Genomic DNA, 44705 nt, shown 5'->3' with positions numbered 1-44705 from the left:
ATGATCTCGATCTGGCGGGCGTCGAGCATCCACGGTTCATGGACCGGTCCGATCGCCATTCTCGAACCCGACCGCCTCGACCCGCCCGACGTGCAGTTCTACTGGCTCACCCCCTTCCGCGCCGGCCGGGGATACGCCGGTTTCCTCCACACGCACCACACCGCCGAGCAGATCATGGACGCCCAACTCGTGACCAGCCTCGACGGCTGGACCTGGCGGCGTGAAAATGACCGGCGGCCCGTCCTGCCCCTGGGCCAAAAGGGCCGCTTCGACTGCGGCATGATCATGTCCTGGGCGGCGCCCGTGGCCTGGAACGGCCGCGTCCTGGTCTTCTACAATGCCAGCGCCACCGTCCACGACGGCAAACCGCGCTATCCAAACGACCCGCTGCCCGCGCCCGCTGAAGGCATCGGCCTGGCCGAATTCGACCAAGATCTTCTAAAGGGACCGGAATAGGGGCGGAACCTTGCGGCCATGAGAGAGCGGGATTGTGCCGCGGCTATTCGACTTCCTTTTCGGATGGCACAGAGCACGCGGACCACGCGGAGCGGAGTTGATAGAGAATGATCCGCTCCGGTAAGCATCTTCCGCAGCGAACCGGCTGGTAGGGCATGTCTCCCGCTATTTGACCAGCGGATCGATAACCTTCCCGTCGACTGCCCACTTCGACTCCACGCCCGCCAACGCCAGCAGCGTCGCGTGCAGGTCCGCCGGTCGAACCGGACCAGACTCGCGGCCGTCACGCTCCTGCGAACCCGAAGCCATCAGCACCAACTCCCGCACCGCGTCGTTGGCCATCGATTCGTCAAAGCCGACGAACCCGTCGTCGCCGATCATCACGCCGTGATCGCTGACCAGCCACAACCGCACGTCATCCTGTCCGCGCACCGTCTCCAGAAAACCGCCCAGCGCGTGATCGAAAAACAGGCAACTGTCGGCGTACGCGCAGCGGAGGAACCGCAACTGCCCCTCATCCAACTCGTCCGATCGCACCGCCCGCGGCCCGAGCCACGCCAGCTTGCCAAGCTGATTCTCCGGCCGATACCGGGCGAAATCCTCCGGCGGGTCCCACGGCTGACTCAATCCATGGCAATCCACCACCATCAGCCAATCCTCGCGATCGGCCAGCCGCACCACCGCGTCCGAGGCCAGATCGAAAAGCTTCTCCGTCGGATCGAATGCGCCCGCCAGGGCTGCGCGATTGCGAAAGTACCGCTCCAGCCAAAGCCGGTCCGGCGCAAACTGCGGAGCGATCGGCTCGCGTCCGGCGCCGCCCTCAAACGGCGTGGCCAGCCGTTCCGGACCATCCGGCATCGGGTCGCCGCCCTGCCCGGGCTGATACAGCACAAAGTCAAAATCGCACGCCGGCCGGTAGACCTCCATTGCCCGTCGATGATCGCTGACCAGGCCCGTAAAGACGCCCTTCTCGCGCAGCAGGCCCGGCAGAGTCGCCTCCGCAGCCGCCAATGCTCCCGCCGCCGCAAGATCCCGCAGCCGCGACGCGGCAAGGCCCGTCATCAGCTCGAACCGGAACGACGCGCAGCCCGGACGATCGGTCCGCACGTTCTCGAACACCACCGACCGCTCGGCCAGACCCGAAACATTCGCACACTCCAGCCACGTATTGCCGTACGCGGCCAGATGGTCCCGCCGCAACGAATCGACTATCACCACCACTACCCGCAACGTTCGCCCTCCGTCTCGATCGCACCACCGGAACAGAACCGCGGGAGGCAAGGTCGCCCTCACCTCCCGCGGCTGCTTGCACGTCCATCTTACTCTATTCGCCAGCCGGTCCCAAGGCCTTTATTGACCGGCCAGCTCGACCGTCACCACGCCGCCGTAACCGCACGCCACGTCCATCGCGCCGTCCCGCAGCCAGATGTCCTGCACCTGGCCCTTGACGTCCGTCACGCCTTCCAGCGTCAGCGACTTGTCCTCGCCGATCCGCAGCAGCACGAGTTGGCCATCCCACGAGTTGACCTGGCCGATCGCGTACGCGTCGCTCAGGCCCACCACCGAGGGCGCGGGCGACAGCTCCAGCTCGCTGACCACCTCAATGTCGCGGCCGTCGCGGATGTCAATGCTCATCCACACGCCCTTGTCCCATCCGCACCGGTCATCCTCGCTCTCCGCGCCGTTCGAGGCGTAGTAGCCCCGTCCCTCAAGGCTCAGCAGCGCCATGCCGTTGCGGCAGCGAGCATCGACCCATCCGGCCTCCGGCAGATCGATCGCCTCCTGCAGCACCGCCTTGGACCCGTCGCGCTTCAGCGAACAGAACCGCCACTGCGTCTCGTAGTTGCGGCCGAGGTACATGTCCAGCGTGAACAGGTACTCCCCGTCCACGCCGACCAGAATGCCGGGAACGTTCACCGCCCGACCCATCGCCGGCCGAACCGGATCGCTGCAATCCACCTCACGCAGGTAGTACTTCAAACGCGGAGGCGCAAGCCAGGGCACCAAGCCGAACGACACCTCCACCGAACTGACGTAGACCGCATCGCCCGACGCCATCACGCCGACCACTTCATTGATCCGCGTCGCACTACTGCTCCCGCCCAGTTCCACCGTGGCGGCAAGGGCGGCCTTGCCCGCGTCGCTGATCGTTACGATCTTCAACACCGAACCGCCGTAGTCCTGTTCCGACCAGTCATAGGACTGGAAGACCAGCGCCCCGTTCTCCAGGACCAGCGGCTCGCCATATCCGCCCCACGGACTGACCATATCCACCGACGACTTGGCGGCGGCATCCTCTGCCGCTGGGTATCCGCCGTAGCCGCCGTAGTAGTAGCCGCCGGTCGAGTAGAAATCGAACGTCCGTTCGTCGAGAACCTTCAATTCAGGAAGCGCCGTCAGGTCCAACACCGCCAGACGCGTCTTACCTTCGCCGTCCGACCCGCTGACCACCGCACGCTCGTCATCGAGGAGGCTCAGACACCCGCCGAACACCTCCAGCGGCGCCGACGCCAGCACCTCGCCCGCCTCCGGCTGATCCGCCCGGACCACCTGAAGCTCCAGACCGCCCGCGCCGTACCAGTAATCCCCGTTGCCCACCAGCCGCAGACCGTAGTCGCCCACGACCTTGTACCGCAGGACGTTTTCCGCCAGCGAAATCGTCGCCAGCGACTCCGGCGCGGTCCGATCCGCGATGTCCAGCGTCTGAAGGGCCTGGCGGCTCAGGATCCACAACGCCGCGTCCTCCAGGTCCACGCCCGACCGGATCGCCGAGCCGCGGTGCTCGATCGTCGCCAATTCCTCCAGCTCATCCTCGGCGTAGTCCAGCATTCGCAGCTCGTTGACGCTGCCGCTGTCGTCCCACGTATCAACCGGCACCAGGACCAGTTTGGCCTCCGGCAGCACCTTGAACGCCTTGTCGTCGTAGTTGGCCTCCGACGAACTCCAGCCGTCGCCCAGCGTCGCCACCGATAGCTGCGATGGATTCTCCGGATCGGCCACGTCGTACAGCGCCACCGACGGCCGCCACGTCTCGCCCGCGTCCACACCCATCGCCACCAGCCGGTCGCCGTCCGGCACCAGGTGCGTCGAATAGCCCGGCACCTCCAGGTGTCCGGTGATCGCCGGCGCCGCGCCGTCGCGCAGGTCGATCACCCACAGCGGATCGATCTGCTCGAACGTCACCACGTAACCGGTCGGACCGGCGAACCGCACCGCCCGCACCGTCTCGCCGCTGACGATCGGCAACTCCGCCAGCGAGGTCACCTCGTCCGGGTTGCTGATATCGAAGGTGTACAGCCGCACCGCCGGACCGCTGAAATCCTCCCAGTTCTGTCCCGGCTGCCACTGCGGCCACGCCTCGGTCACCACCCGAAGCACACCGTCGTAGGCGTCCAGCGAAAAACGATTCAGTATATAACCCGGCACCGCTCCCGAGCTTCGCACCACGATCGCCCCAGCCGGGTCGCTGATATCGACGTAAACGATCTTGGTCCGATCGGTCTGCCAACTGTACCCAGCCACAAACACCGCATCGGTCGTGGCGTGGATGTAGCTCGCCGTGGCTGGGAATTCCACCTGATCGACCAACTGAACGTCATTCGGGTCGGCGATGTTCACCGAGGCCACGAATCCGTCGTTGGCACCCGTCGTGTCCGCGTTCACCTGCGCCGACGAGACAGCCGCGTCGCCAAGCGGCGCCGGTTCCGCATAGCCCCATCCCGCCCAACCGTCGCGATACCCGGCGATGTAGACCACCTGGCCCACCCGGCGGGTCTCAGCGATCTGGCCCTCAAAGTCGAACCGGTCCAGCACCGCCACGTGGTCCGGGTCGGCCAGGCTCAGCGCATAAACATGGCTGCCACCGACATGCTCCGCCTCGCCCGTCGCGGTCAGCCGGCACCGCGGCCAGTCGCTGCTGACCACCACCGCCAGACCGTCCACCACGTACATCTCCAGCGGCGTGCCCAGCACCTCGGCTTTGCCCAACAGTTTCGGCGACGACCAGTCCGAAACGTCCACCACGCGGAAACCCCGGTATTCATGGAGGATATAGAGATAGTCACCCACTTGCTTGGCCAGGTCCGCCTCTTCGATCTCGCGGACCGCCTCATCCGCCCCCTCCGTCGGAGCCTCGCCCGGCGCGCCTTGGTCCCTCTGCTCGTCATTCGTCGGCGCCAACGCCCCCATCCCACCGTACCAGTCGCCCTGAACCGACTCGAACTCGGTGTCACCCGGCTCAAGCTTACTGATCGGCGGGGCACAGCCAACCGTAAGCAAAACCCCCAACAGGCACAGACTCACCGCTGCTCTTGTGTGATTGATGCTACCCATTACCGTAACCTCCATGGGCCTGGACGTTGCGGAACGTGCTTAGGTTGGCCTGATCGTATCCTACCGACCCGCGCCGTCTTCCGCAAGCGGAAAAATGCCCCTAATTCGCTGTTTCACCGAAGCTTACGTCCCCCAACGACCTTCGCTCGCCAACGGCCTTTCCGCCGCCCGACCGTGGCCCAACACGGCAACTCCCGCCAAGAAAAGCAGTTGTCATCGATCCCCCGCGGCCGATAATATACGTCGATAGGCGACAGCGGCCCCTGAGCGATTCAATGCCATCGACTTGTCACGGAGGTCCGATAATATGCTCGATAACACCACCGCAAAGCGGTTTTCCGTCGTCCTGGGCAGCCTCCTGCTCGCCCTGACCGTCGCCGGATGCACCATCACCATTGACCCCCTCGACCCGAACGCCAACGATCCGAACGCGGTCGACCCCAACGCCAACCCACAGCCTACCACCCTGACCGTCTATCTGATCAACGAGACAAACCTCGAACTCGACCCCCACCTCTACGTCAGCCAGTACGTCCTGTCCGCTGAGCAACTCTTTGTCGACAGCAACATTTACGCCAACTTCGACGGGGCGACCGTGATCGATCCGAACACCACGGTCGAACTGACGCTCAACTGCTCCGAAACCAAGACCATCGGCTCCGACCAAGCCGCATTCGGCAAATGGTCCGACCTCCAGAATGCCGGCCGAAGCATCAACTCGCCCGTCATCGCGTTCGGCGACGCCGAGGACTCGCCCACCTACGAGCAGGTCATCCTCATCCGCTTCTACAGGGACCAAGCCGGCGATTACCGCACAAGCTGGACCGCGGTCGATCCGGAAGACCTCTGAGCCGACGCCGCCGCCTTGCGCAGGTACGCCAAGCGGCGAACAACATCCACGCTGCATTCTGAGTTCTGAATTCTCTCTTCCTACTCCCCGAACATGTGCCCCTTGTCGATGTAGTCCAGGATGAAGTGCATCAGCTCCGTCCCGGTGAACTGGCCAAGGCAGCCGTGCCCAGCCGCCAGTTCCGTAAAGCGCTTGGCCCCGTCCGGACGGCACGTCTCGCTCCAGAACAGCACCGGCGGAGCATCCGCCGTGTGACGCTTGGCCGCCACCGGCGTGCTGTGATCGCCGGTCAGCACAACCACATCGAACTGCCCCAGCACGCCCGGCAGGAACTCAGCGTCCACCCGCTCGATCATCTTCCGCTTGACCTCGAAGTTGCCGTCGTGGCCGCCCGCGTCGGTGCCCTTGATGTGCACGAAGATCAAATCGGCCTCGTCCCTGGCCTTCACCGCCGCCTGGGCCTTGGCCTTCAGGTCCGTCTCGGTCGTGCCCGTCGCCCCCGCCACGTCCAGCACCTTCATGCCCACGTACGACGCCACGCCCTTGTACAGCGCGCCGCCGGCCACGCAGACCGCCTTGAGGCCGAACCGATCGACCAGGCTGGGCACCTGCTGATAGAGCCCCGGTCCGCGAAGCACCGCCATGTTCGCGGGCTTCAGGCCTTTTTCCTTCCGCTCCAGGTTCACCGGATGGTCCGCCAGAAGCTCTCTGGCCTTGGCCGTGAAATCGTTGAGGGCCTTGGCCGTCTTCCTGGCCTCCGCCGAGCTGTCCAGCGGCTTGGCCTCGGCCACCGGCTGGCCCGTCTCGTGCGGATCGGTGTTGCTCACCGCCGCCGAAAGCCCCGGTCCCGACAGCACGCCCGCCCCGCGATGCTCCACCGTATGCACCATCCGCACCGTCACGTCGCCGATCTTCGTCCCGTCCAGCGTCTGGAAGATCTTGTCCAGACCATACGCAGCCCGACCCGCCCGGCGATCGACGATAGTCCCCTTCTCATCGAGCGTGCACAGGTTCACCCGGAACGAAACGTCGCCCGTCCTCAGTTCCATGCCCGCGCCCAGCGCCTCGAACGGTCCGCGGCCGGGATAGTACTTGTGCGGGTCGTAGCCGAACAAAGCCAGGTGAGCGGTGTCCGAACCCGGAATCTGCCCCGGTCCCAGCGTATACATCAAGCCCAACGACGCACTCGGCGTCAGCTTATCCAAATTCGGCGTCTTTGCCTCCGACAGCGGCGTCTTGGCCCCCCGATCCCCAAGCCCATCCAGCACCACAAACAAAGCCTTGGCCATCAGTATGCCTCCTTATCCGTACAGCGTGCGTGTAATCGATCACAAGACAGGCAGTGTACCCGCACAACCCCCTCAACGCAACCGCCTCACGGATGAGCTTTCAGGGCTTCTCGAAGATCGTCAAGCGAGGCGAATTCGCACAGGTCCACGGACTGATCCCTGAAGAATCGCCGAAGCGTCTGGTCGAGGATGCCGGCCTGCCGGGCCAGCTCATCCAGGTCGCCTGAAACGAGCGCCACAAGGTCCGGCAGCCCATGCTCGCGATACGCCGAGGCACACTCGGAATACAGCTCCACGCCGCTGCCGCCCAGACCCACAGCCGTCCGGCACAGCATCGCCACCACCTCCGACTGCAGAAGCCATGCTTCGGCGCTGGCGGCGATACGGTCGCCGCGCCGACACGCCGCCAGCAGTTTGCTCACCATGTCCCGCAGTTCTGGATACGCCTGCCGAAAACGATCCGGGCTCGGCGCGTCCGACGGTATCTCGCGGTAAATCGCCAGCAGGACCTCGCGCGTCGCCATCGCCAGCCGCTCGCCCGCCGCGAGCACGTCATCGGCATTGTCCGCCGTGGTAACCGTCGCGATCAATTGCCCGATCCCGTCCGGCCGGCGTTCGAGCTTGTCAAGCTCATTGAGAGCCTTTCCCAGCCCGCGTTCGAAAAACACCTGATTGGCCAGGGCCAGACACTCCACGACGCCACAGACAACCCGCCATCCGGCGCATCGCGCATCGGTGGCGTTTCCGTTGGCCGCGGCGATCCGAAGAACCGCCGCGTGAGCAAGAACGCTGGTCAACGCCTGCATGGCCCGCCGGACCATCTTCAGCCGGGCTTCGGGCTTCTGCAGATCGAGAACCATCTGCTTCAACGCGTTCAATCGCTCGACCGACCGCGGCGTTCTGGCGTAGAGCGCCTTCGCCTGATGAACCAAAGCCGGCGCAAACGCCCAGCCGCGAATCCGACCGGTCGCGAAGCCCTCCATCGTATCCCACGTGATCGCCCAGAAATCAAAAAGCCGGCCGTCGAGCAGGAACGTCCGACCCGCCGGCGGGTTCATGCCGTCGGAGGGAATGTAGAAGATGTCCAAGTCCGAATCGTCCCGTGCGTCACCTCGGGCATGCGATCCATAGTAACCGACAAGATCGATCTCTTGCTCGCATTGCCGGACCGCATGGTCCACCAGCAACTCGGCTACCCCAAAAACATCCATCACGAGGTTTTCCTTCGCCTATCGCTTCGCCGACGCTGCCCGATCACAACCCGCCAGACAACCTCTGGCTGTCTCAGAAATCACGAACGGTCGACCGCCCCGGAGGCCTTCAGCGACTAATCATCCTTCTTCCGATCCGGGTCCCGTAGCTCCAAGAGCCGGACATCCTCCAGATCTACTTTCCGCGCAGCCGCGCGCTTGGAAGCAATGAGGTCCCTTCTCGACAGAACATAGAAGGCCTGTCCCTGGTACGACAGTTTCTCTCGACGTCGCCAGGCATCTTCGAAATTCACCCCCGGCGTGGAAGTCTGCACATCAATCCGCATTCGATCTTTGAATACGGTAATCTCGTTTGCCAGGAGTTCCTCCGCCGTTGTCATCGAAGCCGTCGCCATACCGGCATCGAGGAGGGCTTTCAACAGCCGGGCTGCATTATCGGAGGTGGGGTCAATCAGAAGGTCCAGATCAAAGGTCGCGCGAGGAACCCCGTGCAGAATGGCGGCGATCCCTCCGATCACCACGTACCTGACCTCATGCTCCTGAAAGCACCTGAATACGTCCTGAAGCCGGTTGAGCATCGTCGCGATCCTGTACGTCCGGGTTCACCGACAACGCCAGATCGGTGAACATGCACAGCAGTTCCATACGCTGTTCCATCGGCAGCGATTGAAACCAACGCGCCTTGGCTTCGATCGTCTCCTCGTTCCGATCATGGCTTACCAAATCTGACATCGAACCTCCCAGCCGAATCGCCGCCGTACAAGCTTTAGAATACGCCTCACTGAATCGCCTGTCAATCCTTATCACTCCGAGTGGCTTGGGGCCGCTCTGCGATGGGCTCTCCAAATTCTGAGTTCTGAATACTGAATTCTTCACTTCCCCACGTACTGCCCGATCGCCTTGAGCTGGCTCCGAAACGCAGCCGGAATCACCCCGTCCCCGGAAATCGGCACGTCCCAACTCACGACGCCGCCCTTCTCGACCACGTGTCGCGTATAGCCGCCAACCAGGGCGTCCGGGAAACGCGGCTCGCCGCTGCCCCAGAACTTGCCCAGGTACGAGAGGATATGGTAGCGGTCCTTGTGGCCGGTCGGCCCTTCGACGAACGGGCCGGGACACTCCGGCAGCGCATCGGAAATCTCACCAGCGGTATAATCCTCGTGCTCGGTGTAGTGAATCACCGGCGTCATGACGCCCGGATTGAACGCCACGATCGCCTCCGGATTGCCCGCCCGAAGGGCGGCGGCAAAGGTCGCGAAATTCGGCGGCTCGTCTTCCGGGTACCGCTGCGGCTGGGCGTACGCCCCATCGACCCACCAGCCGCGGACCTTGCCGCCGAACCGCCGCGACCAGTCCGCACACACCTGTTCCCAGCGGCTCTGAAACTCCGGCTGGCGAAACTTCTTCCAGTCCTCCGGATTGTGCCACTCGTGCTTCACGCCGTCGCTCCAGTGTACCGGCATCTTCAGCCCCTTGCGGGCCTCATGGTCCGCCCACGACCCGTCCGCCGGCACATAGGCCAGAAGTTCGATCCCCTCGCGGCTCAGCGACTCGTACAGATCGCTCACCAGGTCCCGCTGCGAACATTTGCTCGGCCGAATGCCGGTGATTTCGTCGTACGTCTCGTTCGGCGCACAGTAGTGCCCGGACCCCTGCCCTAAGGTAATGAAAAAGAACCTCGCCCCCGCCTCCACCAATTGCTCAGCCAGCCGGCCCACGTCGAACGACTCCACCCGGCGGTTCCACTCGGCCGCCGTCGTCTCCGGCCCCGTCAAATAGTGACAGAACGCTCCCCACCCGCATTCGGCAAACCACGTCGTATCCGGCATCGCCATCGCTCCACTTACAGTCCCAGTCGATCTGACCGCCCAAAACACTGGCGGACAAGCATATCCAGCCGAACGGACCCCGACAAGCCCCCGCTCGGCCACCGGCGGCCGTACCGACCGCCGTCCACCGCCCCACCGACGCCCCGCCATTTATGCATCGTCCGGCCCCGACAAACCGTTGCCTTCGGTTAACTTATGAGTATAATTCCCGTCGTCGGGGCTTGACTTGTGCGGCCCCGGCCACGTGCAGCAACGCGCGACCGGTGGATCTCCGAACGCTTCCCCCGTCGCCGTCATGGTGGATTGACAGGGTTCGGAAGGAAAAGCATGACCAGCGAACAGAACGCATTCGAGCGGGAAAACCAGGCACCCCAAAACCAGCCCCAGATGAGCGCCGACGACCAGCGCCGCCTTACCGGCGCAGCCGGTGAAAACACCGACGACGAGCTCCAGCGGGAACTCGAAGAGGCCTTTGGAGGGGCCACCGTCTTCGACATGATGGACGCCGAAGAGGCCGCCTCCCGAGGCTCCAAAGCCGCCCGCAAGGGCAAGGTCCTCGCCATCCACGGCGACGATATCTTCGTCGATTTCGGCGGCAAGACCCAGGGCCTCCTGCCGGCCAGCCACTACGCCGACGACCCGCTGCCCAAGGTCGGCGAATGGATCGACGTAGTGATCCGCAGCTACAACGAGGAAGAAGGCCTGATGCTCCTGGCCCGCCCGGGCGCAGCCGAAGAGGCCGACTGGGACAGCGTGGCCAAGGATCAGGTCGTCGAAGGCCGCGTCACCGGCCATAACAAGGGCGGTCTCGAACTCAACATCAACGGCATCCGGGCGTTCATGCCCATCAGCCAGATCGAACTCTGGCGGGTCGAGGACGACCTCTCGTCCTACGTCAACCAGAAGGTCCGCTGCCGCATCACCGAGGTCAAACGCTCGGAAAAGAACCTGGTCGTCTCGCGACGCGCCGTCCTCGAGGAAGAGGCCGCTGAGAAACGCGAACAGACCTTCCAGACCCTCACCGAAGGCAGCGTGGTCCACGGCACCGTCCGCAATATCATGCCCTACGGGGCCTTCGTCGATATCGGCGGCGTCGACGGCCTGCTCCACGTCCGCGACATGGCCCACAAGCACGTCGCCGACCCCAGCGAGGTGGTCAAGCAGGGCCAGCAGCTCGAGCTGATGATCCTCAAGATCGACCGCGAGGCGCGGCGAATCTCGTTGGGCCTCAAGCAGGTCATGCCCGATCCGTGGCAAGGGGCCGAGGCCAAGTGGCCCGTCAACGCCGTGGTCACCGGCCGCGTCTCCCGGCTCGCCGATTTCGGCGCTTTCGTCGAGGTCGAGGAGGGCATCGAGGCCCTCCTGCCGATCAGCGAGATCACCTACGACCGCCGGCTTCGCCATCCCAGCGAGGTCCTTCACGAAGGCGAAATCATCCAGGCCCGCGTGCTCAATCTCGACGCCCCCAACAAGCGGATGAGCCTCTCGGTCAAACAGGTCGGCGACGACCCGTGGACCGGAGCCTCCGCCCGCTGGCCGGTCAACACCGTCGTCCAAGGCGCCGTCACCCGCACCACCGATTTCGGAGCCTTCGTCGAACTGACCAACGGCGTCGAAGGCCTCATCCATATCAGCGAACTGACCGAAGGCCGCGTCCGCTCGGTCACCGACGTGCTCAAGACCGGCGATACCGTCAAAGCCAAGGTCCTCAGCGTCGATGAGGACGCCCGGCGGATCGCCCTGTCGGTCAAACAGCTCTCCTCCATGCCCGACTACACCGGCGACCTGACGGATCAACCCGCCGCCGAACCGGCCAAACCCCAGAAAAAGCGCAAAACCCCGCTCAGGGGAGGCTTCGACTAGGGCAACCGGTTCACTTTCCGCCGCGTCTTGGGCCCAAAACTGTTTGACAGGCATTGGCCAGTTCGTATAATTCTCCCTTTTGGTGCCGCGCAAACCTTGGTTTCCCGGAAACCGGCGCAGCACGGGTCGGCACAACGGCGGAAACACGGAAACACAGCCAACACCCGGCACAATACCTCAAAAGGAGTAACCGATGCCCCTGGTAGCCACGAAAAAGATGTTCAAGGCAGCCTACGACGGCGGCTTCGCCATCGGCGGCTTCAACGTCAACAACATGGAACTGCTCCAAGCCATTATCAACGCCGGTGCGGAAAAGAACGCCCCGCTGATCCTCCAGATCTCCAAGGGTGCTCGGCAGTACGCCAATATGAAGTACCTCAAGGCCCTGATCGACGTGGCGGTCGTCGAATCCGGCCTGCCGATCGTGATCCACCTCGACCACGGCGACACCTTCGAGCTGTGCAAGGAGTGCATCGACGAGGGTTACACCTCGGTGATGATCGACGGCTCGCACCACTCGTTCGAAGAGAACATCGCCCTGACCAAGAAGGTCTGCGACTACGCCCACCGCCACGATCCCTACGTGTCGGTCGAGGCCGAACTGGGACGGCTCGGCGGCATCGAAGAGCACGTGGTCGGCGTGTCCGAGGAAGATCTGGCCAAGTTCCTGACCGATCCGGATCAGGCGGTGGAATTCGTCGAAAAGACCGGCTGCGACAGCCTCGCCGTCGCCTGCGGCACCAGCCATGGGGCCTACAAGTTCAAGAAGGAGCCCAAGCTGGCCTTCGACCTGCTCGAAGAGCTGACCCGCCGTCTGCCCGGCTTCCCGCTGGTCATGCACGGCAGCAGCACCGTGCCGAAGTACCTCGTCGACGAGGTCAACAAGTACGGCGGCAACATGCCCAACGCGATGGGCGTGCCCGAAGCGGCGATCAGCAAGGCGGCCAAGCTGGGCGTCTGCAAGGTCAACATCGACACCGACCTGCGCCTGGGCCTGACCGCAGCCATCCGCCGGGTCTTCTCCGAGAAACCCGCCGAGTTCGACCCCCGCAAGTACCTCGGACCGGCCCGCGAGGAGGTCCAGAAGGTCGTGGCCCACAAGATCGACGTCCTCGGCTGCGCCGGCAAGGCGGACCTGTGCGTCTAGATCGGCGGCAAACGACGCCGATAGGCCGTTGGGAGTATTGATTATTCCCACGCGATGCGGATACAATGTTGATGCACCGGGCCGCTGGCCCGGATACGGTGAAAGTAGCTCAAGTGGTTAGAGCACCAGGTTGTGGTCCTGGGGGTTGCGGGTTCGAGTCCCGTCTTTCACCCTTATGAAGTAGATCAAAAAGCCCCGGTCCCATCGGCCGGGGCTTTTTCTTCGCCCAAATCCCCCAGACCAACCCATTCCAGGTTCCCTCGCTTGACGACGGCGGGCTGTGCGGCTAAAGTGTGCAGTCTGACAGCCCGGATACTCCGCCGGTGGGGTGGGACCTCAAGCGGGATGGGGCAAGTGCCGATAAAAACCTAATGCATTGAGCAGTATCACACTCACAGGAGGCAGATGAGAGAAGACACCATGACCTCCAACCAGGGCCTCTTGCAGGCCGACAACGTACTGATTATCGCCATCGACAATCCGCACCTGTGCCTGGGGCGGCGGCTGTGCCGGATGGTCGAGAGACTGGTCCAGATGCTCCCAGCCCAACGGATCACCGTCTGCGGCAACTACCCATCCGACCTGAAAACCGACGGCGATCGCGTCACGCTGATCCCGATCGTCCACGGCGGACCCGTGCCCGATGAGCAGGCCTTCCGCGAGTCCTTTCAGCGGTTCGAGGGCGTCGAGTTGCTGCGGCAGATCCGCATGCCGGTCAGCGGGCTGGACCTCTTCGACGCCACCGGCTACGACGGACTGATCTATCCCTACCGCGTCTCGTGCGAACTCGACTGGTCCGGCCTGCAAAAACTCCGCGGGCCCTACGACCTGGTGATGATCGCCGGCGGCAGCCACTTCAACTATCCACTTCCCGAGCGGGTGCTGGCCACCGCCCGCCCGTCCGACCGCGCCGCGAGTATCCCTCTGATCGGCGTGCCGTTGGGCCCGGTGACCGGACCCTTAAGCCCGCACTGGTGCGGCTCGTGCGACACGCTGCTGCTGCCGGGCCAGCGAATCCTGCACGAACTGCGCAAAACCAACGAATCGGTCAACGGCCAGGTGCAGCCTGATCTGTTCGACGGAATCGCCGAACCGGTCTCACAGCGCTTCAGCGAGAGCGGCCGTCCCAGCGTCCTGCTGGACTGGACGTTCCTGCACAACTGGCAGCTCAAGACCATCCTGGGCGAACTGGCCGCCAACGGCCTGGCCGAGCGGATCGAGCTTCATCTGACCGCGGTGAGCGAAGAGACCACGGCGATGCTCTGGGCCAAATGGGGCACCATGCTGGAAGACTTGGACCCGCGGTGGGTCACGGTCAACACCGACCGCTACTACCAAGCGGCCGGTGGGGCCGACGCGGTGGTCACCTTCGTCGGCGGCCGCGACACCTGGGTCTGGCGGCAAGACGGCAAACCGACCATCGCCTGCGACCTGGCAGGCTGGTGGCGGGCCTTCGGCTTCGAGGGGCCCGACCCGGTGGCCTCGCCGCGCCGGATCGTCTCGCAACTTGCCCGCATCGCGTCTTCGGTGGAGGGAAAGGTCTGATGGCAGCCGCGAACGCATCGACATCGGAGAAACCCGCAACGTTCAATCCCTGGCGGCTCCAGGAGTGCCGGATTCTGTTCTTCACCGGCCTGCCCCACCACTATCAGCAGTTGGCCCCGCTGGTCCAACGGCTTGAAACCCTCGGGGCCAACCTGACCTTCGCGACCACGCAGAACGTCAACTTCGGCTGCGACTTCAAGGGCGACTTCGAAGTCCCGCTGGTTCGGGCGGGCAAGGACATGATGTTCCTGCCCGAGCGATTCGAAGCCGAGGTGGCCAACGACCTGGTCCGCGACTACCGCCGGGCCGAAAAAATGATCGCCAACGCCGTCCGCCAGGCCCCAAAGTGGTCGCAGGAACTGCCGGTGGCCGCGGTGCGGCTGCGAACCATGATCGGCTTGGACTACGACCGCCTGGCCGAAAAGATGCTCGACGCGGTCGAGCCGGAACTGGTGCTGGTGCTCCATGAGTTCAACTGCTGGACCCGACCGCTGTGCGCCCAATCATTGGCCCGCGGCGTCCCGGTGCTGAGCTTTGTCGAAGGAATGCCGTACAACAACCTGTCCAAAGGCGTTTTCACTGGGCAATTCTCCTCGAAGATGTGCCTGTGGGGCGACTCCCAGCGACGATGGATGCTCAACGAGGGCACCGACCCCGACATACTGACGATCACCGGGCCGATGCATCTCGATGAGGCCAAGCGCAACGGCATGAGCCGCATCGACGAACTGAAAGCCGAGTTCGGTCTGCCGCGGAACAAGCGAATCCTCCTGCTGGTTCTCCCTCGGCTCCATTTCGGGGTCCCAGCGGCGGAGATTCTCAAATCGCTGGTTGAATTTCTCGATTCCCGCGACAATTATTTCCTGGCCGTCAAATGGCACCCTCACGAGCGGGACGATGAACAGGCGGCCGCCAGGACCGAACACCCGCGGCTTCGGTCGTTCAAGGAGCAGGACGTGCGAAAGCTGATCGCGGTCAGCGACGTGGCGATCTGCACCGGCACCAGCGCGGGGGCGGAGGTCCTGGCGTTCGACAAACCGCTGATCGAGGTCAACTGGAACGGCAGGAACGTCAACCTCGACTACGCCGGCCAGGGCGTGGCCCTGGAGGTCCGCAACGCAGCCGACTGGCTGGTGATCGACCGCGTACTCGATGAAGGCCTTCCGCCCAAGGTGCAACAGGCGGCGGAGCGTTACGTACACGATGCATTCTTCAAGCTCGACGGCCACTGCGTCGATCGGGCGGTGGAGCAGGCGCTGGCCCTGCTGCGGTAAATACAGATGTATAAGGTGCTGATAGCCCAGGCGCGTTTCGGATCAAGCCGGCTGCCCGGCAAGGTGCTCTACCCCATCGCCGGCCGGCCCATGCTGGCCCACGTCATCGACCGCCTGCGGGCCGTTCGACGCGCCGACCTGGTGGTGGTGGCCACGTCCTACAACCCGGTCGACGACATCGTCGCCGACTGGGCCAAGGTCCTCGAAACCCAGGTCTTCCGCGGCAGTGAAGAGGACGTCCTGAGCCGCTACGTCGCCGCCTCCAAACACTACAAAGCCGACCTGGTCGTCCGCGTCTGCTGCGACGCGCCCCTGATCGACCCGGTGGTCATCGACCGGGCCATCGAGCAATACCTCGAACATCGCGACAGCGTGGACTACGTGAGCAACATGATGACCCGGACCTTCCCGCGCGGCCAGTCGGTCGAGGTGATCCGGCCGCTGGTCCTCGAAGAACTCGACATCCGCGCCGCCGACCCCCATCAGCGCGAGCACGTCACGCCCTACCTGCTCGAAAACCCCACCCATTTCCGGGTCTCCGAATACCTCAACTCGATCGACCTGTCGGGCATGAACTGGACCGTCGACACCCGCGACGATCTGCTCTTCGTCCGCGAGGTCTACAACCGCCTCTACAAGCCCGGCAAAATCTTCGGCATGAGCGACGTGCTCAGGCTCCTGGAGGCCAATCCGGAGCTGGCGGCGAAAGGATCCATCAAATGATGCTGCGCGACTTTCCCGCCGAGATCGACCTCGGCGAACGCAAGGTCGGTCCCGGCCACCCGGTCTACGTCATCGCCGAAGCCGGGCCCAACCACAACCGCGACTTCGACCTCGCCATCCGGCTCATCGACGTCGCCGTCGAGGCCAAAGCCGACTCGGTCAAGTTCCAGACCTACTCAGCCGAACAGATGTACTCCAAGCAGACCAAGACCATGGAGTACCTCTACGAGAAAGGCGTCCTCAAGCCCGGCCAGACCGTCTGGGACATGATCAAATCGATCGAGATCCCGCGCCAGTGGCAAAAGGACCTCGCCGCCTACTGCCGCCAGAAGAACATCACCTTCCTCTCGACCCCCTTCGACCTGGAGGCCGTCGAGGAACTCGAAGCCGTCGGCTGCCCAGCCTACAAGATCGCCTCGTTCGAGATCGTCCACTACCCCCTGCTCAAGGCCTGCGCCCAGACGGGCAAACCGATCCTCCTCTCGACCGGCATGGCCAGCCTCGGCGACATCGAGCAGGCCCTTGAGGCCATCTGGTCGGCCGGCGGACGACAGGTTTTACTCTTCCACTGCGAGATCGCCTATCCGCCCCGCTTTCAGGACGTGCACCTGCGGGCCATCCAGACCATGGCCCAGGCCTTCGGCACGCCGGTCGGCTGGTCCGATCACACCACCGGGTACGCCTGCGACATCGCCGCCGTCGCCCTCGGCGCCTGCGCGATCGAGAAACACTATACCGTCGATAAGTCCCTGCCCGGCCCGGACCACCACTACGCCCTGCTGCCCGACGAACTCGCCGCCATGGTCAAAGCCATCCGCGAAACCCAGGCCGCCCTCGGCACCCCCAAAAAAGGCACCAGCGAGGGCGAACTCGAGATGTACCACCTGGCCCGCCGGTCACTCGTCGCCGCCAGGGCGGTCAAGATGGGCCAGACCATCGGAGCCGACGCGATCGCCGTCAAACGCCCCGGCTACGGCATCCACCCCCAGTTCCTCGACGTCATCGTCGGCCGCAAAGCCGCCCGCGACATCCAAACCGACGACGTCCTGACCTGGGACATGATCTAGCGACGCATCTCCGGCGGACAGGAAAGCGCAGCCGCCTGCCTTCGCGACGCCTTCGCTCAATTCACGAACTGCACGCTGTCCCACGCCTCCTGCCGGTCCGACGTGTTGGTCACGTTCTGGAAACCGTTTCCGTCCACGGCGATGGTATAGATGTCCATCTGCCGGCTGGCCTGCGGCACGCTGGCGTCGAGCCCCATAAAAACGATGCTCTGCCCATCATGAGTGAAATCAGCGCAGCCGGCAAAGACGGTGCCGGTCTCCAGCGGCGTCAACGTTCCCGTACCGATGTGATAGATGTACAGCTTGGCGCTCCGGGTCGTCTCGTTCATCCCCGGGAAACACGCCATCGAACCGTCCGGGCTCAGGCCCACGTGGTCCGACATGACCATCAGACCCGTCGCCGCGTCCAGATCGATCAACCGCCCGCTGAAAATATCCAGAACGGCCATGTGGAAATCACCTTCTTCGGGTCGCATCTGGAACGAACAGACCGTCCCGTTGGCGCAGACGTACAGGTCCTCGCAGAACTTGTCCGTCAGGTAGCTCGGCGTCGCGCCGCTGGGCGTGGTCCGCATCAGCCATTCCTTGTCGTTCTCGTTCCGGCTGAACAGCAGCACCGATCCATCCTTCGAGACCGCCAGATCGTTCGGGGCAAAATCGTCCAGAACCCCGTTCCCGTCCCAGTCGAACTTCAGAACGCCGGGATTCCCTCCGTTGCCGTCGCACGAGAAGATCGCGTATTCAACCTCCACGAACCCGTTCGGGTCGGTGGTCGTCCGCTTGCCCGTAAAGTACACCCGTCCGGCCCCGGTGATACCGACCGCGAAAGCGGAAAGGCGGTACAGCTCCGCACCCGTGGCCGCGCTCAAATCGACCGCCGATGCCGCGCCCCAACTCCCAGCCGCGAAGAGATGCTTCTCATTCGTCCCGCCCGCAACGTGAAACAGGGCCACTCCACTGTCCGAGAGCCCCAGCGGGTCGATCGCGGTATTGGGATCGGCGGGAATCGCGGTCCACTGCCCCGTGGTCAGGTCCAGCACCTCCCCCTGAAGCGCCTGGCCGGTGAACGCCGAGTACAGAAGATGAGCCGTCACCGGCAAAGGCTTCAGCAGCGACACCACGTCGCTGGTCAGCAGGTATCGGGACTCCTTGAACGCGGCGAGCACGTAATACGCGTCCTTCTGATCGTCGTAGTCCTCGTCGCGAAACTCCGTATCGGTCGGCGACAGCGCTTTGGTCCGGTTGATCCACTGCCAGGCTCTCGCCGTTGACGTCCGCTTGTAGACCCGGTAACGGTCGAAATCGCCCTGGACCGCGTTCCACGTCAATTTGACTATCTTCTTGCCCGTCGTGTCGGTTTCCTTGGCCGCTTGAAGCTTGATCCCCTCGTCGAACCCAAGGCCCAGCGACCACCGATCGCACGTCTTGAACGATTCGGTGTCGTAGACCTCCACGAGCAGCACGTAGTCGCCGTTAAGGTTCTTGCCCTTCAATTCATTCGAGAAAAACGCCACGTCCGCAACGCCGCCGTCGAACGGCAGCGTCATCTCGCGCTCGCCGGACAGCAGTTTCTGGCTCGACCCCTGCGGACACAGGCTCCAGAGCGCCTTGACCCTGGCCGTCGAACGGGCCGCGTTGCCAAGCCGCATCCGCAGATCCATCGCGTAATAGTTGGGAATCGTCGTGACGGTCTGGCCGTCGCCGTTGTGGCTGCGAAACGCACTGGCCGCCAGCGTCTCGTCCCGCCAGTTGAAACTCACCCGCCGAAGCGAATCGACGCTGTTCGGATCGTCCTCCATGGGCGAGACGAACGCCAGTCCCTTGCCCTTGTCGATCGCGCTGAGGGGCAGGCAGGCGACCGCCTTGGCCGACCGCGCCGTGCAGTCCAGGACCATGGTGTAATAGATCGCTCCGGGCTGCCACTTCTCCTCGATCGACGAGAACCCGCGCCGCGTGTACATCGACCGCGCGGGGTCGTGGATGGTCAACATCCCCGTTCCCTTCTCGTAGCCGACCACCGTCACCACGTGGCTTTCCGAGGTCAGAAACAGGACCACCGGCACCCGGTCGTCCATGATCCGCTTGCCGAGGTACAACTTGAGGTTGTTCTTCTCCGTCTTGCCCCAGCAATCCCGCCGCGGTATGCAGTTCGTCCGCCGATAGATCAGTCCGCCATACCACTGAGACGAGTGGTAGAAGCTGGCCCACTTACCCGCGTCGGGGATATTCAGGGAATTGACCAGTTCCCACGGCTTCCACGGATCGGCGCCCTCCAGGTAATTCGCCACCATGCACGTCGAAGCCGCCCAACAGAAACCGGTCCCGCCCTGCTCGTAAAACGGCACCGACAGGATAACCTCCGTCTCCTGCGACTGGATGTAGTCGCCGAAGATGTCCGCGATGAGGATGCCCAGAATCGAGGTATCATCGGAGTCCTTGGCCGCCGCCGTCTTGGCCGTCGCCGACCCGACCGCGGGCCGGATGGCGTCCAGGGCGATCTCCAGGCGATCCTCGAACGCCCGACAATCCACGCTGACCGCCTCGTTCATCCGCGTCGCCGGATCGTAGTAGAACAGCTTGACGTCCGCGATCTCCTCGGGACCGGCCACCGGGTTGGTCAGGTCCGAATAGAGAACGACCAGCTTGGTTCCCGCATAGTACGACGGATCGGGCGACACCTGGAAGCACGTCCGGTTGCCCACCGAGTCCAGCTCCGACACGTCGCACTTGCTCAGCGTGAAGGTCCGTGGCACACTCAACTGCCCGTCCGCGAGGATCAACGACGTTCCGCTCGAGAGGGCGACCTGCCCGCCCGCCGCGTCGACCGCTCCCGAAACGCTGGCCAGTTCCGGCAGCACCATCGGCTCGGTGAACATCTCCGGCACCTGCGTCCCAAATCCCTGCGCCGCCCAGTACAGAATCATCTCGGCGTCGGCGCGGGTGACCTGCCCGTCCTCGTCGACATCCGCCGCAGTCGTCTGGTCCGTGGAAGGTGTGATGACGCCGCCCGCGATCCGAAGCGCCATGGCCGCGTCGATCGACGTGATATCGCCGTCGCCGTTGACGTCGCCCAGCGCCGCGCCCACCGTCTCAGCCGCGACAAAACCCGCTAGTCCCACGAACGCGACAAAGGCCAGAAACGCCGGCAAACTTCGCCTCGTTCCCCGCCCGCGCATTTTCCCGCCCAGCAGAAAGACCGCCGGAAAGACCGCCAACGCCACGATCATGCCCATCATCATGCAGCCGCCCGCCGGTGTAATCGGACCCGAGTTGTTCGGGTCGGCGTCGTTGGGATCGGTGTCATTCGGATCCACGTCGTTCGGATCCGTCTCATTCGGATCGATGGCATTGGGATCCGGATCGTTGGGATCAGCTTCGTTGGGATCGCCGATCGTCACCAAGCCCGCTGCTACCGTGGCCGTCTCGGCCGCGCCGTCCGAGCCATATACCGTCGCCTTGGCAATGCTGATCTCGCAGACCTGGTCCGCGGCGTCCGCCGCGATCTCAAATCCGATCCGAAGGATCGCCCCGCTGCCGCCGCTCGCCGGCTGATCAGCCGCCATGGCCACGTTCAGGCTCGACCGCCCGGCAACCGAAGCCACCAGAAACTCCGACGTCAGCCCGCCCGCCTCCACCGATGTCGGTGAAAGCACAGCCCAGTCCCACCCGATCGTCAGGTCCGCCGACAGCATATCCGCAGCGTCATCCGCCTCGACCTCAACGATGATCTGCTCACCCGCCTGCCCGGCTGAGTCGGCTACCCTCAGCTCCACCGCCGCCGCCTGCACCCACAACCCCGCCAGAACCGCCCCAACGACGCACATCCAGGCCCATTTTCCACCACGCATTTGGCTGTCTCCCAACATGGGACGCCTGGCGCGCCCAGCCATACCCGCCGTCCATCAACACCACTGCACCCCAATAACTCATCCTAACAACTCCCGCCGCCAGGGTCAACCCGCCCACCAACCGCCTCCGCCCGGGCCGCCATACCCGCTATTGACGCCCGTCCCGCCCCGCATTACACTCGTCCCGTATTCGTAGGGATTGGTCCCGTCTGTGTGGGAAGCCCAGCCTCAAAGTGGCAAAGGAATGCGACTCGATGAGGGATCGGCCGAACGTACTGGTGGTCATGTGCGACCAGCTCCGCGCCGACGTCCTCGGCTGTTACGGCCATCCGATCGTCCGCACGCCCAACATCGACCGCCTCGCTGAAACCGGTGTGACCTTCACCAACGCCTATTCCCAAACCCCGGTCTGCGTGCCCGCCCGCCAGAACCTGCTCACCGGCCGCCACAGCCATCAGCTTGACCTGCTGGGTAACGCCAACGAACCGATCGGCCGATTCCCCATGCTCGCCGAACTCCTCAGCCGCGCCGGCTACGCCACCGCCGCCATCGGCAAGATGCACTTCCACCCGCCGCGCCAGCCGCACGGCTTTGCCCACATGGAACTCAGCGAGGAAATCCCCGAAAACCGCGACCAGGACGACTACCTGATCTACTTGCGTGACAACGGCCTGGGCCACGTGCTCGAACCGCACGGCCAGCGCCACGAAACCTACTACGAACCGCAGATCTCCGTCCTGCCCGCCCAGCACACGACCACCGCCTGGACCGCCCGACGGACCGCCGCCTACATCCGCCAGGCCGCCGGCACCGACACGCCGTTCTTCTGCATGACCGGTTTCCTCAAGCCGCATCCGCCGTTCGATCCGCCGTGGGGATTCGAACGCCTGTACGACCCGCGCGACATCCCGACGCCCGTCCGCTGCGACGCCGACCGCGACCCCAAAGACGTGTTTCTGCTCACCCAGACGCACGGCAAGTGGCGAGAACTCACCGCGGACGACAAAGCCAAAACCATCCGCAGCCGCTACTACGGCCTCGTCTCGCACATCGACGCCGAATTCGGCCACATCCTCGACGCCCTCGACCAGACCGGCCAACGCGACAACACCCTGATCGTCTTCACCTCCGATCACGGCGAACTCCTCGGCGACCACTACCAGTACGGCAAACGCTCCTACTTCGAAGCCGCCGCCCGCGTGCCGCTGATCGTCGCCTGGCCCAAAACCCTGCCGCGGAACCAACAGCGAGAACACCTGGCCGTCCTGCAGGACGTGTTCACCACCGTCCTTCACGCCGCCGGCGTCGAAACGCCAGACGGCGTCTACGGCGTCAACCTTCTGCCCGCCGCCGCCGATCCCGCCGCCGCCAGCCGCGACTCCGTCGTCGGCGAGTTCGGCCACCTGGAACACGCCCAAACCTCCACGCGAAGCCCCGTATCGAGGGCCTCAACGCGAACCGTGACCCTCAAGTTCATGTGGCGGCAGGACCGCTGGAAGTACATCTACTGCGTCAACGGCGGCCGCCAGCAGCTCTTCGATATCGCCGCCTCGCGCGATGAAATCGACGACCAGGCCGATCGCCGCCCGGAACTGTGCCGGCAGTTCTACGACAACCTCGTGGCCCACTACCAGGCCCTGCCCGGCCAGCCGTTCCTGGAAAACAGCCGACTGCCGGTCCGCCCGTTCCGCTACAACCCAGCCCTCAAGGAGGAGTTCGGCGTCCGCAACTTCCAGTTTCCCCGATGGCCGCAGAACGAACGACCGACCTGAACCAAGACGAGCAACCATGACAATGGATTGGAACAAAGTTCTCAAACATTACGATCTGCCCAAAGGCGCGAAGCTGAGCCCCATCGGCGGCACCGCCAGCCCCAAGGTGCGGGTCGAAACCGCCGGCACACGCTACATCCTGCGCCGACGGCCAACCGACATGGTCAAAACCCCCTGGATCGAATACGACCACGCCCTGCGGTCATTCCTGGCCCAGCGCGATCTTCCCGCTCCCGCGCCCGTGCCCGCCGCCGACGGCCGAACCTGGCTGCAACTCGACGACGGCGTCTACGAAATGTCAGCCGAACTGCCCGGCAAGATGCAGCCGAGCCCGGACCTCAAGCAGTTAAACGCCGCTGGAGCCATCCTGGCCCGCTTCCACCAACTCGGCTTCGAGTTCGACCACGCCGGCAAACGCGATTTCATCCGCGAAGACCACGTCACGATCCTCAAACCCCTGCTGACCGAGCTCACCGCCCTGCCCGCCAAACCCGACCAGAAACAGCAGCTCGCCGCGCTGGCAAACGAACTCGACGATGTAGCCCTGGGCCTCGAAGGCACCGATCAGGGCCTCGAACAATCCATCATCCACGGTGACTTCCACCCGGGCAACCTGCTCTTCGAAGGCAAACAGGTCAGCGCCGTCCTCGACTACGACTACGCCGCCCGCGGCGCGACCCTCCGCGACCTCGGCGACGCCCTGATGTTCTTTGCCACCCGCCACCGCCACCCCTTCGACCCCGACGATATCCGCTCCCTCACCCAGCCGTGGCTGATCGACACCGACCGCACCGTCAGCTTCCTTTCCGGCTACAAATCCGTCCGCCCCATCCCCCCCCACTGGCCCATCCTCAGCTCCCTGATGCTCTCCCGATGGATCCAGATCCGCCTCCGAGGCTCGCGCAAAGTCCCACCCGACAAGAAGTTAGCGTTCGTCCTGGACGGCTTCTGGGAGCCCGTCCACCTCCTGAAGCGCCACTACCAGGCCTGGCTCAAGGTCGTCGTCGAAAAGCTCTGATCGCCACGCTTTCCTGCGAATAAACTATAGACACGGGCAAAGCGCATGATATAATATTGGTTTTCGACCATAGTACAAAAGAAGAGACATCCATAAGCGGATTGTAGGAGCGAGTTTACGTGGCACATTCAATCTCGGCCAAGAAACGAATTCGGCAGAACGAAACGCGGCGGATGCGCAACCAGGTGAGAACCAGCGCCCTCAAGACCGAAGTCAAGAAGTACCTCAAGCTCATCCAGCAGCGCGAAGTCGACGCCGCCGGCGAAGAGCTCAAGCGGGTCTACAAGACCCTCGACCAGGTCGCAGCCAAGGGCACCATCCACGCCAACACCGCCGCCCGCCGCAAGGCTCGGCTGGCCAAGCGCTTCCAGGCCCTCAAAGCCGCTCAGACCGCCTGACCGCTGAGCGCTTGATAAGTCGATATCCCAATGCCTGTCGTTTCGACAGGCATTTTTTATTGGTGCAGAAGAAGGCCGCGAACCGCTGAGTTTCGGGCTTTTTGCCGGTTCAGGGCATAATCATTAACAAAGCCAATGTATTGGCTTTATTAATGATTTCCGCTACTCTCCCAGCAATGAATGATCTGCGATATGATTCGTGGACGACGCAATGCACTACTACTTCTAATAAAGACCTCATGCCCTGAACCGGCAAAAAGCCCGAAAAGCCAAGAGGCCCCACAATGACCTTCGATGAACAAAGCCTGGGCAAGTTCGTCTCACGCGGCGGAGCCAAGCTCGCCTGGGCACTCGACCGCTTCAACCTCAGCCCAGCCGGCATGGTCTGTGCCGATCTGGGGGCCAACGTCGGCGGCTTCACCGACTGCCTCCTCCAGCGCGGAGCCGCCCGCGTCTACGCCGTCGATACCGGCTACGGCGTCCTCGACTACAAGCTCCGCAAGGACGAACGCGTCGTGGTGATGGAACGGACCAGCGCCCTGCACGTCCGACTGCCGGAACTCTGCGACCTGGTGACCATCGACCTCGCCTGGACCCCTCAGCGGCTGAGCCTGCCCAAAGCCGCCCAACTCATCAAACCCGACGGCCGAATCCTCTCACTCCTCAAACCCCAGTACGAAGCCCCCAAAAACCTCCTCCGCGACGGCAAGTTGACCCCCGACCAAGCCCAAACCATCGCCCACGATCTCTCCACCCAAATCCCCACCTGGAACCTCACCCTCCAAGACCAAGCCCAAACCCCCCTCCCCGGCCGAGGCGGAAACCAAGAATACGTCCTCCTGCTTGAACGCGAATAGCGGCACAGTCCGACGTGGGCGTTGAAATGCCACTTGCTATCGACAGTGCAATCGAATATGATGCAGTTGTTGTAATGAAGTGGCGTTTCCGTGCCTCACAGGAAGCATGGGGAGTGCGGAGAATTTGCAGTTATGCGTCAAGAGCAGCCAACCGCAGCACAGCCCAGTGGTGTTCACCTTAGGCCCAAGCTCTCCATGTCAGCGCACGTGGTTGTCAGCACAGGTGGTCGGCAAGCTGCAGGGCTGTGCGTTGCAGGAGATGTCTCTGGCACATAACCCAGAGTGACCACGAATGGAAGACAAAGTCAACACCCCACCGGCCGGACGTGATCGCTACTCGACGCAAGACGGAAGTGATTCAATGCATAGGTTGACAATCCACAATTTCGGACCGATTCGTGACGCATCGGTTGATATGAGTCGATTCCTCGTGCTGATTGGGCCGCAGTCATCAGGCAAGAGCACGATCGCGAAGCTCATCCACTACAGTCTCCACGTCCGTGATGAGGTGACGGCTTTTGTAATGGAGCGTGCACAAAACGCGGAGGCTAACCGACCAGACTACGCTCTCAAAAAGCGCCTGCGCAATCGCTTCGTCGAGTTTTTCGGCCCTGGGAAGCTTAGCCACGATGTGAATGTGACCTACAACTATGGAAATGGATGTGAACTACGCGTAACGCTTGACAGACAGCACCATCGTTACGTATCTCCTTTTTTTTCTCACGAGGCGTGGCAACGCATATTAGAGCTGATTAGCAGTGTGGAAGGGCAGCTTCGTCCGCAAAGGACACAACCGACGTTCCTATCCGCCGTTAAGAAACTTGCGGTAGACCAGCAGAGAGCAGCTATTCTTGACCGCGTGCGCAAGGAATGCAATGCCATTTTTGGGTACCAGAATGAGCTTGTGTTTATCCCCTCTGGGCGTAGCATTCTGTCCACTCTCTCCGATCAGATGCAGTATGTCCACCCACACCTCCTGGACTTCCCGATGCGCCAGTTTACCGAGACGGTGAACGCTACGAAGGCATTCTTTGACAAGTCATTAGACGAGATAGTACGTGACCGCCAGGCCCTATCAACCGCGTCCGTTTGGTTCTCTGCTGTCAGAAGAGCACAATCATTTGTTAAGCGAGTACTCAAGGGCGAGTATCGCCACGACAAAGAGGGGGGCAAGCTTTACGTCTCAGACGACATCTTCACCAAGATCAACTATGCTTCGTCTGGGCAACAGGAATCGGTATGGATACTCCTCTTGTTGTTCCTTCTCGTACTTGAGCGATCACGCTCTCTTGTCGTGATCGAAGAGCCAGAGGCACACCTCTACCCCATTGCACAGAAGGACCTGCTTGAATACATTGTCTTCGTCTTCAACGCAATCAAATGTGACTTCGTGCTTACAACGCATTCCCCCTACGCCCTCACTTGCATCAATAATATGATGTACGCACATGATCTTGCACAACACGTTAAACCTGATGATGTAAGTAGGGTGATCCCGGAGGGTGTCTGGCTAGACCCGTCACAGGTGAATGGCTACTTTGTAGCGGATGGCACGACAGAAAATCTACTATCTACAGACACGCCCGCCCTTCGATGTGAGCTCATCGACAGTGCTTCCGATCTGCTCAATCGAGACATGGATGCACTCCTGCAACTGGAGACTAGCGGATCGCGGCGATGAAAACTCGGCTAGGAACAAATGGCCTGCTAAGCGACGATGCACGGACTGTCGCCTGCTTTGAAGAACTAGGGTGCCGATATCGCGCTCGAAACCCTCAGGGTCGCAGGGTATTGCGATACCGTGTCGATGGATGCATGCTCACGCGAGGTGAAGTCTGCGATTTCGCCTTATGTGTCCCTTCCTTTGGCACCGTGTGCTTTGTCGAGCTTAAGGGTAGCGACTTGAAGAAGGCGGCGAGCCAGCTTCGGTCTACAATTGAGAGCTTGCGCGAGACCATGAGTCCTTACGTAGTGCATGCGCGAGTAGTATTGCGACGTGTTCAGCGACCGGACTTGCGGTGTTCACAACTCCTTGCGCTAGAGCGATGGCTCGCGCGCCAAGGAGGTACAATGCAGCGGTGTACTATTTCACTTGAGGAATGCATAGAGCGGATGAATCCACGAGGCGGAGGTTAGCCGCGTTCTTTTGCCCTGCGGCAGGTTTCAGGGGCGATCAATGGCTCTTTTCACGCTATATAGGGTCAATTCCAGAACAGAACCTCAACATAGGGCAACGACAGCGTGTTTCCTTGCAAGCGGCGCAGCACTCCTGCTGGTCGCGGCATGGTTTGGCATGGCGTCAATCGACTACGCGCCGCAGACGCGGTTCTTCCCGTTCCGGACCAGCGGGTGGTTCATAATCGGCTTGGTTTTCACGTTGCCGGTGGCCGTCGGTTACGCGGGATTGTTCCTGCTGGTCTCGCGGTGGGTTGGTCTGCGTATATCGTGGGTCGCGATGCTCGCGGTGTCCGCCGTCCTGATCGCGCTGGCGGTGCGTTCCGCACTGCCGGATCGCCGGTTAAAGCCGATACTCGGCGATGCCGCCGTCGAGGCCGCCTCGCTGGAGGTTCTCCGCATCCACGACACCTTCAACGACGGATCGGTCTACGCCGGCGTCATCTCCAGCCGGACCGACCTGATGGCTCTGATCCGCCAACACCGGCGATTGAAGACCCGCGTGGAGGAGCTGCCGTTGGTCCACCTCAAAGCCGCCTTCCCAAATATCGATCTGCCGGAAGCCGCCGAAGTGTACTACGACAATGACGGGGAATTCCTGTCGGCTTCGGACGGACGCCGCGTCTACTTCTGGCATTCGTACGGACCCAACAGATCGTATGATGAAGAACACCCCCCCGCGGATGCCACATCGAGAATGGCACCTTAGTAGCGAAAGGGTGCATCGAGGCGACGCACCCCTCATCAGGTTATCATCTTCAAAAGGGGAGAAGACTCCGCCGGGGGCGGCGGAACCCCATTTCCACCCACCAAATAAATCCCCTTGAAGCCTCCCAAACCCGCGTATAGGATGCGGCGCGTTCCGGTCCGCTGGGGACCGGGCGATCAGCGGCTTGAGGCGGACTGCCCGATCGCACCGCCTCAGCGACGGCATTCGAACAAACGGAGCATCCGATGGCCAGCGAAGCGACGAACCAGCAGTCCGAAACCTACCGGGCCGATCAGCCGGTGACCAATGCGGTGATCCATGCCACCCGCGAATTCCGCCGGCGGCTGCTGGCCGACCCGCACCGCCCGGGCTTCCACTTCACGTTTCCCGAGGACGACGGCCGGCCCGGCGACCCGAACGGAGCCTTCTACGCCAACGGCCGCTACCACCTGATGTACCTCTACAGCCACGCCGACCTCGGCTACGTCTGGGGCCACGCGTCGAGCAAGGACCTGCTGCACTGGCGGCATCACCCCTACGCGATCGCGCCCGGCGAGGGCGACGAAGGCTGCTTCAGCGGCGGCGGCTTCGTCGACCGCGACGGCCGAGCCGTCCTCTCCTACTGGGGCCTCTGGGCCCAGCGCGGCATCTGCCTGGCCTTCAGCGACGACGAGCACTACGACCGCTGGACCAAGAGCCCAGCCAACCCCGTCATCCAATCCACCGAAATGGGCCTGACCGAAACCACCGACCGCAACGGCCGGCCGCTGGTCTACGGATCAGCCGACCCGTCGCAAATCTGGATCAAGGACGGCCGCTACTACATGCTGACCGGCAACCTCCTGGTCCTAAACAAGTACGGCCGCGCCGACGACTCGCCGCCCGAACACCAGGGCGACCGCCTGTACCTCTTCGTCTCCGACGATCTCGAGAAATGGGAATACCTCCACCCCTTCTACGAATCCCGCCGCGACTGGACCGACCGCAGCGAAGACGACATGTGCCCTGTCTTCCTGCCGCTGCCCGCCGGCCCCGACGGCGGTGAGCCAAGCGGCAAGCACCTGCTGCTCTTCATCTCGCACAACAAGGGCTGCCAGTACTACATCGGCCGCTACGACACCGCCAACGACAAGTTCCTCCCCGAGACTCACGGCCGCATGACCTGGGTCGACAATGCCTACTTCGCCCCGGAAGCCCTCGTCGACGACCGCGGACGACAGATCATGTGGGCGTGGATCTTCGACGACCGGCCCGAACCCCTCTGGCGGGCCAGCGGCTGGAACGGCATGTACGGCCTGCCGCGAACCCTCTGGCTCGGCCACGACGGAACCCTCCGCATGGCCCCGGTCGCCGAACTCAAAACACTCCGGCAAAAGGCCAAGACCCGCCGCAACGTCACCATCCCAGCCGACCGGGAAATCGAACTCAAGGGCCTCGGCAAGGAGCTCATGGAACTGGAAATCACGCTCACGCCGGGCCAAGCCGCCCAGTGCGGCGTCAAGGTCTGCTGCTCGGACGACGGCCGCGAGGAAACCGCCCTCTACTACGACGCCGCCGAAGGCAAGCTCCTCTGCGACACCACCCGCTCCGGACTCGACTTCGGACGCAAAACCGTCGAAGGCGGGCCCTTCACCCTCAGCCCCGGCGAAACGCTGACCCTGCGGGTCTTCGTCGACCGCTCGATCGTCGAAGTCTACGCCAACGACCGCCAAGCCGTCGCCCGCGCCGTCTATCCGACCCTCAACGGCCGAGGCGTCAAACTCTTCGCCCGCGGCGGCCAGGCCCACGCCGCCTCGGTCAAAGTATGGGAACTGATGCCGTCAAACCCGTATTGACGGCGATTGGCGGTGGACGCTGAACGACACGCGATAGCCGGACGATCCAAGGCAAACCAATACCACCGCACACAAACGGAGAAACAACATGGCCGCCATGACATCTCACGAACGATTCACCCGCATGTTCGAACATCGCCAAGCCGACCGCATCCCCATCATCGACTCGCCCTGGAGTTCCACCATCGAGCGCTGGCACCGCGAAGGCATGCCGGCCGATGTGGACTACGTCGACTTCTTCGGCCTCGACGCCACCGCCTATATCGGCGCCGACAACTCGCCCCGCTACGAGGCCAAAACCCTCGAAGAGACCGACGAGTACGTCATCTACACCACCGCCTGGGGCGCCACGCTCAAAAGCTGGAAACACGCCGCCTCCACCCCCGAGTTCATCGACTTCACCATCGTCGACCGCCAGAGCTGGCGGCAGGCCAAGGACCGCATGCGCCCCTCCAAAGACCGCATCGACTGGCAGCACCTGCGCGAAAACTACCCGAAATGGCGCAAAGCCGGACGTTGGATCAGCGCGGGCCTCTGGTTCGGCTTCGACGTGACCCACTCCTGGATCGTCGGCACCGAGCGCCTGCTGTTCGCCATGATGGAAGACCCCGACTGGTGCCGCGACATCTTCTCGCACGAGCTCGAAACGCACCTGGCCCTGCTCGACATGATCTGGGACGCCGGATACGAATTCGACTCCGTCTCCTGGCCCGACGACATGGGATACAAGGGCACCCAGTTCTTCTCGCTGGCCGCCTACCGCGAAATGGTCAAGCCCTACCACCAGCGGGCCATCGAATGGGCCCACGCCAAAGGCGTCAAGACCCACCTCCACTCCTGCGGCAACATCAACCCGTTCGTGCCGGAGCTGATCGGGATCGGCCTGGACGCCCTCAATCCGCTCGAGGTCAAAGCGGGAATGGACCCGGTCCACCTCAAGAAGACCTACGGCCAAGACCTGGTCCTGCACGGCGGCATCAACGCCGTACTCTGGGACCATCCCGACCAGATCAAAGCCGAGATGGAACGCGTCCTGCCGGTCATGAAGGAAAACGGCGGCTACGTCTTCTCATCCGACCACTCCGTGCCCTCAAGCGTCAGCCTCGAAGACTTCCGACACATCGTCGCACTCGCCAAAAAACTCGGATCATACTGAGGTCCAGAGAACGAGACTCCGGCTGCCTCCGGGCTAATCGCCCTGACCCGCCACGCTGCTCTTGGCGCACTTGAGACAGACCGGGTTCTCCTGGTAGCGGCCTTCGCGATGGAGCCGGCGCAAAGCCTTCATCGCCGGGCCGGTCCAGATCTCCGCGAGCGACTGCTCAGCGACGTTGCCGACGGGAATCTGCTGGCCCCATATGGTGCAGCACGGCAGCGCCTGGCCGTCCACGCGGAACGTCAGTTGATGCCACGGATGGTGACACCGAAAATCGCGATTGACGATCCGGCTGGCCGGAGTCAGATCGACCTTCATCTCGTCAAACTCGATCAGTTCCTGGACGCACACGTAGTCAGCCAATCCCGTCCATCGGGCCAGAAACCCATCCAACTCGTGCTCGTTTAGACGCGTCTTGACGAAGCTGACCCGCGTGATCGGCAACACCTGCCCGCGCTCAGCCTTGCGCCGGATAAAACGCTCCAGGTTGCCCACCGCCGCCCCAAAGTCGCCGCCGGACCGGATCGCCGCGTACGTCTCAGAGCTGTCCGCGTCCAGCGACACCTTCAGCCGCGTCAATGGCGTATCCAACAGCCGTTCGGTCCATTCCGCATCCAGCAGTTGCGCATTGGTGCTGCACAGAATGTCCAGAATGCCGTGCGACCCCGCGTACTCGATGAACTCGGGAAGGTCGTCTCGCAATAGCGGCTCGTTGTAGTAGCTCAAGTCAATCGCCCGCAGCCCCAGCGGCACACCCTCGTCGATCACCTTGCGAAACAACTCAAACGGAAACCGCCCCGAAACCCGATCGAAACCCGCCGGCCGGGCCTGCCGGGGCATCCCGTGCGGGCACATCGAACATCGCAGATTGCACCCGGTGCTGAACTCGAAATCACAGTGCAGCGGAACCGGCGTCTCCAGCTCAAACCGCCCGGCACAATCCCACTGCCGGCGATACTCTCGAAACGCCTCCCCCTTGACCGCCGCCATGACCTCGTGGAAATCCTGTTTGGCCAGAAGGGAAACGAATTTGTCCCGCTCCGAGTACCTGTACTTATCTTTTATTGTCACCCTTGGAGAATTCCTGCCGTCAACAGTAAAGCAAAACCGCCGTACGTCCGAATAACATGATATGTATACGATCGGCCACTTCAGGATCAAACAAGAGGGAAATCGATGAATCGCAGCAGCGTCGAGGCCCTGCGGAACGAACTGGGCAGGATCATCACCGATATTCGCGAGGCGTGCTCTGGAACCGGTCCGATCGTCATCTACGGCTGCGGCTACGTCGTGCCCAAGCTCATCCGATTCGTCAAGTCCTGCGGCGGCGGCGACCGAATCAAAGCCATCCTCGATGACAGCCCAGCCAAGTGGGACGTCGTCATCGACGGGATCGCCTCCCGTCCGCCCAAGCCCGAGGACCTGACCTCAGCCGAGGCCGTCATCTTCGCGTTCCCGCCCGGCGACGACGTGTTCGCCAAACTCGGAATCGAACGAGACGCCGTGGCCGTCGTCGAAGGCTACATGCTCGACTACGCCCTGGCCGTCTGCGAGCACAAACTGACCCGCGTCAACTGGGTCACCACCAGCGCCTGCAATTCCCGCTGCGTCTTCTGCGCCTACTGGAACTCGGACGTCGTCCACCTCGACGCCGATCTGATCGTCGAGACGGTCAACGCCCTCCCCGAAACCACCCACACCCTCTCCGGCGGCGAGTTCTTCTGCCATCCGCAGTGGCGAAGCATCCTGAGCCGTATCCGCAACAAGGACAACATGCTGCTCTTCACCAACGGCCTGTTGCCCGACCGCGCCTTCCAGGCCTGCGACGAGTACGGAATCACCCGCTTCGCCGCCTCGCTCGACGGAGGTCCGGAAACCTACCGCCGCGTCCGAGGCGTCGACGGCTTCGACAAGGTCATGACGACCCTGCGCGGCCTCAAACAGCGGCCGGGGACGATCGTGAACGTCACCTTCGTCATCACGCCGGACAAGACGGCCCAGGACTTCAAGACCGTCGAACAGATCTGCGGCGAACTGGGCCTCTACTTCGCCGTGGCCCGCTACCACCAGACCGACCCGCGCCTGCCCGAAGCCGCGTGGAACGACGAGGAACTGCATCGCTTCGATGAGTTGATCCGCAACAGCCCCGTCATCTCCGAACTGGACCGGCACGTACATGGAATCTACGCCGACGGATTCCGCCGACGATTGAAGCTCACGTGCACAGCCGGGTTCACCACCCCATACGTCGACCAATACGCGGACCTCTACTGGTGCGGCCAGAAAAAACTCCCGGCCTTCCGGATCGGCAACCTGGCCGACGCACCCATCACCGATCTGGTCCGGTCCGAGCGGTTCTACGAGATTGCCCGCAAGCTCCACCACTGCAACGACTGCTGGTGTGCGACAAACCGTCGCTTTGATCTCTATCTCCACCAGGCGAGGAACCGACAGGACCGCTGTCCAGCGGCGGCAGTTGACTGAGGTACCCTGATATCTCCCGCAGCCTCGCCCCCAGAACCATCGGCAGATCCCACCGCGCCAGGTGTTCCTGCATCTGGGCCAGGATCCTCGCCCGATCCTCGGGATGCTCAAAGAACCAGGCAAGACGTTCGTGAAATTGCTCACGCGTCGTGTAGTAGACCTCGCGTATCGACTCGCCGAGGAACGCGCTAAGCCAATGGCCGGTCTGCGTCAGAATCCCAGCCGCCCGGATGATGTCGTCGTCCACCCGATCGAACGCCCGAAACACGGTCCCGCGAAGGTGGCTCAACGCCAGCCGCTGCACCTCGTCCAACTCGCTCGACGCAAGAACATCGTCAAATCGCCGTCCGCTCTGCCGGCCAAACCACTCCAGCATGTCCCCCATCACAACCGCCGAATCGTCGTTCGGATGCCTCGGAAAAAGGAAAAACCCCCCCGCGGCGACCCCTTCGAAAAGACGCGGGTGGCCGTTGCCGGTGATTACCGCCTGCAACGCAACCGCACTGTTGCGGTAAAGTTCCGCCAGAGGCGGTCCGTTCTCGATCACACCGCACGCGTAACGGCCAAGCGTCGGATGCCGCTCCCATCCCCGGCCGTACAGCTTCAGCGGGTAGCCGCTCTCAGCCGCCCACTCGAGAATCTGATGCCGGTATATCCCGTTCCCGAACTTGGTAAACACAAAGTCGCCGATCGTCGGCCGCAGTTGCGGGACCATGTCCAGGTCGATGCCGCGAGACCGCAGGGCGTCGACCAGCCGCTGTTCCCACTGCAGCTTGATCAAAACAAACTCGCCCTCGGCGAACCGACGTCTCATGTCCTCGACCAGTTCGGCGATCGCGCCGCGGACTACGGGGTGATCCTCTTCTCCCAACGTCTTGCCGAACATCGCGTCGAATTCCGCGAAGAGCTGATCCGTCGTCTGGCTGGCGTGCGAAACGAAAACGATCTGCCGCGCCGGATCGCTGCCCGCCGCGCCCGCAAGCCGACGGCGATTCGCCACCATCGGGAAATAGAACGCCTGCTTCTCGGGATAGTCATAGTTCAACGTCAGGTCGCAGATCGGGCTGATCGTGAAAATCAGGTCCGTCAGGCCGAGCCGCCGACCGGCCCCGTGGCAGTAGAGGTCCGGCATGCGGTCCTGAATCCACGTGATATACGGAAGCGACGCCGGAAAAACCCCCTTGGGCCACTCACGCCGCACGTGGTCGATCTGGAACACCAGGTCCGGCTTGAAGTCCCACACCTTCTCGGCAAGAGTGCTTCCCGTGCTTCGGTCCGTCCGGTCCTCTTCGATGTCGATGAACGTCTCCCATCCCAACTGCTCAAATGCGTCGGCCGCGTCGCGCGTCGAATACTGCAGCACGGTTGAAAAGATCGTGGTAATCAGATACACCCGCGGCCGACGCGGCGGGTGGGCGCCGAAGAGCTGGGCGTACCGTTGCGGCGGAATGCGGCTGTAGTACTGCCCGATCTGCTGCACCAGCTTCTCGTAGCGGTCCTTGCGCTCCTGCCCCAACCCTTCGACTACAGCCGTGACATCCCCCTGTGTCGGCGTCGACGACCGGACCATATGCACCGGAAGGAGTTTGCTCGATCGCTGCCGCAGAAACTCCGCAAACTGGTCCAGGCAGTTGGGCCCCGCGAAGAAGTAAACGTTCTCCGCCTCGATCAGACGCCGCCAGTCGCGAAGGAACAGATTGGCCACCAGCACCTCAAGCCGCTGTTCCAGAACGTACAGCGGATTCAGCATGCCCAGCAGAAGCGCGGGCTGATTCTCAAAGACGATGTCCAGATACAAACCGTTCCCCAGACCATTGAAGAGGATCGCCGATCCCAACCGGAGCGACCCTTCCAGCTCCCTAAGCGTTCGCCGAACCATTTCCTCATACGGTCCGTCGTTCAGGATCATCTCCTCACCGTCAAGCTCCAGCGCCACCACCGGCGGATTGTGGCCGGGGTCCACCCTCATCTTAAACCCGCCGGCGGCATCCGCCACCGCCTTGGCAAGCACCGTCCCGTGCCTCCGCCCCAGAACGGCCAGGTTCTTGCGGAAGTTCGCCTGAAATGACTGCGTCACTTATCGTTCTCCACTCACCGTGATGCCCACGGGTGCCGTCCGCCCGCTGGCCACGTCCTATAACCACCTATCGGCCGACCAGAGGCCACCCGGTGAGAAAAGATCGCCTCGAAGCCTGCCAAAACCTGCGTCGGAACATCAAAAACGCCTTTTTTATCGGGCCTCCACGCCTTGCCCTCAAGTGGCCGTTTCACCCCTGTCGATATCTCGGTTATCATGAACCCACACTCAGACTGCTCCGGTTCCGTACCTTTCGCCGAACTCATCGACCAGACCCGTCAAGCCATGGATCAGGCCCAGTCCATCGTCATCTACGGGGTCGGCAACATCTTTCCCAAGGTCTGGAGCTTTGTCCACGAAACCGGAAACGCCGCAAAGGTCTCAGCCATCCTGGACGATCAGCCGGGCAAGGGCAGAATGACCCGAGGTACGCTGCGGGTCCAGCCGCCGACCCGATCGGTCCTCGAAAACGCCGACATCATCGTCTTCACCTTTCCCACCTACGAAGGCTGCCTCAGACGGCTCGGCCTCGACCCGGGCCGGCCCGGAATCGTGCGGGGAGACCTGCTGGACTATGCCCTGACGCTGAGCCGGCGAGAGTTGAACACCATCTCTTGGATCATCACCTCAGCCTGCAATTCCCGCTGCAATATCTGCGGCTACTGGCGCAGTCCTCAGGTCCACCTCGATATCGATCGGGTCGCCGATACCATCAATGCCTACCCGCGAACCAACCACTACATTGCCGGCGGCGAGACCTACTGCCATCCCCAGTGGCAAACCCTCTTTCAGCGAATCCGCGTCAAGGACGACATTCTCGTCCTGACCAACGGCCTCCTCCCCGAACAGATCTGGAAGTCCTGCGACCAGCACGGGATCGTCAAGTTCAGCGTGTCGCTCGACGGCGGACCGCGCGCCTACCAGCGTATCCGCGGCGTGGACGGCTATGACCGCGTGGTGCGGACGCTTCGCGGACTGGTCAAACGCCCCGGAACCACCGTCATCGTCGCCATCGTAATCGGTCCGTTCACCGAATTGGAGGACTTCGAACACGTCGAGGCGCTCTGCCGCGAGTTGGGCCTCTACCTGGCGCCCATCATCTACCGCGAGTGGCAGCAGTTCGAGGGCCTGCCGACGGCGGAGATCATGCTCAAAAAACTCCCCCAATTCTCCGAATTGCTCCATCGCAGTCCGGTCGTCAGCGATCTCGACCGGCGCTTCTGCGACACCTACGTCACCTGGTACCATGGCCGCCTGCGAGCCCCATGCACCAGCGGCTACACCAAAGTATGCATCAATGAGCGAGGCCAGGTCACCTGGTGCACCGACAAGCTCGACCCGCAACACCACCTGGGAAACCTCTACGAGGCGTCGCTGCCGGACATCATGGCCTCCGAGCGGTTCTACAAGATCGCAGCCGAACTACGCGATTGCAACGACTGCTGGAACCGCAGCTTCCGACGCTTTGACGTGAGCTGTCACTGGGACCGGATCGCCGCCCGCCTTGGCAACGATAACCCTCCGCCCCAAACCGGCCCCGCTAGACCTTCGCCGACGCAGCCGGCGACGGCTTGAGCGTCTCCACCCGGCTCGGAACCTCCGCAACGCACTTCTCGCACAGGAAACCCTCCAGCAGCTCCCGCGCCTGCCAGTCCGCATACTGCTGCGGCGGATGCTTCATCGTGAACGCGCTGATCGCCGTCAGCGGACCGCCGATCCCACGGTCCATCGCCAGCTTGCAGCAGCGGATCGCGTCCACCGCCACACCCGCGCTGTTCGGCGAATCCTCCACGCTCAGCCGCAGCTCCAGGTTGAACGGCACATCCCCGAACTGCCGCCCTTCCATCCGGATGAAGCACACCTTATTGTCGTCCTGCCAGTGAATAAAGTCGCTCGGCCCGATGTGGATGTTCTGCGGGTCCAAGGGCTCGGTAAGCTGCGATTGGACCGCTTCGGTCTTCGAAATCCGCTTGCTCTTGAGCCGGTCGCGATTCAGCATGTTCAAAAAGTCCGTGTTGCCAGCCGTGTTAAGCTGGTACGTCCGCTCCAGCTTCACCCCGCGGTCCTCAAACAGCTTGGTCAGCACCCGATGCGTGATCGTCGCCCCGAACTGACTCTTGATATCGTCGCCCACGATCGGTAACCCGCGATCCTTAAAGCGCTTACCCCACTTCAGGTCCGACGCGATGAACACCGGCACGCAGTTCACCATCCCGCAACCAGCCTCCAAAGCCGCTTCGGCATAAAACCGCGTCGCCTCCTCCGATCCCACCGGCAGATAGCTCACCAGAACGTCCGCCCGCGCCTCCTTGAGCACCTTCACCACGTCCACGCCCTTGCCCTCGGCCACCCGGAACGCACGAGTCTCCGGATACTCAGCCATGTGGGCCGGAACCCCGTCCAGAACGTGACCCATCTGCACCGTCACTCCGAGTTTCGGGACGTCACTGCAGAAAACCTTCGTGCAGTTCGGCAGGGCGAAGATCGCCTCCGAAACGTCCTTGCCCACCTTGCGGGAGTCCACGTCGAACGCCGCAACCACCTCGATATCCTCCATCGCATAAGGCCCGATCCGAGGATGCAGCAGCCCCGCGTTCGAAAGGTCGCGACCGTTACGGTAGTAAAACGTGCCCTGAATCAGCGATGACGAACAGTTGCCCACTCCCACAATAGCCAAGCGTATCTTTCCCATGAGCGAAATCTCCCGATGCTAGAATCACTCCAACAAGTTCCACCCTTTGGAACGCCGTCTACGAAAGGCGCGCCTCCAAACCTCCAGATCAATCCAAGACCCTATGCGCCTTCCGAAAACAGACCCAAGAATAGCTTTTCATTAACCAAAGTCAATGAAAAACACACAGCCGCCACTGTCGCTGTACATCCGCCACACGCCGCTGCCACGACCGGCCAATCAGACACTCCCGGCGCGATCATCCCCCTGAAAAACCCGATAAAAACAAAATACCATCAATAACAGAATGACGGCCCAGGAGACCATACAGAACAGCAAACCGCCGAGACTCATCGCGCCACATCCTCCTTATAGCCGGGCCGATCGCGAAACCCAGCCCAGCCAACGCTTTACGTCGGTGTCTCTCCCGCCTGCGAAACCGCCGGAGCGGCCTGACGCCGTCGCCAGGCCAGCTTCACCATCACGATCATTCCCCAGATCATCAGCAAAATCAACAAACGTGAAGCCAGAATGATCGGCCGGTCCGTCGGACTGATCTCGCCCCCCTCCAGTGTCTTCCGCAGCAGCAGAACGTCAAGCCATCGCTCATAGAACCACCAGCCGAGGATCACAATCAGAATACTCGGCGTCACAAACTTGATGATGTACTTGTAAACGCGAGGGATGCGCAGCTGCGCCCCGTGATGAATCTCCTCCCACGCCCGGTTCATCCCGAAAACCCACGCGAACAGCACCACCTCGATCAGGGCGAAGACCACCACGAAGAAGTTGGCCGCCAAAAAGTCCATGTCGTCCAAAACCCCGTGGCTCAGCAGGAACACCGGCAACTGAATCAGGATAAAGGTCCCCGTGGCGAAGATCGCCACCGCCGTGCCCTTCCCAACGTCCAGTTCATCCTCCAGGAACGTAACCGCCGGCTGGGCCACCGACACCGATGAGGTGATGCCGGCCAGGAACAGCAGCGTAAACCACAAAACCGCGAACAACTGCCCGAAGTGCATCTTCGCGAAAATCATCGGCATGGTCACCACCGCCAGATCGAACCCGCTCTGGGCGATCTGCTGCGTCGCCATCGGACCGAAAAAGGCGAACGCAGCCGGAATCACGATGCTGCCGCCCAGAATCACCTCGGCGAACGTATTCGTGGACACCGCGGTCAGCCCCGAAAGGGCCACGTCATCGCCCCGCTTCAAATAGCTCGAATACGTCAGAATCACCCCGAACCCCACCGATAGTGAAAAGAACACCTGTCCCGCCGCCGCCAGCCAGACCTGCGAACGCCCCAGCACGCTGAAATCCGGATTCCACAGAAAACCCATGCCGCCCCCGACGTTCCACGCCGGCTGAGCGGGGTCCGGCGCGCCCAGCGTCAATACCCGCACCACCAACACCACCCCAAGCACCAGCAAGACCGGCATCGCGATCTTGCAGAGCAGCTCGATGCCGCCCCGAATCCCACGAAGGAGAATCCACGTGTTCAGTCCCAGCGTGACCACCAGAAACAGGTACGCCCAGCCGATCCCGCTGAACCACTCGTTCCTCAAAATGCCACGGTAACCGTTCAGAAATGCCGTGATGCTATCCTGCGACTCCGCCGCCGTCATCACGCTCCCCGAGACCGAAAAAAACGCGAAACCCAGCAGCCACGATACGATGTACACGTAATACGTATAAATGAGAATCGGCCCCAGAATCCCAATCACCCCGAAATACTTGATAAAGCGGTTCTTCCGCCACATCGTGTGAAAAATCCCCGGCGCCGTCCCATGCCCGAAACCGCCCCCTAACGCCCGATCGCCCACTCCACCCACATCAGCGGTATCCCCAACAGGATGATGCAGACGAAGTACGGGATCATGAACGCCCCGCCCCCGTTGGCCGCCGCCTCGCCCGGAAACCGCAGAAAATTCCCCAACCCCACCGCGCTGCCAGCCACCGCCATGATGATCCCGAGTTTCGTCCCCCACGACTCCCGTTGGCCTGCTCTGGGTTCCTCCACGTCGCGTCACTCCTTCATCGCCGGATGCTTGCCGCGAACGCCAAAATCCGGCCCACTCGATAACTCGATAGGATAACCTGCCGCACGCCCTCTCAAACCCTGCCCATCATATATTGCCCAAGCCGATCGGGAGTCAAGCGAAAATCGCACCCCTCGGACGTAAGCTCACGTGGCTGCGGCCGCAAAAACGCCGTCCCCAATCCGTACGGGCAACCCGTGTGGTTGCCCCACCGCCCGATACCCATCCCAGCCCCCCTTCTGTCATCCCCGCAGAATCGCGTAGGGTGGATGTTCCCACATCCACCATCTCTTTCTTCCTTACGGTCCAATGAAGGCACCGCTCGATACGGGTCACGAACGCCCCGTCGCCCACCGGCCGGCCGGTCCGTTCGTGGCGAGGCAGAAGCCTGCGGATTGCGTCATCGACAGCCACCGCCAAGAATCCCCGCCACCCAAACCGCATCGCCCCCGCCCGATCAGACACCAAAACCAAACGCGACGCGTTCCTCAAAGTCCCGCGATCGAAGGTCAGGAAAAAGGCCTATTAGTGCCATTATATGGTATCCCCGAAATTCCCTTCGGAACTCTGCGGACTGCCAGGGGCTATTCCTTTTCACCATTTCTGTTTGCTGTCTGTAATCCGCTGCTTCGAGAACTTCGTATGCAACTGAAGATTGATAAGCCGAGAAGTAGTACGACCGAAAGGAGGCCATAGCCGATGGCCCCTACTACGAGGATCGTCCTCAGCCCACCTTCTACAACGCCCGCCATGAAGTATCGAGGAAACAGAAAAAGAAAAAGTCCCTCCAGTGTTCCAAGTGCAATAGTCACGGCAATGAGAAGTCTCCACCTTTCTATTCTGCATAAGTCGAGGAGAGCGGTTGCCAAGAACACTGCTCCCGCCCCAAACACAGGGACCACTAGGTAGAAGGCAACGGAGGGACGGCCTTCCTTGTCATCACCATAGCGGAACAGATCTGGCCAGACCAAGACTATGACGCCAACCAGAACGAAGACTGATACTGCAACACAGGTCCTACGTGTGCGCTCGTTCCTCATTGCGTTCGTATGATTCCTCGGAGAATTACCAGCCTTCCGCCAACCCAAAACGCGGCTTGGATCGTCCTTTTCCCAGCAGCCGAGCACAAAGGAACACAATTACCCATCGCATCCCACACCCACCGCTGAACCCTTGGGGGGTCGTCTGGCCAAGCACGGGCTGCGCCATCGGCAATATTCTGCATGTCTAAGAGACACCTAGTGCAATAGTACCCATAGCACATAGCTAGAATGCCATTGTTTACCGCACTTCCGGTGAAAAACACCTTGATACCCAAAATGACAAGAGGAGCTACTCTGCCATCTGGATCACAAAGATTGGGGGGGCTATTTGCCACAAAGCAGTAGATATTGATACCTCCTTCCTCCTCAATCGGATCCCGATTGATCCACCTTCCCATCCCCGAATTATAGTACCGATACCCAAAGTACGCAAGGCCGGTCTCGGCGTCGGTGTACTTGCTCGAAAACCGCAGCGGAAACGCCTCCGCCGCCTCGCCGGCGCTGGTCAGCAGGTTCCCGTACGGATCGTACTGGTAGCCCGCGACCGACGCCACGGCGTTGGGATCGCCATCGGTGACATCCAGCAGTTCGACCAGATTCCCGTTCCCGTCGAACGCCGGAACGGCGACCGTCCAAGCCGTCGGACCTTGCCAGGTCCGCGCAAACGCCAAGCCGCCGATGCCGCCCGCACCCTCGCGGCTGCCCGAGAGGTCCAGCCCCCAGGCATACGTCCGGGTCGGCGAGTTATCCGGTCCCAGCTCAGCCGCCATCAGCCAGCCGTCCCAGGCAAACCGCGTCGTCGCCGCCAGTGTCCAGGCGCTGCCGCTCCACCCGTAGACCACCTTGGCCGTCCGCCGACCCTGGTAGTCGTAGCTGAACGCCAGCCGCAGCGCCGGCCCGACCGCCGTGTTCGGATCGCTCGCCTCCATCGCCACCAGCCGATTCTCACCGTCGTAGCGGTAGCTCCACCGCCCGTCTTCGATCAAATTCCCATCCTCATCGTAGGTGAACTCCTCGGGCGTAGCAGCCAGGTAGGCATCCTGCCCGCCCGCCGGCTGGCCGTTGACCAGCGTCTCGATGCTATCGAAGAAGGCGTTGGCCGAGTTGTCAGCCAGGAACTGCCGGTAGAAATAGTCGCCGTACGCGTCACCGGTCTGCGGGTTGTTCGGATCGGTCGCCCGGTCGAACGCCACCGCATCGTTCGGATCGGCCCACGCCATCGCGTGGATGGAGCAAGATGACAAGATACTCAGACATGATATCGGCCGAATTACTTCGCGGCTCAACAACTGTCACTGGCATTTCTCATCATCTCTTGTGACCGCTGAAACGACAGCCTGCTTGTGGCGCTGCCGGTAGTTCACAGCCACAGCCACAACAACAAGCAACAGCAGTCCATAGTATAACACCGCAGACAGGGTCTGCGAGATGTGTAGATAAGGCGGGAGCGTTCTTCCAGCAGACGGCCCCACAAGCAGGAGCACTGCCAGGACCACAATTCCTTGCCTGAATTCGCTGAGTTGTCCGCCTTTGAGGACCATCAGAGTCACAATACCCCACGCGGCTGAGAGCCCCATGATCGCCAAGAAGAGCACCTCCACTTTCAGAAAGTGCTTCACGGATACTGGCACCGGTACGAAGACCTCGGTGAAAGGCAGAAAAAAGGCGCATACCGCCGCGATTGTCATCACCTTCAGAAATAACCTCACGGCCATTGGTCGATCTCCGCTTTATTGCCGTCGGAATCCGTTACTTACCACAACGCCAAATCATCTGCAGCTATTCTGCTTCCATGTCCGCGTGCCACAGGCACCCGTGCATCTCATAGTCTTTATACATCGTTCGAAGGGCCACCCTCCGCATCCGCCCGAAATTCCGCCATCTTCGTCAGCAGGAAAGTAGATAGGTTCTGTTCCCCAAGAGACCTTTATCGGGAACGGCTGGTACTGCCGAAGCGATTCAGAGACGTTGCCAAACTCGCCCGCGACCTCCCCCACCCACATGGAGAGAAAGAGGATGAAGTCCCATTTGCTGAGGTGAAAATCACCCACATCGTTCACCTCATGGACCATCGAATAGAAGGTGACTCCCAGACACGCATCGACTCTGTAGCGTCCACGAATGTAATAGCTCACACCGTTGAGGGATGAACGAATCCAAGGGTACCATGAGTCGGATATTTCCTCCAGGATTACCGTCCGTTCGCGTGTTGCCAAGACGCCATCAATACAGGCATGCTCCCTGGACAAGGCCCATTTCTCGCGGGCTTTAAGTAGAAGCTCCGTATAGGCTACATTTTTAACATTCGGCTGACTCATCATATATTCACCCCATTCCCCTCCTGTTCGAGCAAAGAGCGCATTGCCATTCGGAAACCACCAGTGCATGAATAGTTCACGGAAGACACCAAGATCCGTCAGGGCTCCGAGCCAGTCGATCTTCTCCAACGGTGTGTTCTCGACGTACGCATAGAGATTGGTTCCACCTATTTCTCCAATCGGATCCCGATTCATCCACCTCCCCATCCCCGAATCATAGTACCGATACCCAAAGTACGCAAGCCCGGTCTCACCGTCGCTGTACTTGCTCGAAAACCGCAGCGGAAACGCCTCCGCCGCCTCGCCGGCGCTGGTCAGCAGGTTCCCGTACGGATCGTACTGGTAGCTGGCGACCGACGCCACGGCGTTGGGATCGCCATCGCTAACGTCCAGCAGCTCAACCAGGTTCCCGTTCCCGTCGAACGCCGGAACCGTGATGGTCCAAGCGGCTGGCCCCTGCCAGGTCCGCGCGAACGCCAACCCGGCCGGAGTTCCAGGGACACCATACTTAATTCCTCTTTCGGAGTTCCAGGGACATTCGGAGTTCCAGGGACACCAGGAGTTCCAGGGACACCAGGAGTTCCAGGGACATCATACTTAATTCCTCTTCGATTGACGGGGTTTGGGTCCGGGTTTCAGTTTCCTCAGGGTCCGATCAAGCCGTCGCTCGATCCGGGTCACGAACGCCTCATCGCCCAGCCGCCGGCCGGTGCGTGCGT

At 62.3% G+C, this 44705-nt stretch carries 33 protein-coding genes and 1 tRNA gene; 19 read left to right on the top strand and 15 right to left on the bottom strand.

The genetic code is table 11. From position 1 onward, the window contains the following. Nucleotides 1–456, top strand: a 456-nt coding sequence (locus GXY33_14895) for a hypothetical protein (protein ID NLX06423.1), incomplete at its 5' end; no start/stop codon positions are given. 165 nt (nucleotides 457–621) lie between these two features. On the opposite strand, the gene GXY33_14890 is transcribed toward GXY33_14895, so the two are convergent. Together GXY33_14890 and GXY33_14885 are read right to left on the bottom strand one after the other, a co-directional pair. After that, the gene (locus GXY33_14890; protein NLX06422.1) at nucleotides 622–1686 is read right to left on the bottom strand and encodes a sulfatase-like hydrolase/transferase; all 1065 of its coding nucleotides are present in this window, start codon (nucleotides 1684–1686) and stop codon (nucleotides 622–624) included. Nucleotides 1687–1806: 120 nt separating this feature from the next. Continuing rightward, nucleotides 1807–4788 (bottom strand): hypothetical protein, encoded by a 2982-nt coding sequence (locus GXY33_14885; protein ID NLX06421.1) that lies wholly within the window; start codon nucleotides 4786–4788, stop codon nucleotides 1807–1809. Between the two features lie 307 nt (nucleotides 4789–5095). On the opposite strand from GXY33_14885, the gene GXY33_14880 reads away from it, so the two are divergent. Next, complete coding sequence (locus GXY33_14880; protein ID NLX06420.1) at nucleotides 5096–5638, top strand: hypothetical protein; 543 nt, start codon at nucleotides 5096–5098, stop codon at nucleotides 5636–5638. 80 nt (nucleotides 5639–5718) lie between these two features. Here the strand turns inward: GXY33_14880 and apgM are convergent, their stop codons facing one another. The 5 genes from apgM to GXY33_14855 all read right to left on the bottom strand — a co-directional run bounded on the left by apgM (nucleotide 5719) and on the right by GXY33_14855 (nucleotide 9967). Further along, nucleotides 5719–6927, bottom strand: a complete 1209-nt coding sequence (apgM, locus tag GXY33_14875) for a 2,3-bisphosphoglycerate-independent phosphoglycerate mutase (protein NLX06419.1) — start codon at nucleotides 6925–6927, stop codon at nucleotides 5719–5721. An 86-nt stretch (nucleotides 6928–7013) separates the two neighbouring features. Further along, nucleotides 7014–8141 (bottom strand): nucleotidyltransferase domain-containing protein, encoded by a 1128-nt coding sequence (locus tag GXY33_14870; protein NLX06418.1) that lies wholly within the window; start codon nucleotides 8139–8141, stop codon nucleotides 7014–7016. 113 nt (nucleotides 8142–8254) lie between these two features. Beyond that, on the bottom strand, nucleotides 8255–8716 hold the full coding sequence (locus GXY33_14865) for a nucleotidyltransferase family protein (protein NLX06417.1): 462 nt from the start codon (nucleotides 8714–8716) through the stop codon (nucleotides 8255–8257). Then, a complete protein-coding gene (locus GXY33_14860) occupies nucleotides 8670–8870 on the bottom strand; it encodes a hypothetical protein (protein NLX06416.1) in 201 nt (66 codons plus the stop codon). Before GXY33_14860 ends, GXY33_14865 begins: the two co-directional genes overlap by 47 nt. 140 nt (nucleotides 8871–9010) lie before the next feature. After that, nucleotides 9011–9967: a hypothetical protein gene (locus tag GXY33_14855; protein ID NLX06415.1), complete on the bottom strand. Its 957-nt coding sequence runs from the start codon at nucleotides 9965–9967 to the stop codon at nucleotides 9011–9013. Between the two features lie 327 nt (nucleotides 9968–10294). Between GXY33_14855 and GXY33_14850 the strand changes: the two genes are divergently transcribed. The 7 genes from GXY33_14850 to GXY33_14820 all read left to right on the top strand — a co-directional run bounded on the left by GXY33_14850 (nucleotide 10295) and on the right by GXY33_14820 (nucleotide 17586). After that, entirely contained in the window at nucleotides 10295–11830 is a 1536-nt protein-coding gene (locus GXY33_14850) for a S1 RNA-binding domain-containing protein (protein ID NLX06414.1), read from the top strand. 193 nt (nucleotides 11831–12023) lie between these two features. Continuing rightward, complete coding sequence (gene fba, locus GXY33_14845) at nucleotides 12024–12977, top strand: class II fructose-1,6-bisphosphate aldolase (protein NLX06413.1); 954 nt, start codon at nucleotides 12024–12026, stop codon at nucleotides 12975–12977. A gap of 98 nt (nucleotides 12978–13075) precedes the next feature. Further along, nucleotides 13076–13149: transfer RNA gene (locus GXY33_14840), tRNA-His, on the top strand. Between the two features lie 233 nt (nucleotides 13150–13382). Continuing rightward, the gene (locus GXY33_14835) at nucleotides 13383–14522 is read left to right on the top strand and encodes a hypothetical protein (GenBank protein ID NLX06412.1); all 1140 of its coding nucleotides are present in this window, start codon (nucleotides 13383–13385) and stop codon (nucleotides 14520–14522) included. Then, nucleotides 14522–15796 carry a hypothetical protein gene (locus tag GXY33_14830; protein ID NLX06411.1) on the top strand — a complete coding sequence of 425 codons (1275 nt, stop codon included), beginning with the start codon at nucleotides 14522–14524 and terminating at the stop codon, nucleotides 15794–15796. The genes GXY33_14835 and GXY33_14830 overlap by 1 nt, the downstream gene beginning before the upstream one ends. 6 nt (nucleotides 15797–15802) lie before the next feature. Continuing rightward, on the top strand, nucleotides 15803–16519 hold the full coding sequence (locus GXY33_14825) for an NTP transferase domain-containing protein (GenBank protein NLX06410.1): 717 nt from the start codon (nucleotides 15803–15805) through the stop codon (nucleotides 16517–16519). Next, nucleotides 16516–17586, top strand: a complete 1071-nt coding sequence (locus tag GXY33_14820; GenBank protein NLX06409.1) for an N-acetylneuraminate synthase — start codon at nucleotides 16516–16518, stop codon at nucleotides 17584–17586. The genes GXY33_14825 and GXY33_14820 overlap by 4 nt, the downstream gene beginning before the upstream one ends. 56 nt (nucleotides 17587–17642) lie before the next feature. On the opposite strand, the gene GXY33_14815 is transcribed toward GXY33_14820, so the two are convergent. Next, nucleotides 17643–21434 (bottom strand): hypothetical protein, encoded by a 3792-nt coding sequence (locus tag GXY33_14815; GenBank protein NLX06408.1) that lies wholly within the window; start codon nucleotides 21432–21434, stop codon nucleotides 17643–17645. 254 nt (nucleotides 21435–21688) lie between these two features. Here GXY33_14815 and GXY33_14810 point away from each other — a divergent pair, with 254 nt between their 5' ends. The 8 genes from GXY33_14810 to GXY33_14775 all read left to right on the top strand — a co-directional run bounded on the left by GXY33_14810 (nucleotide 21689) and on the right by GXY33_14775 (nucleotide 31354). Next, entirely contained in the window at nucleotides 21689–23206 is a 1518-nt protein-coding gene (locus GXY33_14810) for a sulfatase-like hydrolase/transferase (protein ID NLX06407.1), read from the top strand. Nucleotides 23207–23228: 22 nt separating this feature from the next. After that, nucleotides 23229–24224 (top strand): phosphotransferase, encoded by a 996-nt coding sequence (locus GXY33_14805; GenBank protein ID NLX06406.1) that lies wholly within the window; start codon nucleotides 23229–23231, stop codon nucleotides 24222–24224. A 119-nt stretch (nucleotides 24225–24343) separates the two neighbouring features. Next, nucleotides 24344–24622, top strand: coding sequence for a 30S ribosomal protein S20 (locus tag GXY33_14800; protein NLX06405.1), 279 nt, complete (start codon nucleotides 24344–24346; stop codon nucleotides 24620–24622). Between the two features lie 284 nt (nucleotides 24623–24906). Beyond that, nucleotides 24907–25479: a TlyA family RNA methyltransferase gene (locus GXY33_14795; protein ID NLX06404.1), complete on the top strand. Its 573-nt coding sequence runs from the start codon at nucleotides 24907–24909 to the stop codon at nucleotides 25477–25479. A gap of 292 nt (nucleotides 25480–25771) precedes the next feature. Further along, the gene (locus tag GXY33_14790; GenBank protein NLX06403.1) at nucleotides 25772–27160 is read left to right on the top strand and encodes an ATP-binding protein; all 1389 of its coding nucleotides are present in this window, start codon (nucleotides 25772–25774) and stop codon (nucleotides 27158–27160) included. Between the two features lie 612 nt (nucleotides 27161–27772). After that, nucleotides 27773–28363 carry a hypothetical protein gene (locus GXY33_14785; GenBank protein NLX06402.1) on the top strand — a complete coding sequence of 197 codons (591 nt, stop codon included), beginning with the start codon at nucleotides 27773–27775 and terminating at the stop codon, nucleotides 28361–28363. A gap of 245 nt (nucleotides 28364–28608) precedes the next feature. Further along, complete coding sequence (locus GXY33_14780) at nucleotides 28609–30198, top strand: glycoside hydrolase family 32 protein (protein NLX06401.1); 1590 nt, start codon at nucleotides 28609–28611, stop codon at nucleotides 30196–30198. 88 nt (nucleotides 30199–30286) lie between these two features. Next, nucleotides 30287–31354, top strand: coding sequence for a hypothetical protein (locus GXY33_14775; protein NLX06400.1), 1068 nt, complete (start codon nucleotides 30287–30289; stop codon nucleotides 31352–31354). Nucleotides 31355–31387: 33 nt separating this feature from the next. Here the strand turns inward: GXY33_14775 and GXY33_14770 are convergent, their stop codons facing one another. Then, nucleotides 31388–32425, bottom strand: a complete 1038-nt coding sequence (locus tag GXY33_14770) for a radical SAM protein (GenBank protein NLX06399.1) — start codon at nucleotides 32423–32425, stop codon at nucleotides 31388–31390. Between the two features lie 105 nt (nucleotides 32426–32530). Between GXY33_14770 and GXY33_14765 the strand changes: the two genes are divergently transcribed. Continuing rightward, nucleotides 32531–33838 (top strand): radical SAM protein, encoded by a 1308-nt coding sequence (locus GXY33_14765; GenBank protein NLX06398.1) that lies wholly within the window; start codon nucleotides 32531–32533, stop codon nucleotides 33836–33838. A 2293-nt stretch (nucleotides 33839–36131) separates the two neighbouring features. Then, nucleotides 36132–37490 carry a radical SAM protein gene (locus tag GXY33_14760; GenBank protein NLX06397.1) on the top strand — a complete coding sequence of 453 codons (1359 nt, stop codon included), beginning with the start codon at nucleotides 36132–36134 and terminating at the stop codon, nucleotides 37488–37490. Here the strand turns inward: GXY33_14760 and GXY33_14755 are convergent. From GXY33_14755 to GXY33_14730, 6 genes are all read right to left on the bottom strand, one after another. Then, nucleotides 37456–38607 carry an inositol-3-phosphate synthase gene (locus tag GXY33_14755; GenBank protein ID NLX06396.1) on the bottom strand — a complete coding sequence of 384 codons (1152 nt, stop codon included), beginning with the start codon at nucleotides 38605–38607 and terminating at the stop codon, nucleotides 37456–37458. The two genes, GXY33_14760 and GXY33_14755, sit on opposite strands and share 35 nt — an antisense overlap. A 389-nt stretch (nucleotides 38608–38996) precedes the next feature. Next, a complete protein-coding gene (locus GXY33_14750) occupies nucleotides 38997–40346 on the bottom strand; it encodes a sodium:calcium symporter (GenBank protein ID NLX06395.1) in 1350 nt (449 codons plus the stop codon). A 44-nt stretch (nucleotides 40347–40390) separates the two neighbouring features. Continuing rightward, entirely contained in the window at nucleotides 40391–40606 is a 216-nt protein-coding gene (locus GXY33_14745; protein NLX06394.1) for a hypothetical protein, read from the bottom strand. A 1055-nt stretch (nucleotides 40607–41661) separates the two neighbouring features. Next, on the bottom strand, nucleotides 41662–42912 hold the full coding sequence (locus GXY33_14740) for an RHS repeat-associated core domain-containing protein (GenBank protein NLX06393.1): 1251 nt from the start codon (nucleotides 42910–42912) through the stop codon (nucleotides 41662–41664). 48 nt (nucleotides 42913–42960) lie between these two features. Next, nucleotides 42961–43383, bottom strand: coding sequence for a hypothetical protein (locus GXY33_14735; GenBank protein NLX06392.1), 423 nt, complete (start codon nucleotides 43381–43383; stop codon nucleotides 42961–42963). 54 nt (nucleotides 43384–43437) lie between these two features. After that, nucleotides 43438–44466, bottom strand: a complete 1029-nt coding sequence (locus tag GXY33_14730; protein NLX06391.1) for an RHS repeat-associated core domain-containing protein — start codon at nucleotides 44464–44466, stop codon at nucleotides 43438–43440. Nucleotides 44467–44705 lie beyond the last annotated feature (239 nt).

This window comes from Phycisphaerae bacterium, from assembly GCA_012729815.1.
Lineage (GTDB): Bacteria > Planctomycetota > Phycisphaerae > JAAYCJ01 > JAAYCJ01 > JAAYCJ01.
Note: the sequence above shows the minus strand (reverse complement) of the source record. Positions and strands in the feature narration are given on the sequence as shown.

Bases quoted from the DNA above. Each gene is read 5' to 3' on its own strand.
- GXY33_14885 (NLX06421.1), bottom strand. From the start codon at position 4,788: ATGGGTAGCATCAATCACACAAGAGCAGCGGTGAGTCTGTGCCTGTTG.
- GXY33_14880 (NLX06420.1), top strand. From the start codon at position 5,096: ATGCTCGATAACACCACCGCAAAGCGGTTTTCCGTCGTCCTGGGCAGC.
- apgM (NLX06419.1), bottom strand. From the start codon at position 6,927: ATGGCCAAGGCTTTGTTTGTGGTGCTGGATGGGCTTGGGGATCGGGGG.
- GXY33_14865 (NLX06417.1), bottom strand. From the start codon at position 8,716: ATGCTCAACCGGCTTCAGGACGTATTCAGGTGCTTTCAGGAGCATGAG.
- GXY33_14860 (NLX06416.1), bottom strand. From the start codon at position 8,870: ATGTCAGATTTGGTAAGCCATGATCGGAACGAGGAGACGATCGAAGCC.
- GXY33_14855 (NLX06415.1), bottom strand. From the start codon at position 9,967: ATGCCGGATACGACGTGGTTTGCCGAATGCGGGTGGGGAGCGTTCTGT.
- GXY33_14850 (NLX06414.1), top strand. From the start codon at position 10,295: ATGACCAGCGAACAGAACGCATTCGAGCGGGAAAACCAGGCACCCCAA.
- fba (NLX06413.1), top strand. From the start codon at position 12,024: ATGCCCCTGGTAGCCACGAAAAAGATGTTCAAGGCAGCCTACGACGGC.
- GXY33_14835 (NLX06412.1), top strand. From the start codon at position 13,383: ATGAGAGAAGACACCATGACCTCCAACCAGGGCCTCTTGCAGGCCGAC.
- GXY33_14830 (NLX06411.1), top strand. From the start codon at position 14,522: ATGGCAGCCGCGAACGCATCGACATCGGAGAAACCCGCAACGTTCAAT.
- GXY33_14825 (NLX06410.1), top strand. From the start codon at position 15,803: ATGTATAAGGTGCTGATAGCCCAGGCGCGTTTCGGATCAAGCCGGCTG.
- GXY33_14820 (NLX06409.1), top strand. From the start codon at position 16,516: ATGATGCTGCGCGACTTTCCCGCCGAGATCGACCTCGGCGAACGCAAG.
- GXY33_14815 (NLX06408.1), bottom strand. From the start codon at position 21,434: ATGCGTGGTGGAAAATGGGCCTGGATGTGCGTCGTTGGGGCGGTTCTG.
- GXY33_14810 (NLX06407.1), top strand. From the start codon at position 21,689: ATGAGGGATCGGCCGAACGTACTGGTGGTCATGTGCGACCAGCTCCGC.
- GXY33_14805 (NLX06406.1), top strand. From the start codon at position 23,229: ATGGATTGGAACAAAGTTCTCAAACATTACGATCTGCCCAAAGGCGCG.
- GXY33_14795 (NLX06404.1), top strand. From the start codon at position 24,907: ATGACCTTCGATGAACAAAGCCTGGGCAAGTTCGTCTCACGCGGCGGA.
- GXY33_14790 (NLX06403.1), top strand. From the start codon at position 25,772: ATGGAAGACAAAGTCAACACCCCACCGGCCGGACGTGATCGCTACTCG.
- GXY33_14785 (NLX06402.1), top strand. From the start codon at position 27,773: ATGGCGTCAATCGACTACGCGCCGCAGACGCGGTTCTTCCCGTTCCGG.
- GXY33_14780 (NLX06401.1), top strand. From the start codon at position 28,609: ATGGCCAGCGAAGCGACGAACCAGCAGTCCGAAACCTACCGGGCCGAT.
- GXY33_14775 (NLX06400.1), top strand. From the start codon at position 30,287: ATGGCCGCCATGACATCTCACGAACGATTCACCCGCATGTTCGAACAT.
- GXY33_14765 (NLX06398.1), top strand. From the start codon at position 32,531: ATGAATCGCAGCAGCGTCGAGGCCCTGCGGAACGAACTGGGCAGGATC.
- GXY33_14760 (NLX06397.1), top strand. From the start codon at position 36,132: ATGAACCCACACTCAGACTGCTCCGGTTCCGTACCTTTCGCCGAACTC.
- GXY33_14755 (NLX06396.1), bottom strand. From the start codon at position 38,607: ATGGGAAAGATACGCTTGGCTATTGTGGGAGTGGGCAACTGTTCGTCA.
- GXY33_14750 (NLX06395.1), bottom strand. From the start codon at position 40,346: ATGTGGCGGAAGAACCGCTTTATCAAGTATTTCGGGGTGATTGGGATT.
- GXY33_14735 (NLX06392.1), bottom strand. From the start codon at position 43,383: ATGGCCGTGAGGTTATTTCTGAAGGTGATGACAATCGCGGCGGTATGC.